At 73.0% G+C, this 56929-nt stretch carries 47 protein-coding genes and 1 pseudogene (1 of these 48 cut by a window edge); 16 read left to right on the plus strand and 32 right to left on the minus strand.

What is annotated here, in order from left to right; all coding sequences use genetic code 11:
• From ACLQ14_RS14690 to ACLQ14_RS14700, 3 genes and pseudogenes are all read right to left on the minus strand, one after another.
• A pseudogene (locus ACLQ14_RS14690) lies at window positions 1-185 on the minus strand (ACR3 family arsenite efflux transporter); the annotation flags it as partial.
• A complete protein-coding gene (locus tag ACLQ14_RS14695; protein ID WP_425814296.1) occupies window positions 182-319 on the minus strand; it encodes a hypothetical protein in 138 nt (45 codons plus the stop codon). The gene ACLQ14_RS14695 and the pseudogene ACLQ14_RS14690, both read right to left, overlap by 4 nt.
• A 50-nt stretch (window positions 320-369) precedes the next feature.
• Window positions 370-1089: a helix-turn-helix domain-containing protein gene (locus ACLQ14_RS14700; RefSeq protein WP_425814297.1), complete on the minus strand. Its 720-nt coding sequence runs from the start codon at window positions 1087-1089 to the stop codon at window positions 370-372.
• Window positions 1090-1322: 233 nt separating this feature from the next.
• On the opposite strand from ACLQ14_RS14700, the gene ACLQ14_RS14705 reads away from it, so the two are divergent.
• The 3 genes from ACLQ14_RS14705 (at window position 1323) to ACLQ14_RS14715 (ending at window position 3630) form a co-directional block, all read left to right on the plus strand.
• Window positions 1323-1982: a DUF4097 family beta strand repeat-containing protein gene (locus tag ACLQ14_RS14705; RefSeq protein ID WP_425814299.1), complete on the plus strand. Its 660-nt coding sequence runs from the start codon at window positions 1323-1325 to the stop codon at window positions 1980-1982.
• Between the two features lie 77 nt (window positions 1983-2059).
• Window positions 2060-2869, plus strand: a complete 810-nt coding sequence (locus tag ACLQ14_RS14710; protein ID WP_425814301.1) for an ABC transporter ATP-binding protein — start codon at window positions 2060-2062, stop codon at window positions 2867-2869.
• Entirely contained in the window at window positions 2866-3630 is a 765-nt protein-coding gene (locus tag ACLQ14_RS14715) for an ABC transporter permease (protein WP_425814303.1), read from the plus strand. Before ACLQ14_RS14710 ends, ACLQ14_RS14715 begins: the two co-directional genes overlap by 4 nt.
• A gap of 3 nt (window positions 3631-3633) precedes the next feature.
• On the opposite strand, the gene ACLQ14_RS14720 is transcribed toward ACLQ14_RS14715, so the two are convergent.
• The gene (locus ACLQ14_RS14720; protein ID WP_425814305.1) at window positions 3634-4212 is read right to left on the minus strand and encodes a TetR/AcrR family transcriptional regulator; all 579 of its coding nucleotides are present in this window, start codon (window positions 4210-4212) and stop codon (window positions 3634-3636) included.
• 93 nt (window positions 4213-4305) lie between these two features.
• On the opposite strand from ACLQ14_RS14720, the gene ACLQ14_RS14725 reads away from it, so the two are divergent.
• Window positions 4306-4620: a DMT family transporter gene (locus ACLQ14_RS14725; RefSeq protein WP_425814307.1), complete on the plus strand. Its 315-nt coding sequence runs from the start codon at window positions 4306-4308 to the stop codon at window positions 4618-4620.
• Between the two features lies 1 nt (window position 4621).
• Window positions 4622-5014: a DMT family transporter gene (locus ACLQ14_RS14730; RefSeq protein ID WP_425814309.1), complete on the plus strand. Its 393-nt coding sequence runs from the start codon at window positions 4622-4624 to the stop codon at window positions 5012-5014.
• Between the two features lie 27 nt (window positions 5015-5041).
• Here ACLQ14_RS14730 and ACLQ14_RS14735 read toward each other — a convergent pair whose 3' ends face one another.
• Window positions 5042-5863 carry a helix-turn-helix domain-containing protein gene (locus ACLQ14_RS14735; protein ID WP_425814311.1) on the minus strand — a complete coding sequence of 274 codons (822 nt, stop codon included), beginning with the start codon at window positions 5861-5863 and terminating at the stop codon, window positions 5042-5044.
• 86 nt (window positions 5864-5949) lie between these two features.
• Here ACLQ14_RS14735 and ACLQ14_RS14740 point away from each other — a divergent pair, with 86 nt between their 5' ends.
• On the plus strand, window positions 5950-6354 hold the full coding sequence (locus ACLQ14_RS14740; protein WP_425814313.1) for a nuclear transport factor 2 family protein: 405 nt from the start codon (window positions 5950-5952) through the stop codon (window positions 6352-6354).
• Between the two features lie 36 nt (window positions 6355-6390).
• Window positions 6391-7368, plus strand: a complete 978-nt coding sequence (locus tag ACLQ14_RS14745) for a zinc-binding dehydrogenase (protein WP_425814315.1) — start codon at window positions 6391-6393, stop codon at window positions 7366-7368.
• A gap of 100 nt (window positions 7369-7468) precedes the next feature.
• Here the strand turns inward: ACLQ14_RS14745 and ACLQ14_RS14750 are convergent, their stop codons facing one another.
• Together ACLQ14_RS14750 and ACLQ14_RS14755 are read right to left on the minus strand one after the other, a co-directional pair.
• A complete protein-coding gene (locus ACLQ14_RS14750; protein WP_425814316.1) occupies window positions 7469-10132 on the minus strand; it encodes a sugar-binding domain-containing protein in 2664 nt (887 codons plus the stop codon).
• Between the two features lie 93 nt (window positions 10133-10225).
• A complete protein-coding gene (locus ACLQ14_RS14755) occupies window positions 10226-13579 on the minus strand; it encodes a LamG-like jellyroll fold domain-containing protein (RefSeq protein WP_425814317.1) in 3354 nt (1117 codons plus the stop codon).
• Between the two features lie 209 nt (window positions 13580-13788).
• Here ACLQ14_RS14755 and ACLQ14_RS14760 point away from each other — a divergent pair, with 209 nt between their 5' ends.
• Window positions 13789-14796, plus strand: coding sequence for a serine/threonine protein phosphatase (locus tag ACLQ14_RS14760; protein WP_425814319.1), 1008 nt, complete (start codon window positions 13789-13791; stop codon window positions 14794-14796).
• 46 nt (window positions 14797-14842) lie between these two features.
• On the opposite strand, the gene ACLQ14_RS14765 is transcribed toward ACLQ14_RS14760, so the two are convergent.
• From ACLQ14_RS14765 to ACLQ14_RS14805, 9 genes are all read right to left on the minus strand, one after another.
• Window positions 14843-15880, minus strand: a complete 1038-nt coding sequence (locus tag ACLQ14_RS14765) for an ABC transporter permease (RefSeq protein WP_425814321.1) — start codon at window positions 15878-15880, stop codon at window positions 14843-14845.
• Entirely contained in the window at window positions 15877-16848 is a 972-nt protein-coding gene (locus ACLQ14_RS14770; RefSeq protein WP_425814323.1) for an ABC transporter permease, read from the minus strand. The genes ACLQ14_RS14765 and ACLQ14_RS14770 overlap by 4 nt, the downstream gene beginning before the upstream one ends.
• Window positions 16841-18475, minus strand: coding sequence for a sugar ABC transporter ATP-binding protein (locus ACLQ14_RS14775; RefSeq protein WP_425814325.1), 1635 nt, complete (start codon window positions 18473-18475; stop codon window positions 16841-16843). Before ACLQ14_RS14775 ends, ACLQ14_RS14770 begins: the two co-directional genes overlap by 8 nt.
• Window positions 18476-18586: 111 nt before the next feature.
• Window positions 18587-19690, minus strand: a complete 1104-nt coding sequence (locus ACLQ14_RS14780; RefSeq protein WP_425814327.1) for an ABC transporter substrate-binding protein — start codon at window positions 19688-19690, stop codon at window positions 18587-18589.
• A gap of 142 nt (window positions 19691-19832) precedes the next feature.
• Window positions 19833-20609, minus strand: coding sequence for a DeoR/GlpR family DNA-binding transcription regulator (locus tag ACLQ14_RS14785; RefSeq protein WP_425814329.1), 777 nt, complete (start codon window positions 20607-20609; stop codon window positions 19833-19835).
• Between the two features lie 176 nt (window positions 20610-20785).
• On the minus strand, window positions 20786-23107 hold the full coding sequence (locus ACLQ14_RS14790) for a lysylphosphatidylglycerol synthase transmembrane domain-containing protein (protein WP_425814331.1): 2322 nt from the start codon (window positions 23105-23107) through the stop codon (window positions 20786-20788).
• 161 nt (window positions 23108-23268) lie between these two features.
• On the minus strand, window positions 23269-25161 hold the full coding sequence (locus ACLQ14_RS14795; protein WP_425814333.1) for a hypothetical protein: 1893 nt from the start codon (window positions 25159-25161) through the stop codon (window positions 23269-23271).
• Between the two features lie 118 nt (window positions 25162-25279).
• On the minus strand, window positions 25280-25588 hold the full coding sequence (locus ACLQ14_RS14800; protein ID WP_425814335.1) for an MTH1187 family thiamine-binding protein: 309 nt from the start codon (window positions 25586-25588) through the stop codon (window positions 25280-25282).
• Window positions 25589-25627: 39 nt separating this feature from the next.
• A complete protein-coding gene (locus ACLQ14_RS14805) occupies window positions 25628-26611 on the minus strand; it encodes an aldo/keto reductase (protein ID WP_425814337.1) in 984 nt (327 codons plus the stop codon).
• 46 nt (window positions 26612-26657) lie between these two features.
• Here ACLQ14_RS14805 and ACLQ14_RS14810 point away from each other — a divergent pair, with 46 nt between their 5' ends.
• Entirely contained in the window at window positions 26658-28172 is a 1515-nt protein-coding gene (locus ACLQ14_RS14810; protein ID WP_425814339.1) for a PLP-dependent aminotransferase family protein, read from the plus strand.
• Between the two features lie 2 nt (window positions 28173-28174).
• Here ACLQ14_RS14810 and ACLQ14_RS14815 read toward each other — a convergent pair whose 3' ends face one another.
• Genes ACLQ14_RS14815 through ACLQ14_RS14830 form a run of 4 tightly spaced genes read right to left on the minus strand, consistent with a single transcriptional unit; the run spans window position 28175 to window position 33212 of the window.
• Entirely contained in the window at window positions 28175-31222 is a 3048-nt protein-coding gene (locus ACLQ14_RS14815; protein WP_425814341.1) for an FAD-binding and (Fe-S)-binding domain-containing protein, read from the minus strand.
• Window positions 31223-31264: 42 nt separating this feature from the next.
• Complete coding sequence (locus tag ACLQ14_RS14820; RefSeq protein WP_425814343.1) at window positions 31265-31852, minus strand: GNAT family N-acetyltransferase; 588 nt, start codon at window positions 31850-31852, stop codon at window positions 31265-31267.
• 59 nt (window positions 31853-31911) lie between these two features.
• Window positions 31912-32253 (minus strand): NIPSNAP family protein, encoded by a 342-nt coding sequence (locus ACLQ14_RS14825; protein WP_425814345.1) that lies wholly within the window; start codon window positions 32251-32253, stop codon window positions 31912-31914.
• Window positions 32250-33212: an NADP-dependent oxidoreductase gene (locus ACLQ14_RS14830; protein WP_425814347.1), complete on the minus strand. Its 963-nt coding sequence runs from the start codon at window positions 33210-33212 to the stop codon at window positions 32250-32252. The genes ACLQ14_RS14825 and ACLQ14_RS14830 overlap by 4 nt, the downstream gene beginning before the upstream one ends.
• A 114-nt stretch (window positions 33213-33326) precedes the next feature.
• Here ACLQ14_RS14830 and ACLQ14_RS14835 point away from each other — a divergent pair, with 114 nt between their 5' ends.
• The gene (locus tag ACLQ14_RS14835) at window positions 33327-33695 is read left to right on the plus strand and encodes a winged helix-turn-helix transcriptional regulator (protein WP_425814349.1); all 369 of its coding nucleotides are present in this window, start codon (window positions 33327-33329) and stop codon (window positions 33693-33695) included.
• A 31-nt stretch (window positions 33696-33726) separates the two neighbouring features.
• On the opposite strand, the gene ACLQ14_RS14840 is transcribed toward ACLQ14_RS14835, so the two are convergent.
• Both ACLQ14_RS14840 and ACLQ14_RS14845 read right to left on the minus strand, forming a co-directional pair.
• A complete protein-coding gene (locus ACLQ14_RS14840) occupies window positions 33727-36048 on the minus strand; it encodes a YhgE/Pip family protein (protein WP_425814351.1) in 2322 nt (773 codons plus the stop codon).
• Window positions 36045-37007, minus strand: coding sequence for a hypothetical protein (locus ACLQ14_RS14845; RefSeq protein ID WP_425814353.1), 963 nt, complete (start codon window positions 37005-37007; stop codon window positions 36045-36047). Before ACLQ14_RS14845 ends, ACLQ14_RS14840 begins: the two co-directional genes overlap by 4 nt.
• Window positions 37008-37147: 140 nt before the next feature.
• Between ACLQ14_RS14845 and ACLQ14_RS14850 the strand changes: the two genes are divergently transcribed.
• A complete protein-coding gene (locus tag ACLQ14_RS14850; RefSeq protein ID WP_425814355.1) occupies window positions 37148-37771 on the plus strand; it encodes a TetR/AcrR family transcriptional regulator in 624 nt (207 codons plus the stop codon).
• A 144-nt stretch (window positions 37772-37915) separates the two neighbouring features.
• On the plus strand, window positions 37916-38962 hold the full coding sequence (locus ACLQ14_RS14855; RefSeq protein ID WP_425814357.1) for an NAD-dependent epimerase/dehydratase family protein: 1047 nt from the start codon (window positions 37916-37918) through the stop codon (window positions 38960-38962).
• Between the two features lie 52 nt (window positions 38963-39014).
• Here ACLQ14_RS14855 and ACLQ14_RS14860 read toward each other — a convergent pair whose 3' ends face one another.
• The 3 genes from ACLQ14_RS14860 to ACLQ14_RS14870 all read right to left on the minus strand — a co-directional run bounded on the left by ACLQ14_RS14860 (window position 39015) and on the right by ACLQ14_RS14870 (window position 40848).
• Complete coding sequence (locus ACLQ14_RS14860; protein WP_425814359.1) at window positions 39015-39455, minus strand: OsmC family peroxiredoxin; 441 nt, start codon at window positions 39453-39455, stop codon at window positions 39015-39017.
• 69 nt (window positions 39456-39524) lie between these two features.
• Window positions 39525-40154: a hypothetical protein gene (locus ACLQ14_RS14865; RefSeq protein ID WP_425814361.1), complete on the minus strand. Its 630-nt coding sequence runs from the start codon at window positions 40152-40154 to the stop codon at window positions 39525-39527.
• Between the two features lie 166 nt (window positions 40155-40320).
• The gene (locus tag ACLQ14_RS14870; RefSeq protein ID WP_425814363.1) at window positions 40321-40848 is read right to left on the minus strand and encodes a hypothetical protein; all 528 of its coding nucleotides are present in this window, start codon (window positions 40846-40848) and stop codon (window positions 40321-40323) included.
• A gap of 167 nt (window positions 40849-41015) precedes the next feature.
• On the opposite strand from ACLQ14_RS14870, the gene ACLQ14_RS14875 reads away from it, so the two are divergent.
• The 4 genes from ACLQ14_RS14875 to ACLQ14_RS14890 all read left to right on the plus strand — a co-directional run bounded on the left by ACLQ14_RS14875 (window position 41016) and on the right by ACLQ14_RS14890 (window position 47073).
• Complete coding sequence (locus ACLQ14_RS14875) at window positions 41016-42449, plus strand: cytochrome ubiquinol oxidase subunit I (protein ID WP_425814365.1); 1434 nt, start codon at window positions 41016-41018, stop codon at window positions 42447-42449.
• Entirely contained in the window at window positions 42446-43489 is a 1044-nt protein-coding gene (locus ACLQ14_RS14880) for a cytochrome d ubiquinol oxidase subunit II (protein ID WP_425814367.1), read from the plus strand. Before ACLQ14_RS14875 ends, ACLQ14_RS14880 begins: the two co-directional genes overlap by 4 nt.
• Before the next feature lie 127 nt (window positions 43490-43616).
• A complete protein-coding gene (locus ACLQ14_RS14885; RefSeq protein ID WP_425814369.1) occupies window positions 43617-45479 on the plus strand; it encodes a glycoside hydrolase family 15 protein in 1863 nt (620 codons plus the stop codon).
• Between the two features lie 40 nt (window positions 45480-45519).
• Window positions 45520-47073, plus strand: coding sequence for a GMC family oxidoreductase (locus ACLQ14_RS14890; protein WP_425814371.1), 1554 nt, complete (start codon window positions 45520-45522; stop codon window positions 47071-47073).
• Between the two features lies 1 nt (window position 47074).
• On the opposite strand, the gene ACLQ14_RS14895 is transcribed toward ACLQ14_RS14890, so the two are convergent.
• From ACLQ14_RS14895 to ACLQ14_RS14925, 7 genes are all read right to left on the minus strand, one after another.
• The gene (locus ACLQ14_RS14895; RefSeq protein WP_425814373.1) at window positions 47075-49306 is read right to left on the minus strand and encodes a LuxR C-terminal-related transcriptional regulator; all 2232 of its coding nucleotides are present in this window, start codon (window positions 49304-49306) and stop codon (window positions 47075-47077) included.
• 97 nt (window positions 49307-49403) lie between these two features.
• Complete coding sequence (gene zwf, locus ACLQ14_RS14900; RefSeq protein WP_425814375.1) at window positions 49404-50810, minus strand: glucose-6-phosphate dehydrogenase; 1407 nt, start codon at window positions 50808-50810, stop codon at window positions 49404-49406.
• 290 nt (window positions 50811-51100) lie between these two features.
• Window positions 51101-52309, minus strand: a complete 1209-nt coding sequence (locus ACLQ14_RS14905; protein WP_425814377.1) for a DUF2254 family protein — start codon at window positions 52307-52309, stop codon at window positions 51101-51103.
• Between the two features lie 246 nt (window positions 52310-52555).
• Entirely contained in the window at window positions 52556-53638 is a 1083-nt protein-coding gene (locus ACLQ14_RS14910) for a sulfite oxidase (protein WP_425814379.1), read from the minus strand.
• A gap of 41 nt (window positions 53639-53679) precedes the next feature.
• Window positions 53680-54540, minus strand: a complete 861-nt coding sequence (locus ACLQ14_RS14915) for an enoyl-CoA hydratase/isomerase family protein (RefSeq protein ID WP_425814381.1) — start codon at window positions 54538-54540, stop codon at window positions 53680-53682.
• A 25-nt stretch (window positions 54541-54565) separates the two neighbouring features.
• Window positions 54566-55906 (minus strand): Dyp-type peroxidase, encoded by a 1341-nt coding sequence (locus tag ACLQ14_RS14920; RefSeq protein WP_425814383.1) that lies wholly within the window; start codon window positions 55904-55906, stop codon window positions 54566-54568.
• A 2-nt stretch (window positions 55907-55908) separates the two neighbouring features.
• On the minus strand, window positions 55909-56929 hold the 3' portion of the coding sequence (locus ACLQ14_RS14925) for a DUF4331 family protein (RefSeq protein ID WP_425814385.1). It continues 128 nt past the right edge of the window; the window shows 1021 of its 1149 coding nt (coding positions 129-1149); its start codon lies beyond the right edge, outside the window; the stop codon is at window positions 55909-55911.

Below are 56929 nucleotides of genomic sequence, written 5' to 3' on the forward strand. Positions count from 1 at the left end.
AGGGCGATCGGGACCGAGATGCCGCCGACCTCCATCGAGGCCAGCACGTCCGAGATCCCAGGGATGAACCGCCCGACCAGCAGCCCGCCGATCATCGCCAGGCCGATCCACAGCGGCAGCCACCGATCGAGCGTCGACAGCCTGCGCGTGGCGTCCGACCGTGCGGCCGTGGGGACGGCGCTCACGCGCGGGCCTCCTCGAGGACGGTGTCGATCTCCTCGGCGGGGGCCCGCGCCGCGTGCACGGCCGCGGTGTGGCCGGCCGACCCGGAACCGATGAGGACGATCTCGCGGGACATCCCCGACGGCGACATAGACATGGATCTATATTGACACATCTCTATGCCAGGGCCTCGAGGCCACTCCGCCCTCAGGCGCCAGGCTGGCTCTCGTTCGTCGCAAGGAGCTCACGCGCCTGCTCCGCGGCCCGGGCGATGCTCTCGCCGACGAAGTCGGTGAAGCGGGCCATGCTCTCCAGGCGGCTGCCCGCCGGCGTGTCAGCACCGAGGAGCCGCACCCCCTGCCGCGCCACGCGGGCGAGCTCGACGTTGGCGCGGGCGGCGGCCACGACGGACTGGTACCAGACGTCGCCGTCGGCGACGTACCGCTCGCGCCGGCCCTCCCCCCGCTCACGCAGCACGAGGCCGACACTCTCGAGGGTCGCGATCGCCTTGGAGACCGACGATGCGCTGACGTGGAGCCGGTCGACCAGCTCGGCGGCCGTGAGACTGCCCGCCTGGGCCGTGTAGAGACACGTCAGCGCGCCGGCGGCGATCTGAGGCAGACCCTGCTGCATGAACAGTGCGGTGAAGGTCTCCTCGTACTCGCGCAGCGCGTCTCCGGCTGCAGCTCCCGCCGCGGCCGCGGGGGCACCGGGGCCCGCCGCGCGACGTCGTCGGGCACGGCGCTCCGTGGCGTGCTGCGCCAGGTCCGCGCGGTAGGCGTGCGGGCCGCCGTTGCGCATGACCTCGCGCGTGATGGTCGACGTGGGGCGCTCCAGCCGTCGGGCGATCTCCGCGTAGGAGAGGTCCTCCGCGAGGCCCAGCACGATCCGCTGGCGCTCCTGCCTGGTCAGCCTGCCTCCTGGCACCGCGACCACCTCCGTTCCGCTGCTCGGTGCGCAACGCTAGCCCCCGGCAACCCACGGATGCAACGCGAGACGGACTTCCCTGTTGCGTTGTGGTTGAGATGGTTGCAACACTTTTGCGGTCGTGACCTGCGGCAATGCGCATTCAGTGCAACTTCCCTATTGCCGACTTGGTGAACGCTACGTAGCGTTCACGACGTCGGAAATATCACACGTCGTACCAGGAGCTGATTGCCATGGACACCTTCACCACCCCCACCCCCGTCCGCGTCGTCGTCGACGTCCCTGCCGGCCGCGTGCGCCTCGTCGCGACGGACCGCACGGACACGACGGTCGAGGTCCGGCCCGCGGACGCCTCGAGGTCCCGCGACGCCAAGGCCGCCGAGCGGACCATCGCCGAGCTGCACGACGGCACGCTGCGAGTCTCCACGCCGACCGCGAACGAGCTCTTCGGCCCGTCGGGCGTCGTCGAGGTCACGGTCGGGCTGCCCGCCGGCTCGGACGCCCACGTGACGGGCAGCGCCGAGCTGCGCGGCGTCGGCCGCCTCGGCGACGTCACCGCCGAGGGCTCGTACGGCCCGATCACGCTGGACGAGGCGTCCAGCGTGCAGCTGAGCACCCAGGACGGCGACGTCCGGGTCGCCCGGCTCACCGGCCCGGGCGAGATCACGACCGCGCGTGGCGACCTCCACGTCGCCGAGGCCGTCCGCGGCGCGCTCGCCCTCAGCACCCAGCTCGGCGACGTCACGGTCGGCGCGGCGCCGGGCGTGTCCGCGTCCCTCGACGCGGGCACCGGCTACGGCCGGCTCTCCAACGCCCTCAGGAACGACGGCACGCCCGAGCTGGAGATCCGCGCCACGACCGCCCAGGGCGACATCACGGCCACGAGCCGGTGACCGGACGCCCCACACCGCACTCCCCCCGCCGGACCACCGGCACGCCAGGAAGCACGCCAGGAAGACGGAGACCAGAGATGACCACCACCCAGTCCCCCGAACCCGCGATCCGGGTGCGGGGCATCGAGAAGTCCTTCCAGGACGTCCACGTGCTGCGCGGCGTCGACCTCGACGTCCAGGCCGGGAGCGTCTTCGCCCTGCTCGGCTCGAACGGGGCCGGCAAGACCACACTCGTCCGGATCCTGTCGACGCTGCTCAAGGCGGACGCCGGCACTGCCACCGTCCAGGGCGTCGACGTCGCGGCCGACCCGGCTCGCGTCCGCGGGTCGATCAGCCTGACCGGACAGTTCGCGGCCGTCGACGAGATCCTCTCGGGGCGGGAGAACCTCGTCCTCGTCGCCAGGCTCCGCCACCTCGCGGACCCGGGTGCCGTCGCGGACGACCTGCTCGTCCGGTTCTCGCTCACCGACGCCGGGAGCCGGCGGGCCGGCACGTACTCCGGCGGGATGCGGCGGCGGCTCGACATCGCGATGAGCCTGATCGGCGACCCGCCGGTCATCTTCCTCGACGAGCCCACCACCGGCCTCGACCCGCAGGCGCGGAACGAGGTGTGGCAGACCGTCAAGGAGCTCGCCCAGGGCGGCACCACCGTCCTGCTGACCACCCAGTACCTCGACGAGGCGGAGCAGCTCGCGGACCGCATCGCGATCCTGCACCGCGGCACGATCATCCAGAGCGGCACCCTCGCCGAGCTCAAGCAGCTGCTCCCGCCCGCCAAGGTCGAGTACGTCGAGAAGCAGCCCTCGCTCGAGGACGTCTTCCTCACGCTCGTCGGCGACGCCGCCGAGGACGACAGCAACCAGCCTGCAGGAAAGGAACTCCGATGACGACGTACGTGCTCGCGGACACCCGCGCGCTCACCGGCCGCTCGCTGCGCCACGTCCTGCGCAGCCCCGACACGATCATCACGACCGCCGTCACGCCCGTCGCACTGATGCTGCTGTTCGTCTACGTGCTCGGCGGCGCCATCGACACCGGGTCCGAGGAGTCGTACATCAACTACATGCTCCCCGGCATCCTGCTCATCACCATCGCGTCCGGCATCGCCTACACCGCCTACCGGCTGTTCCTGGACATGCAGGGCGGCATCTTCGAGCGCTTCCAGTCGATGCCGATCGCGCGCTCCAGCGTGCTGTGGGCGCACGTGCTCACGTCGCTGGTCGCGAACCTGGTGTCCGTCACGATCGTCGTGGGCGTGGCCCTGATCATGGGCTTCCGCACCGGGGCGTCCGTGGCGGTCTGGCTCGCGGTCGCCGGGATCCTGGTCCTGTTCACGCTCGCGCTGACCTGGATCGCCGTGATCGCGGGACTGTCCGCCAAGACGGTCGAAGGCGCGAGCGCGTTCAGCTACCCGCTCATCTTCCTGCCGTTCATCAGCTCCGCGTTCGTCCCGACCGACTCGATGCCCGGCCCGGTCGCCTGGTTCGCCGAGAACCAGCCGGTCACCTCGATCGTCAACACGATCCGGGCGCTGTTCGCCGAGCAGCCCGCCGGCAACGACATCTGGATCGCGCTGGCCTGGCTCGTCGGCATCCTCCTGGCCGCCTACGCGGGCGCGATCGCTGTGTACCGGCGCAAGGTCAGCTGACCCTCAGGACAGCCGGGCGAGATGTGCGTCCAGGACCTCGACGGCCCACCCGGTGGGGGCGTCGGGGTCCTGGCGCACGAGGTGCAGCGCCAGGCCGTCGACGAGCGCGTGCACGTCGCTCACCTCGAGGCTCCCGCGGCCGTCGGCCCGGCGGGGCGCGGGCGGGAGCGCGTCGAGCGCCTCCTCGCACACCCGGCGCACGCCCTCCTGGGCGGCCCGGTGCGCCTCGCGCAGCGTGGGGTCGGTCATCGCGGCGGTGCCGAGGGCGAGGTAGACCTCCATCTCGACGCGGCGTTCGGCGTCGAGCGGCAGGAGCTCCAGCAGGAGCGCGCGCGCCCGGCCGGGCGCCGCGGGGTCGAGGGCGTCGACGCGGGCGCGAAGCCGCTCGGACACGAGCCCGAGCGCCCGCTCGCGCACGCTGGCCACCGTGGGGAAGGTGTACCGCAGGGAGCTCTGCGGCAGGCCCGCCTCGGCGGCGACGTTGCGCACGGACAGCCCTTCCAGCCCGTCGCGCAGCAGGACCCGCCAGGCGGCCTCGGACACCTGGCGCTGACGCGCTTCACGGTCGACTCGTCGTGGCACTCCCTCATGTTCGCACAGTCGTGCGAAACGTGGTACAAAGGAACTCGCACAGTCGTGCGAATTCGAGTGTCCGACGAACGAGAGGTGAGTGCCGTGGACTGGGCGATCCTGGTCGCCGCCGGTGTGATGGAGGCGGCCTGGGCCACCGCACTGAGTGCGTCGCGAGGGTTCAGGCGCCCCGTGCCGACGGCGATCTTCCTCGTGACCATAGCCCTGAGCATGTGGGGCCTGGCGCACGCGATGCAGACCATCCCCGTCGGCACCGCGTACGCCGTGTGGGTCGGCATCGGGGCGGTCCTCACGGTCCTGCTCGCGGTGGTGCGCGGCGAGGAGAAGCTCTCCGTCGCCCAGGGCCTGCTGCTCGCGGGGCTGGTGGGCTGCGTCGTCGGACTGAAGGTGGTGAGCTGAGATGAGCGAGAAGACCACGACGGGCGCCGCCTGGCCGGTGCTGCTGGTGAGCGCCTGCCTGGAGGCCGTGTGGGCGACCGCGCTCCACGCGAGCGACGGTTTCACGAACGCGGGCGACACCGTCGTCTTCCTCGTGGCCCTGACCCTGAGCATGCTGGGCCTCGGCTACGCCGCCCGGCAGATCCCGATCGGCACGGCCTACGCCATCTGGACCGGCCTCGGCGCCGCCCTCACCGTCACGTGGGCGATGGTCACGGGCGAGGAGTCGGCGTCCGTGCTCAAGGTCCTCTTCCTCGCCGGGATCGTCGGCTGCGCCGTCGGGCTCAAGCTGGTGCACGCGCCCGCGCCCGACGGCGCCGCCGCGCCGAGGCGGTCGTCCGACGGACCCGCGTGACCCCCCGGGGGGCCTGCCGGCCGGCCGTCAGCCCCGCGCCACCCCGTGCATGGGGGCCGCCCCGACCCCGGCCAGGAACTCGGCCGTGGTCGAGTCGGCCGGGTAGTAGGACTCGACCACGAGCTCGTCGAGCGTGACGTCCAGGGGCGTGGTGAACGTCGTCATCGTCGAGAACAGGCGCAGCTCCCGGCCGCCGTAGCGGACGACCATGGACAGCACCACGTCGCCCTCCTGCGGACGCGATCGGCCGTCGTCGTCCGGGCTTGGGCCGAGCAGCTCGTCGTACAGCGCGGTCAGCTCGGCGTCGGGGGCGGCGGCGAGCTGCCGGAGGATGCGCGCACGGAAGACGCTCCGCACGTCCGCCAGGTTCGCGACGAGCGGCGCGAGCCCGCGTGGGTCGAGCGCCAGCCGGACCAGGTTGGGCACGGGCTGGAGGAGGTCGGGCGCGACGCCGGCGAGGAACGGCCGCATCCCGCGACCAACCTCCAGCACGTTCCACCGCCGGTCGAGGACCACCGCCGGGTAGGGCTCGTGCGACTCGAGCACGCGTCGCACGGCGCCCTGGGCCGCGGCGAGCGCGGCGGCCCCGAGGGAGCGTTCCGCGAACCGGGGCGCGAAACCGGCCGCGAGGAGAAGCCGGTTGCGATCCCGTAGCGGCACGTCGAGCCGATCCGCGAGCCGGAGGACCATGTCGGCCGTCGGGCGGGACCGCCCCGTCTCGACCAGGCTGACGTGCCGCGCCGACACGTCGGCGGCGATCGCGAGGTCGAGCTGGCTGAGGCCACGCCTCCGACGCCACTCGCGCAGCAACGCTCCGACGGTCTGCATACCCGCTCCGACGGTCTGCATACCGATGACCGTAGGGCGACGACCCACGTGGCGCCATGAACTCCGGGTTCATCGACATCGTGCACGCTTGCGAACATGCTCGCTCCATGTCCCTCATGGAGAACGTCGCCCCGACCGAAGCAGACCGGAACAAGACCACCGTCGAGCGTGCGCTCGCAGCTCTCGTCGCGGCGGGCGACGTGGACGTGCTGGCGAGCGCCTTGACCGACGACTTCGTCCACCACCGGCCCGACGGGGACAGGTCCAAGGAGGTCTGGCTCGACGCCGTCCGAAGCGCGATGGTTCCGCTCGCCGGCATGGAGGTCGAGATCGACCACCTCGTGGCCGACGATCGCCACGTCGTGATGCACTCCCGACGGCGGCTCCCGGCCCGGGACCGGTCGATCACCGTCGTCGACGTGTGGCGGTTCGAGCGGGACCGGATCGCGGAGGCCTGGGAGATCATCGAACCGGATGCCGAGGGCGCCGCCCACTTCGCATGGTGGGCCTGACCGCGACCCGGCTGCCCGCGTGCGTAGCGTGGGTCCATGCTCGCCGCCTACGCCGCCCGCTTCTCCCCCGACGACCCGCTGACCGCTCTCGAGGTCGGCGATCGACCGGAACCCGCTCCCCCGTCGGACGCCGCGCCCTTCTGGACCACGCTCGACCTGCGCGCCGCGAGCCTCAACCAGCACGACCTCTGGTCGCTCCGCGGCGTGGGCCTCCGCGCCGAGCAGCTCCCGATGATCCTGGGCACCGACGCCGTGGGACGCACGCCCGACGGGCGGGACGTCGTCGTGCACGGGGTCGTGTGGGGCGACGGGCAGGCGACCGGACCCGAGGCCGGGGACCGGCGCTCGCTGCTGTCCGAGCGCTTCCCCGGCACGCTCGCGGAGCGCGTCGCGGTGCCCACGGCGAACCTCGTCCCGCTCCCCGAGGGTCTCTCCGCGGAGGACGCCGCGTGCCTGCCGACGGCGTGGCTCACCGCGTACTCGATGCTCTTCCGGGCGGCGCGCGTGGTCCCCGGCGACCGCGTGCTCGTCCAGGGCGCGGGCGGCGGCGTCGCGACGGCGGCGATCGCGCTCGGCGCGGCCGCCGGCCTGGAGATGTGGGCGACGTCCCGGTCGGAGGCGAAGCGCTCCGAGGCGCTCCGGCTCGGCGCGGCCGCGGCCTTCGAGTCCGGCGAGCGGCTGCCAGGACGGGTCGACGCCGTCGTGGAGACCGTCGGGCGGGCGACCTGGTCGCACTCGGTGCGGTCGCTCCGCCCCGGCGGCACGCTCGTGACCGCCGGCGCGACCACGGGCGACCCCGACGCCGCCGAGCTGAGCCGCATCTTCTTCACCGAGCTCCGGGTCCAGGGCGTGACGATGGGGACGCGCACCGACCTGGAGTCGCTGCTCGCGTTCGTCGCCCGGACCGGCGTGCGGCCGCGCATCGACTCGACGCACACCCTGGCGCGCGTCGCCGACGGGTTCGCCCGGCTCGCCTCCGGCGAGCACGTGGGCAAGGTCGTCGTGACGGCCTGAGCCGCTCCCGGGCGGCCACGTAGCGCGTTTCGCCCGAGGTCGCACGGAGTCCGCGCTACCTCGGGCGAAAGGCGCTACCTCGGGGGCGGGCCTCCGACGACTACTGCCCCGAGCCGGCCGCGATGACCGCCTCGTTGGCCGCACGGACCCGGGCGTTCTGCATCTTCGCGACCTCGCGGTCGTAGGTGTAGAACCCGTTGGTCTCGCCCTCGATGTCGGTGATCTGCGTGTAGACGGAGCCAGAGAGACCGCCACGCGCCAGCCCCACGAGCGCGGCCGTGTTCTGGACGTAGGCGTCGGTGAGCTCCGACGTCGACCCGAATGCCTGATAAGGACTGACGGACGTCGACCAGATGTGCCCGAGGACCGTCATCGACAGGCCGCCGTGCTCGCCGTCGATCGCGGCGCGCGTCGCGTCCGGCGTCGGCGTGGCGGGACCGGCGTACGTGTGCCAGTCGATGATGTCGCCCGAGCCGTTGTCGCCGGGCATGTCGCAGCAGTTCTGGCCGCTGCGGGTGTCCACGAGCCGCGTCGGGTCCTGGGCCTTGATCGACTTCGCGACGTCCGCGGCGCCGTCCTGGCTCCACTCGCCCCAGCCCTCGTTGAAGGGGATCCAGCCGATGATCGCCGTGGCCGAGTCGTGCTGGTCGATCATGCGCCGCAGCTCGGACTTCCACTCGTCCTGCTGGGCTGCGTCGCGGTTGCTCGACGACGGCATGTCCTGCCAGACCATCATCCCGTCCTTGGCCGCGTCGTAGTACCAGCGCTGCGGCTCGACCTTGATGTGCTTGCGGATCGTGTTGAACCCGAGGTCCTTGGTGGTCTGGATGTCCCAGTTCAGCGCCTCCTCCGTGGGCGCCGTGTAGACGCCGTCGGGCCAGAAGCCCTGGTCGAGCGTCGCGAGGAGGAACGTCTCCTTGCCGTTGAGGACGATCTTGTTCACGCCGTCGATCTTCTGGATGCCGATCGACCGGACGCCCACGTAGCTCCCGACCGTGTCCTTCGACGGCCCGTCGTGCAGCTGCGCCTTGATCGTGTACAGGTACGGGTCGTCGGGCGTCCAGCGGTGCGAGCTCGTGATCGCCAGGTTCAGCCGCTCGTTCGCGGCGCCGCTGACCGTCCCGACCTTCTTGCCCTTCTCGTCGTACGCCGTCACGACGACCGACGCGTTCTTCGACGCCCCCGCCGCGTCGGCGGTGACCTGCACGGAGTCTCCGGTGCCGTCGTCGGACGCGGAGAGCTGCGGGGTGAGCTGGAGCGAGTCCACGTGCACCTGCTCGACGGGCTCCAGCCACACGGTCTGCCAGATGCCCGACGACGCGGTGTACGACAGCCCGGTCGGGTGTGCGTTCTGCTTGCCGATCGGCTGGTCTCCCGTGGTGTCGGTGACGCGCACGACGACGTCGTTCGTGCCCTTCTTCACCGCGTCCGTGATGTCCGCCGTGAACGCGTCGTAGCCACCCGTGTGCTCCGCGACGACCTTGCCGTTCACGTAGACGGTGGCCTGGTAGTCCACCGCACCGAGGTTCAGCTCCAGGCGCTGCTGGTTCGGCTTGTCGCCGATCTTCCACGACGACGGCACCGTGAACGTCCGGTGGTACGCGACGTGGTCGTAGTGCTTCTGGATCCCGGACAGCTGCGACTCGATGGGGTACGGGACGACGGCGGTCTGCGCGTCGTTCCACGAGGTGGGCGGCGCGGTGTCCGCCGCCGCCAACGGCTCGAAGTCCCACTTCCCGTTGAGGTTCTGCCACGCGTCGCGCGTCAGCTGCGGGCGCGGGTACTCCGGCAGCGGGTGGTCCGGGTCGACGTCCTTGGCCCACTTCGTGGTGATCAGGAAGGTCGAGTCGTTCGTCACCCGGCTCGCGAACGACGGCACCGGGTCGCCACCCGCAGTCACGCCGGCCGCGCCGTCGTAGACAACGATCGCGGAGACGTCACGCGGCACGCGCGCCCCCAGCGTCACCCGGACGTCGGACGACGTCGCGCCGGCGCTGACGCCGCTCACCGGGTAGTCGGTGTCGCCTACCGCCACCCGCACGTGCTTCGCGAGGTCCGCGGTGCCGGCCACCGCCCCGGGCAGGGTGAGGTCGACGCTCTTCCCGTCAGCGGGGATCGTCGCCTCGACGCCGTAGGGCGTGAAGTCCTCCGGCAGCGTGAACGCGGATGCCGGGACGGCCTCCTTGGCCACGCCGGCGTCGTCGGACTGCCAGCGCAGGTGGACGTTCGCACCGCCGGTCGCCTGGAACTGCTCGAACGTGAACGGCACGGGCTGACCCGCCACCAGGTGCACCGCCTTCGTCGCGGTCTGCTCCTGGTCCCACTGGTTGAGCCACCAGTCGATCAGCTCGTCCGACGTCGACGAGCCGCCGACCCACAGGCGGAACCCGTTGTCGCCGATCGCGGAGAACGTGTAGTCGCCCGTCTTGGGCGCCGTCACGAAGCCCGACCAGCGCACCCCCACCTCGTCGGGCTGGCCGAGGATCGCCTTGTACGTCGGGATCATGTCGTCGACGTCGACGTCGGGATCCACCAGCGACGCCTTGAGGTTGGCGTCGTCGAGCGCGAACGTGCTCGTGTCGGTGATCGTGTAGTAGTCGGCGCGCAGCCCGCTGCGTGCCGCCCCAGCGTCGGAGGGCTGGGCGGCGGACGCCGTCGTGGGCGCGAGCGAGACCGCGGCGGCCAGTGCCACGGCGCCGACGGCGGCCGCGCGCAGCCACCCGGTGGCGCCACCCGCTCTCGTGCGGTGGGTGGGATGGGACATGGGTACCTCGTCTCCTCGTCGAGCGGAAAGGCGAGCGCCGCCCCCAGGTCCCCTCGGGGAGACGGAGGCGGCGCCCGCGTCGTGCTGGATGCGCTACTTCGCGAGCGTGGCCACGTCCGTCGCGGTCAGGGCCCGGTCGAACACGTGCACGTCGTCGACGGCTCCCTGGAGGAAGTCGACGTCGTTGCCCTGCCACTGCGCCCGGCCGATGGAGACGGTGCCGCTGGTCGCGTGCGTCTCGGTGGTGGGCTGCGTGCTCTGCAGGGCGCCGTTCACGTAGACGGCGATGGTCCCGGCGTCGGCGTCACGGACGCCGACCACGTGGTACCACTGCCCCACCTGGACCTTGACGTTCGAAGCGATCGCGCGCGGCCCGTTGGGGAAGCTGAACGCGAACCCCTGCTGCGTGTTGTTCGACCCGCTGTACTGCAGGAAGAACGGGCTCGACCCGCTGGCCTGGACGCTGTTGGCGGCCACGGCGGTCGAGTACGCGGTCGGGAGCGCGTCCATGCGGACCCACGCCGAGACCGAGTAGCTCTGCGTCGTGTCGAGCTTCGGGACGGACGCCGTCGCCTGGGCGGTCTTGCCGTCCAGCGCGACGGCCTTGCCGTGCTTGCCGTCCGTGAGCGTCGCGCCCCCGACGAGCGTCGCCGCCCCGGCCCGACCGCTCTGGTCGGGCACGGTCACGCCCGACGCCGCGTCGAAGTTCCAGGCACCGACGCCGACGACGCCGCCGCGGCCCTTCGCCGCCGGCTCGCCCGCGCCGGCCGCGAGGACCTCCTGGTTGACGGCCTTCACGCGCGCCTCGTCCATCTTGGAGATGCGGCGGTCGTAGGTGAAGAACCCGTTGAGCTCGCCCTCGACGTCCGTGATCTGCGTGTAGACGGAGCCGGACAGGTGGTCGCGGGCGTACCCGACGAGCTTCGCCGTGTTCTCCACGTAGGCGTCCGTGAGGCTCTTGGAGTCCGTCACCTCGCCGTAGGGGTTGATCGAGCCGCCGGCCCACATGTGCCCGAGCGTCGCGAGCGAGAAGCCTCCGTGCTCGCCGTCGATCGCGGCGCGCGTGGCGTCGGGCGCCGGGTTTCCCGGGCCTGTGTAGTCGTGGTAGTCGATGATGTCGCCCGAGTGCGTGTCACCCGGGATGTTGCAGCAGTTCTGGCCGCTGCGGGTGTTGACGAGGCGCGACGGGTCCTGGGCCTTGATCGACGCCGCGACGTCCGCGGCCTGCGGGATGCCCCACTGGCCCCAGCCCTCGTTGAAGGGGATCCAGCCGATGATCGACGTCGTCGAGATGTGCTGGTCGATCACGCGCTTCAGCTCGGACTTCCACTCGTCCTGCTGGGCGGTGTTGCTGTTCGAGCCGGACGGCATGTCCTGCCAGACCATCATCCCGATCTTGTCGGCGTCGTAGTACCAGCGCTGCGGCTCGACCTTGATGTGCTTGCGGATCGTGTTGAACCCGAGGTCCTTGGTGGTCTGGATGTCCCACGCGAGCGCCTGGTCGGTCGGCGCGGTGTACACGCCGTCGGGCCAGAAGCCCTGGTCCAGGGTCGACAGCAGGAACGTCTGCTTGCCGTTGAGGACGATCCGGTTCACGCCGTCGATGCTCTTGATGCCGATCGAGCGAACGCCGACGTAGCTGCCCACGGTCTCCTTGGAGGCCCCGTCGTGGAGCTGGACCTTGAGCGTGTAGAGGTACGGGTCGTCGGGCGTCCACCGGTGCGAGTTCGCGATGCGCAGGTTCAGCTGCTCGTTCGCGGCGCCGGAGGTCGCCCCGACCTTCTTGCCCTTCGCGTCGAACGCCGTCACGATGACCGACGCGTTCTTCGAGGCGCCCGCCGCGTCGGCGGTGACCTGCACGGAGTCTCCGGTGCCGTCGTCGGACGCGGAGAGCTGCGGGGTGAGCTTGAGGGAGTCCACGTGGACCTGCTCGACGGGCTCCAGCCACACGGTCTGCCAGATGCCCGACGACGCCGTGTAGAAGATCCCGGACGGGTTCGCCGACTGCTTGCCCGCGGGCTGGGCCCCGGTGGTGTCGGTGACGCGCACGACGACGTCGTTCTGGCCCTTCTTCACCGCGTCCGTGATGTCCGCCGTGAACGCGTCGTAGCCACCCGTGTGCTCCGCGACGACCTTGCCGTTGACGTACACGGTGGTCTGGTAGTCGACGGCGCCGAAGTTCAGCTCCAGGCGCTGCTGGTTCGGCTTGTCGCCGATCTTCCACGACGACGGCACCGTGAACGTCCGGTGGTAGGCGAAGTGGTCGTAGTGCTTCTGGATGCCCGAGAGCCGCGACTCGATGGGGTACGGGACGACGGCGGTCTGCGCGTCGTTCCACGAGGTGGGCGGCGCGGTGTCGGCCGTCGCGAGGGGCTCGAGGTCCCACGTGCCGTTGAGGTTCTGCCACGCGGCGCGCGTCAGCTGCGGGCGCGGGTACTCCGGCAGCGGGTGGTTCGGGTCGACGTCCTTGGCCCACTTCGTCGTGAGCTGGTAGGTCGACGCGTTGTCGATCGCCGCGTTGAAGCCCGGGACCTTCTCGCCGCCGGCGGTGAGCGAGCCGTTGCCGTCGTAGACGACGCGGCCGTACGCCTTGCCGAGGACCGACGCGCCGAGGCCGACCGTCACGGTGCTGCCGCTGGCGGTGACGGAGGAGATCGGGTAGTCCGTGCCGTCGACGGGCACGCGCAGGTGCGCCGCGAGGTCGGCGGTGCCGGCGACGGCGCCCGGGAACGTCAGGACGACGCTGTCGCCCTTCGCGGGGATCGTGGCGCTGACGTCGTACGGGTCGAAGTCCGACGGCGGGGTGAACGCGGAGGCGGGCACGGCCTCCTTGGCGATCCCGGCGTCCGTCGAGGCCCAGCGCAGGTGGACGTTCGCGCCGCCCGTCGCCTGGAACTGCTCGAACGTGAACGGTACGGGCTGACCCGCCTCGAGGTGCACCGTGTGGGTCGCGGTCTGCTCCGTGTCCCACTGGTTGACCCAGAAGTCGATGAGCAGGTCGGACGCGGCGCTGCCGCCGACCCACAGGCGGAAGCCGTTGTCGCCGATGGCCGAGAACGTGTAGTCGCCCGTCTTCTGCGCCGTGACGAAACCGGACCACCGCACGCCGACGTTCTCGGTCTTGCCCGTCATCGCCTTGTAGACCGGGATCATGTCGTTCACGTCGACGTCCGGGTCGAGGACCGACGCCTTGAGGTTGGCCGGGTCGAGCGCGAACGTGCTGGTGTCGGTGATCGTGTAGTAGTCCGCGCGCAGCCCGCTGCGGCCGGTCTGGTCGACCGTCGGTGCGGCGGCCGACGCCAGCGCGTCGGCGGCACCGGCGTGGGTGGCGGCGGTCGCCGTCGGGACGACCGTGACGGCCGTGGCGAGCGCGAGGACGCCGACGGCCGCGGAGCGCAGCAGCCGGGTCCCGCGGCTCGTGGCCCGGGTGGGGGGTGGGTCGAACATCTGCCTACCTCTTCTCATCGTTGAGCCGGAACTTGGCGAGGTGTGTCTGAGCCGGTGGACGCCTGTTCGATCAGGTTTCGCTCACCAACGAGACACAGTCTGACAACGCTGACCGACGAAGGCAACAGTTACGAGCAATCAACGACACTTCCCAACACCGACCGTGTCGGGTTCTGAGCGAAGTGCTCGGCGCTGGCAAGATGTCCGGGATGTTGACGGACCGGCACGACCGCCACCACCGGATCTCGGCCTCGCTCCCGACCCGTGGCGACGACGAGCTCGCCGCGCTGCTCGCCACCGGCACCGACAACGGCGTGGGTGCAGGCGGCGGTACCTCCGTGATCGACGTCGACGGTGTGGCGGTCTTCGCCAAGCGGATCCCGATCACCGACCGCGAGCTGGCCCGTCCGCGGAGCACGGCGAACCTGTTCGACCTGCCGACGTACTGCCAGTACGGCATGTACCCCCTGGCCGGCCCGGGTTTCGGGGCCTGGCGCGAGCTCGCGGCCGACGAGATCGTCACCGCAGGCGTGCTCGCCGGAGAGTCCGACGCCTTCCCGTTGCTGTACGGCTGGCGGGTGCTCCCCGGCCGGCCGCCCGTCGCGGCCGAGCACCTCGACGTCGACGCCGTGGTGGCCCAGTTCGGCGGTGCTCCGGGCGTCCGCACCCGGTTCGCCGAGCTGGCCGCGGCGACCGCGAGCCTCGTGCTGTTCCTCGAGCACGTCCCCGCCCCGGTCACCGACCTGCTGGGCGACCCGGCCGTGCCGGTCGAGTCGGTCGAGCGGCAGCTGCTCGACATGGTGGCGTTCCTGCGCCGTCGCGAGCTGCTCCACCTGGACGGGCACTTCGGCAACATGCGGGCCGACGGCGACCGGATCCGTCTCACGGACTTCGGCCTGGCCACCTCGCCGCGGTTCGACCTGTCCGACGCCGAGCGCGCCTTCGTCGCCCGCAACGTCGACCACGACGCCGACTACGCGGCGATGCGGCTGGTGAACTGGCTGGTCACGACGGTGTGCGGGGTTCCGGTACCGGAGACCGGTGGACCCGTGGTCCGCAACGCCTTCGTGCGTGCGTGTGCCGACGGCGCGATCCCGGACGACGTGCCGGAGGTCGTCGCGGGCGTCCTGACCCGACACGCCGCGGCCGCAGCACGGATGAACGACTTCTGCTGGCGACTGTTCGACGGAGACCTCCACGCGGAGTATCCCTGCTGACCGCTGGGCCGGCCGATGACGAGCGCACCGGCCGGCCGAGCGGCCGTCAGGGCAGGCGCCTCACCCGGGTGAGCGTCGTCTGGATCAGCACGACGACCGCGAGGAACAGTCCGTTGGCGAGGTCGGACGCGGACGACCCGTACTGGGACAGGTGCACGCCGATGAGGTTCTGGATCACGGCGAGGAGCAGGACACCGGCGGCGGTGCCGACGATCGAGCCCGCGCCGCCCGTCAGCAGCGTGCCGCCGATGATCACGGCCGCGATGGCGGTGAGCTCGTAGCCGAGGCCGATGTTCGTGACGCCCGACTGCAGGCGGGACGCGTTGAGCATCCCCGCCGCGCCGGCGACCGTCGCCGACAGCACGTAGACGAGCACCTTGGTGCGCGCCACCGGCAGGCCCATGAGCAGCGCCGCGTTCTCGCTGCCGCCGATCGCGAACAGCGCCTGCCCGAACCGCGTCCGCATCAGCAGGATCCCGCCCAGGACGAACAGGATGACCGCCGTGAGGATCGGACGCCAGGTGCCGTCGCCGAGCCAGAGGAAGGGCGAGCCCTTGGGGACCAGGTACGTGTTGGTGCCCTCGGCCGAGATCGCCTGCAGTAGCCCCCGGGCGAACAGCATGCCGGCGAGCGTCACGATGAACGGCGCGAGCCTCGCCCTCGCGATGAGCGTGCCCTGGACCAGCCCGAACAGGACGGCCACGACGAGCGGCAGCAGGACCGCGACGAGGATGCCGCCGTGCCCCGCTCCCCAGGCCGCGAGGACGCCGCCCAGCGCGAACATCGAGCCGACGGAGAGGTCGATGCCGCCCGTCAGGATGACGAAGGTCATGCCCAGCGCGAGGAGCGACGTGTACGCGTTGCCGACGAGGATCGACTGGAAGTTCCCCCAGTCGGCGAACCCGTCGGAGAACAGGCACGCGGCGACGAACACGATCACCAGCGAGACGAGGCCGCCCTGCTGCTGCGCGATCCCCGTGATGCGCTCGAGCCGGGTCTCGCCCGTGACGTCGACGTTCACGCCGGCGTCCGGGACCCGGGGCGTCGTCGGGCCGGCCGAGCCCGTGGGGTTCAGTGTGCTCATCGTCCGCTCCGTCCCCGCGCCGCGTACACGGCGCCGATGATGATGACGGCCTCGACCATCTGGCTGTAGGAGGTCTTGACGTTGTTCTGGATCAGGGTCGCGGTGACGAGCTGCATGAAGACCGCTCCGGCGACCGTGCCGAGCACCCGGATCCGGCCGCCCGTGAGCGGGGTGCCGCCGACGACGACGGCCGTGATCGCGGAGAGCTCCAGGTTGAGCCCGTAGTTCGACGGGTCGGCGTAGCCGCCGTGCCCGACGAACAGCACGCCCGCGATGGCCGCGAACAGGCCGGAGACGACGTAGACGGTCACGAGGACCCGCTTGACGGGCAGCCCGGCGAGCGCGCTCGCGGCCCGGTTGTCGCCGATCGCGGTGAGGCGGCGGCCGAACGCCGTCCGCCGCACCACGAACGCCACGACCAGCACGAGCACGACGGCGAGCCAGACCTCCTGCGGGATGCCGAGCCAGCTGTCGAGCCCCAGCGCGCCGATGGTCTCGTCGGTCACCGCCTTGGCGCTCGCGCCGTTGAGGATGACCGCGAACCCGCGTACGCCGATCATGAGCGCCAGGGTCGCGATGATCGGCTGGACGTTCGCCACCGCGACCATGAGGCCCGCGAGCAGGCCGGAGACGCAGCCCGCGACCAGGGCGACGACGATCGAGAGCCACGCCCCGTACCCCAGGTACAGCGGGATCACGGCCGACGACAGCGCGACCACCGCGCCCACCGACAGGTCGATGCCCTCGGTCGTGATCACGAGAGCCATGCCCAGCGCGACGATCAGCACGGGGACGACCTGGAAGGCCTGGACCCGGAAGTTGTCCAGGGAGAAGAACGACGGCTCGATCGCGGTGTTGACGACGATCAGCACGACGATCGCCGCGTACACCCCGTAGTCCTGCAGCCACGCGACGACGCGGTGGCGGTCGAGCGCGGCCGGCGCCGGCCGGACGGCGACGTCAGTCATGGGTCTCCTCCTCGGTCCGGGCGGGCTCGGGCTCGGCCAGGTCGGGCTCGGGCGGTGCCTCCGCGAGCGTGGTCATGAGCGTGTCCTGGGTGACGTCGCCGCCCGTCAGCTCGCCGACGACGCGGCCGTCCTTCAGCACGACCACGCGGTCGGAGCCCTCGATGAGCTCGTCGAGCTCGGACGAGATGAGCAGCACCCCGAGCCCCTGCTCCGCGAGCTCGTTGATGACGCCCTGCACCTCGGCCTTGGCGCCCACGTCGATGCCGCGCGTGGGCTCGTCCAGCAGGAGCGCCTTCGGGTCGAGACACAGGCAGCGCGCGAGCAGGACCTTCTGCTGGTTCCCGCCCGACAGCTCCGACACCCGCTGGTCGGGGCTCGATGCCTTGATGCGCAGGCGCTTCATGAAGTAGTCGACGATCTCGTCCTGCTTCGCGCGGTCGACCAGGCCGGCGCGCGTGATCCGCGGCAGCGCGGCGAGGACGATGTTCTCCCGCACGGACAGGCTCGGCACGATGCCCTCGAGCTTCCGGTCCTCGGGGAGCATGACGACGCCCGCCCGGATCGAGGCCGCGACCGTCCGGCGGGTGGTCCTCCCGCCGACCTCGACGGTGCCGCCGTCGAGAGGGAGGGCGCCCATGATCGCCTTGGCGGTCTCGCTGCGGCCCGACCCGAGCAGCCCGCCGAGACCGACGACCTCGCCCGGTCGCACGTCCACGGAGACGCCGTCGAGCTGGTGGCGCCGCTGCAGGTCGCGCGCCGAGACCACCGGCGCGCCGCGCACCTCGTGGCCCTCGTCCGCGAACCCGGTGGCGCCGTGCTTGCGGACCTCGCCGATCTCCCGGCCCAGCATGAGCGAGACCAGGGTGATGCGGTCGACGGCGGAGATGTCGTCGACCCGCACGACGGCGCCGTCCCGCATCACCGTGACGCGGTCGCAGACCTGGTACAGCTCGTCGAGCCGGTGGCTCACGTACACGATGCCGATGCCGCCGTCCCGCAGCCGGCGGATCACGCCGAACAGCGTCTCGACCTCGCGGGCCTCGAGCGAGGACGTCGGCTCGTCCATGATGACGACGCGGGCGTCGAGCTGCACCGCCCGCGCGATCGCCACCATCTGCTGCGCGCCCAGCCCGAGCGACCGCAACGGCCGCGACGGGTTCACGTGCACCCCGTACTCGCGCAGGATCTCCCGCGCCTCGCGCTTCATCCGCGTCGAGTCGATCAACCCGTACCGCCGCGGCTCGCGCCCGAGGAACAGGTTCCGAGCGACGCTCATCATCGGGACGAGGTTGACCTCCTGGTAGATCGTGGAGATCCCCGCCTCCTGGGCGGCGAGCGGGCTCGCGAACGCGACCTGCTCCCCGCGGAGGCGGACCTCGCCCTCGTCCGGCTCGTACACCCCGGTCATGACCTTGATCAGCGTCGACTTGCCGGCGCCGTTTTCGCCGATCAGCGCATGCACCTCCCCCGGGCGCACCGCGAAGTCGACGCCGCGGAGCGCGTGCACGCCCGTGAACGACTTCTGCACCCCCGTGACCTCGAGCACGGGAGCGGGGGCGGCGGGACCGCCCGGTGGCGCGGCGGTCGGCTCTGCGGCCACCGGCTGCGCGCCCTGTGGTTGGACCATCGGTGAAGGGCCTTTCTCAGCGGTTCGGGTACGTCGTCGTACTCGAGGGCCGGTGCCACCCGGCCGCACGGTTGCCCGTGCGGCCGGCGGCCCCCTCGGCGTGACCGGGCGTCAGTAGACGTCGCCGTTGTCGAGCGCCTCCTGGGCGTTGTCCTTGGTGAAGTGGTGGTCCGCGATGATGACGTTCGTCGGCGTGCCCGTGTCGCCGTAGAACTCGGTCAGCGCCTGGAAGGCGAGCGGCCCGAACCGGGGGTTGGTCTCGACGTCGGAGAACATGACGCCGGACGCGACGTTCTTGACCGCGTCCTCGGTGCCGTCGATGCCGATCACCTGGATGTCCTTGCCGGGCGTCTTGCCGGCGGCCTTGATGGCCTGGATGGCGCCGAGGGCCATCGTGTCGTTCTCCGCGTAGACCCCCTTGATGTCCGGGTTGGACTGGAGGATCTGCTCCATGACCTTCTGGCCCGTGGCCTGGTCGAAGTTCGCCGTCTGCGACGCGACGACCTTGAGGTTCGGCGACGACGCCGCGACCTCCTTGGTGAAGCCGTCCGTGCGCGCCTGGGCGACGTTGTTCCCCGACGTGCCCTGGAGGATCGCGATGTTGCCGCCGTCGGGCAGGGCCTTGGCCATGTCCTGCGCCGCGATCTTGGCCTGGCCCGCGAAGTCGGAGCCGATGAACCCGATGAAGTCGCTGCACGCCGAGCCGTTGACCGTGCGGTCGATCGTGAGGACCGGGATCTTCTTGGCCTTGGCCTGGGCGAAGGCCGGCGCCAGGCCGTCCGAGTTCTCGGGGGCCACGATGAGGACCTTCGCGCCCTGCGCGATCATGTCCTGGATGTCGGTGTTCTGCTGCTGCACGTTCGCGTTCGCGTTGCGCTGGATCAGCTTGACGCCGAGTCGCTTCGCCTCGTCGGTGATCGACTGGGTCTCGGTCGCGCGGAACGGGTTGCTCGTGGACTCCGACTGCGAGAACCCGACCGTCACGCCCTTGAGGTCCACCTTGTCGGCGCCGTAGGTGGTGTACGTGCAGCTGTCGCCGGACGAGCCGGTCGACTGCACCTGCTGGGCCGCGGCGGTGTTGCCGGCGTCGCCGCCGGTGGGCGAGCTGCCGCCGCCGTCGTCCGCGCTCTTGGAGCACCCGGTGAGCGCGAGGGCGAGGGCCGTGCCGGCGACCACGACGACGGATGCTGTCCGCCGCTTGGAGGTGAGAGCCATCATGTCTCCTTTGATCTCGATGGTTCGCGCGTCTTCGCGCTGGGAGGTGCAACTTCCACATTGAACACCTACCGATCAGAAGCAAGCAATGATCGATCGCCAACGCGTCACGTTCGTGACCAAACCGTGATCGATGATTCGGTCAGCTCGCCTCGTCGAGCGGCGCCACGTGGACCTCGACGCCGAGCTGGCGGAGCTGCGCGAGTAGTCCGGGGTCGGCGTTGCCGTCCGTCACGAGGTGCGTGATCGCGTCGACCGGCACGGTCTGCATCATCGTGTCCACGCCGAGCTTGGTGTGGTCGGCGAGCACGACCACCTCCTGCGCCGCAGCGACGATCGCGCGGTCGATGCTGGCCGACTGCGCGTTGGGGGTCGAGAGCCCGCGCGAGACGGTGAGGCCGTTCCCCGACAGGAACGCCCGCCGCACGCGGATCCCGTGCAGCGACGCCTCCGCGGCGCTGCCCACCAGGGCGAACGTCGAGCCACGGAGGGTCCCGCCGGTCATCACGACCTCCACCCACGTCCGCGCGAGCTCCTCGGCGACGAGCACGGAGTTCGTCACGACGGTGAGGTCCTGGAACCGCCCGAGCGTGCGGGCCAGCTCACGGGTCGTGGTCCCCGCGCCCAGGACGACGGCGTCCCCCTCGGACACGAGATCGGCGGCCACCGCCGCGATCGCCGCCTTCTCGGCGGCCGCTACCTGGCTCTTCTGCTGGTAGGTCTGCTCGTGCGTGAGACCGCCCGGCCAGGCCGCGCCGCCGCGCCGGCGATCGATCACGCCCTCCTGCTCGAGGATCCGCACGTCCCGTCGGATGGTCACCTCGGACGCGTCGACGGCGGACGCGAGCTCCCGCAGGGAGGCGAGCCCGCGGCTCCGCACCTGCTCGACGATCGCCTGCCGACGTTCGAATGCGTGCACGACCCGCTCCCCGTTCCACTCGCCGGCGACGCTCCATCGCCTCGTCGCGACCACCGTACGCGATCCTGATCGATTGTCGATCAGGTGAGCGCGAACGTGACCGAACCGTGCTCGATGTTTGCGCGAGTCGGGGGCGTGGCCGGTCGGGGGCGTGGCCGGTCGGAGTCGTGCGGCCGTCAGACGTAGCGGCGGCGCTGCAGCCAACGCAGCACGAACCAGCCGGCGAGGACGGGCAGCCAGCAGGTCAGCAGCCGGTAGAAGAACGCCGTGGGCACGGCGACCTCGGACGGCACGCCGAACGCGGCGAGCCCGCCGATGAGCGCCGCCTCCACCGCGCCGACGCCGCCGGGGGTCGGCGCCGCGGTCGCGAGGGTCGCTCCCACCATCGTCACGAACGCGGCCGCCACGAACTCGCTCCCGCCGCCGAACGCCAGGAGGCACGCCCACAGTGCCGCGGCCGACGCGAGCGTCACGCCGCACGACCCGACGACCGCGAGCGCGAGCCTCCCCGGCCGGCGCGCGAGCGCGCCGAGCTCGGAGACCACCTCGCGGAGCCGCAGCCGGGCCTGCGCGAGCACCGTGCGACGCAGGCGCGGCACCGACAGCACGACCCCCACGACGGCGAGCAGCAGTGCGATCACGAGGAGCACCAGGGACTTCCCGGGCACGAGGTGCGAGAGGTCGAGCGTCTTGCCCGCGATCACCGCGAGGACCGCGAGGAGGCCCACGTGCGTGACGACCTGCACCACGCTCTGCAGCGCGATGACGCCCGACGCCGCGGCGAACGGCAGCCCGCCCGTCTGCGTCAGGTAGCGCGCGTTGAGGGCCAGCGACCCGACGCTCGCGGGCGTCGACGTGCCGACGAACGAGGTCGCCACCTGCACGGCGACCGTCCGGCCCCGCGGGAGCTGCACCGTCGTGCAGGAGCGCAGGGACAGGGCGGCGGCGACCGGGCCGAGGGCCGCGATCACGAGGGCGAGGACCGCCCACACCGGGTCCGCGGTGCGGACGGCGTCGACGGTGCGGGGAAGCTGCCCGACGAGCGGCAGCGCCACGTACGTGAGGCCGACGAGCAGCACGAGCTGGACGAGCTGGCGGCGGCTGAACCGTGAGAGCTGGTAGGTCTGCACGGCCTGCACGTCGCACTGCCGCTCGACCTCGAGACGCACGTCCTCGATGAGGGCGTCACGCGCGTGCCGCGGGCCACGGGCCTCGCGCGGCACGACGACCGGGCCCAGCCCGCGGGCGCCGTGCACGACGAGGTCGGGCCCGAGCCGCGCGACGGCCGTGCGCACGGCCGTCTCGGCCCCCGCGACGAGCGCCGCCGTGTAGAGCCCCTGGGCGAGGTCGAGGTCGAGCTGCACGTCGGGCGCGGCGATCTGGCCGGAGCGGAAGTCCATGAGCACGAGCCGGCCGTCGTCGCGCACCGCCAGGGCGGCGGGACGCACCGCGCGGTGCGCGACCCGGGCACGGCGCAGGGTGGCGAGGTCGTCCCAGAGCTGGTCGAGGAGGTCCGCCACGTCCGGAGCCGCGGGATCGGCGGCCGCGGGGGCCGGCCGCCTCTTCCGCTCCGTCGCGTCCGGGAACAGCGCCGTCAGCGGCGTCCCGACGGGCTCGGTGGTGCCGAGCATCATCCAGCCGTTCGTCGGCTGGCCGACCAGCATCCGGCCCGGCGTGACCACGCCCGCGCGCTCCGCCGCGAGCGAGACGAGGGCCTCGTGCTCGACGGCGCGGCGCAGCGACGGGAACGGCGCCGCGTCGCCCGGCCGCCGGAGCGTGAGGACGCGGCGCAGCCGGGCGAGCGCGTCGGCTGTGCGGTCGTCGTCGCTGAGCACCTCGAGCCGCAGCCGGTGGGCGGTCCCGGTGCCGCTCCACTCGTCCCGGGCGAGCTCGACCTGCGCGACGAACGGCCCCCGCGCCGGCGGCTCCAGTCGGACCGAGCGGACCTCGAGCCCGCGGCTCGCGAGCTCGTCGAGCACAGCGTCGAGCGGCAGCAGGCACGACGGCGACCGCACGGCCAGCAGCACCACGGCCCCCACGAGGTTGCCGATCGCGAGCTCGACCAGCAGCGACGCGAGCTCCGTGCCACCCGCGATGAGGAGCACCGGGACGTACAGGACGAGGAGCGTCGGGCAGGCCCAGCGCCAGCGCCGCGGGAGCCACGGCCGCGCGACCGTCAGCGCGCCGGCCGCCGCGGCGACGAGGCGCGGGTCGAGGACGATCCCGACGGCCGTGCGGGCCGCGGTCTCGTCGACGACCAGCAGCCCCGCGACCACGCAGATCGCCGCCACCCCGGCGGCGAGGACGGCCGCGAGCGCCGCGCTCCACGCCCCGACCCACCGCCGCCGGACGAGGACCCCGACGAGCAGGACGAGCACCGCGATCCCGGCGATGCCCGCGAAGGTCGCGCGGACGGCGTCGAGCAGGGGCACCGGCATCCGGCCGAGGAGCTCCGACAGGTCGCTGACGGAGAGCTCCCACGTCGTACGCCCCAGCACCCGGACCGCGATCGCCAGCGCGAGCCAGAAGCAGGCGGCGACGATCCGGGTCTGGTCGTGCGTGCGGAACCGCCGGGGCCGCAGGAGCGTACCCTCGACGGCCGGCGCGGGCTCGCGCCGGTCCGGGACCGTCGTGGGGTTCGAGATCGGTGCTCCGCTGCTCAGGCGAACTGCTCGCGGAACAGGTCGGTCAGCGACGGTCCGACGTCACCGACGCGCCAGAGGTCCCACCCGTCCTCGCGGCGCGCGCCGACGGCCGCCGTCGCCGCCGCGTCGGGGTTGCGGTAGCGGCCCCGGCCCGGCAGCTCGATCTGACCCTCGGGGTGGAGCACCGCCTCGAAGCGCTCGCCGCGGCGCGGGCGCGACCACACGAGCGCGGTCGGGGCGCCGAGGTGCTGCGCGAGCATGAACAGGTCGGGGTCGTCGTCCGCGGGGTCCCCGTGCAGCGGGAGCTGCGGCGACGGCACCGGGAGCGGCGACGACACGGGCCCGGAGAGCGTCATCGGGGCGGTCGTGTAGTCGGTCGGGTGCGCCTCGCGCGCGTCGGACAGCGGCACGACGCCCGCCGAGGCGCCGGACGCCGACGGGGGCGGGGCCGCCGCCGGGCCCGGGTCGGCCTGCGGGGCCGCCGCGCCCTGGTGCGTGCCGCTCGCGTCGCCCTCGGCCGCGCGACGACGCTCCGACCTGGACCGGCGGGACGGCAGGACCGACGACGACGCGGCCGTCTGGGGCGTGAACGCGCCGCTCGGGGCGGGGTCGGGCGTCCCTCCGGTGCTGGTCGGCGCGGCGGGCGTCGCCGGCGCGGCGGGCGTCGCCGGGGCGGGCGGGATCGAGAGCGAGGCCGACAGCGACGGTGCCGGGCCGCCCGCGGAGGCCGCACCGTTCGCCGGCGCCGGAGCGTCGGCCGCCTCCGCGGGGCGCGCCGACCGGGCCGCAGCCGACGCCGCGCGCACGGCGGACCGCGTCCGGGGCAGGTCGTCCTCGACGGGCGGCCGCGACAGCACGGGCGGCGCGGGCACGGGCGGGGTCGACGCCGAGGCCGACGCCGCGCGGGTGGCCGCGCGCATCGAGACGCGGGTCGGTCCGGCGCCCGTCGACTGCGCGGACTGGTCGTTCGCGGGGCCGGCCGCTCCCGCGGTGGGGGCGAGCTGCTCGGTCGTCGAGAACGAGCGCCGGTTGGGCAGCCCGTACCGGTCGGACAGCGCCGAGCGCTCGGGCAGCGCGGAGACCCGCTCGGGGGCGCTGGTCCGCGCCGCGGGGTCCGGCGTCGGCGACACGGCTGCGGGCGACGCACCCGACGCCGTCGTCCCCGTGACGGAGGTCGGGGAGACGACCGGGCGGCGCAGGGCGGGTCGGATCATGGTCGCGTCGGCGAGGTCGTCGTCGGCGTCGAGCCGCGCCGAGCTGCGGGGCTGCGCCGCCGCGGCCGACCCTGTGGCCGCGCTCCCCGCCGGCGCCCCCTCCGTGGCGCCCTCGGCCGGACGCCGCGCACCGTGCAGGGGCTCGACCTCCACCAGGCGCCGACCGTCGGGCCCCGTGACGACGCCGAGCCGGAGCACGGTCACGGCCCCGTTGGTGACGCGGAGGAAGTCGAGCGCGTCGGTCACCGCGGGGTCGACCTGCGCGCAGAGCAGGAGCAGCCGCGACCCCTCCCGCTGCCCGCGGGTGCGCGCGATCGGCGACTTGCGCCGGAACTCGTCGTACGCCGCCTCGAAGGCGGGCAGTCCCTCCGGGAACCGGGCCGCGACGTCGGACAGCGTGAGCCTGCCCGCGCGCCCGGCGTGGGCCAGCGCGAGCGCGAGGGACGACGCGTCGAGCCGCGCGACCATCTCGATGACGACCGGGTGCCCGGCCGCGTCGAGCGCGAGGAGATGTGGGGCGTCCTCCGGGCGGGCGCCCGGCGCGCGACCGACGACGGGGAAGATCTGCTCGCCCAGCAGCCGGGAGACGTGGTCGTCGACGACGGGCTCGGCGGTCCGGATGAACGCGGTGTCGCCGGGGGCGAGGGGTTGCACGAGGGCGGAGCGGCGCGCGTCGACCTCGAACAACGGCATGAGTCAGCTCCCACTCCCACGTGCGGCGAACGGCCCCCGGATGATGACGGACAGCCTAGTCGCTCGGGATCCCCGTCCGGCTCCGCCGTCGTCCGGACGACGGCGGAGCCGCCGGTTCTCAGTCCTCGTCCGCGAGGAGGCGCTCCACGCGCTGGATCTTGCCGTCGAGCTCGCCCGCGTGACCGGGGCGGATGTCGGCCTTGAGGACGAGCGACACGCGCGGTGCGCCCGCGCCGGCGGCCTCCGTGGCGCGCCGGACGACGTCCATGACCTCGTCCCACTCCCCCTCGATCTCGGTGAACATCGAGGTGGTGCGGTTCGGCAGCCCCGACTCGCGGACGACGCGGACGGCGGCCGCGACCGCCTCGGACACGGAGCCGTCCTCGCCCGCGGTGCCGGTGGGTGAGACGGAGAACGCGACGATCATGCGGCCATCGTGCCACGCCGCCCGCCCGGTCGTGCCGGGCTAGACGGCGTCGAGGCGGCCCCGCACGTCCTCGTCGAGCACGAGCTCCGCGGCGCCGAGGGCCTCGTCGAGCTGCGCGACGCTGCTCGCCCCGACGATCGGGAGCGCGGGCGCCGGGCCGCCGAGCAGCCAAGCCAGCGCGACCTGGTTCGGCGTCGCACCCAGGTCGCGGGCGACGTCGTGGAGCGTCGCGAGCCGGGCGCGCGACGTCGGGTGGTCGTAGCCCTCCCACAGCGGCTTGTCGTCCCGCACGAACGCGCCCTGCAGGAGCGGCGAGTACGCGACCACGGCGAGCCCCGCGCCGTCGTCGTCCGCGACCGAGCGGGCGTAGTCGTAGAGCTCGGGCGAGGCCCAGTTGTGCCGCTCGACGTCCGGCACCGGGTAGAGGTAGCTCGACTGCTGCTGGACCAGCGCGTACGGCGGGACGCCCTGGCGCCGCGCCTCGGCCCGCGCCTCGACGACGCGCCACAGCGCGACGTTCGAGATGCCGGTGAGCCCGACGACGCCGTCGGCCTGCAGCTTGCAGAACGCGCCGACGGTCTCGGCGAGCGGCGTCTCGAGGTCGTCGACGTGCCCGTACAGCACGTCGAGGTGCTCGACGCCGAGGGTCCGCAGGCTCTCGTGCGCGGACGCCTGGATCGTGCCGGCCGCCAGGCCCTCGTAGTTGGTGGGCGGGGTCGGCGAGAGCGGCAGGCGCGGGTCCTTCTTCGCCGCCCCGACCTTGGTGGCCAGGCGCAGCTCGTCGCGCAGGCCACGGCTCGCGAGCCAGCGGCCGAGCAGCTGCTCGCTGAGCCGGCCGTTCGAGTCGCCCCACTGGCCGTAGTTGTTGGCGGTGTCGAGGAAGGTCCCGCCCGCCTCGACGTAGCGGTCGAGGATCGCGAACGAGGTCTCCTCGTCGGTCGTGACGCCGAGGTTCATCGTGCCGAGCACGAGGGCCGAGACGTCGAAGGTGGTGGTGCCGTCGGTGAGGGTGCGGTAGCGCATGCCCCCACGCTAGGGCCAGATCGGTCCGGGTGTACGGTCCATTCCGATGGCTCCCGACCAGACCGATTCTCCGCCCCGTGCTCCGCGCCCGACGACGTCGCTCGCCTGGGAGACCCTGCTCGACCTCTCCCCCGCTCGCCCGGGCGCCGGTGGTGCACGGGACCCGCTCCACCGGCGGCTGGCCGAGGCGCTGCGCGACGCGGTCCGGGAGAGTCGGGTCCCGCCGGGCGCCGCGCTGCCGCCCAGCCGGGAGCTCGCGGCGACGCTCGGCGTGTCCCGGTGGGCCGTGACCGAGGCGTACGGCGAGCTCGTCGCGGAGGGTGTGCTCGAGGCACGGACCGGATCGGGGACACGCGTCGCCGGGGCCCGGGCGCCGGCCGAGCGCGCGGCGCCCTCGGGTCCCGCGGCGTGGTCGCCGCCCCCGCGCCGCCGGTTCGACCTCGCCGCCGGCGTGCCCGACCTCCGGCAGGTGCCCCGGGCCGCCTGGGCGCGGGCGGTCCGCGAGTCCCTCGCGGACGCCCCCGACGTCGCCCTCGGCGCAGCGGACCCGTCGGGCCTCGCGGACCTGCGCGAGCTGCTCGCCGGCCATCTCGCGCGGGCACGACTCGCCCGGGCCGACGCCGGCGACCTCGTCGTCACGCACGGCGCGGCGGACGGGCTCGCGAGGCTCGCCCACGCGCTGCGCGGCGCCGGGCACGTGGCGGTCGCCGTCGAGGACCCGGGCTGGGTCCGGCTGCACGGCGTCCTGCGGGCGGCAGGCCTCGAGCCGGTGCCGGTGCCCGTCGACGACGGCGGCCTGGACGTCGACCTGCTGGCCTCGCTCCGGGTGGGCGGGGCGCCGGTCCGGGCCGTGCTCCTCACCCCCGCGCACCAGTTCCCGACCGGCGTGGCGCTCTCCCCCGCCCGGCGCGAGCACGTCGTCGCGTGGGCCAGGGACGCCGACGGCCTCGTGGTCGAGGACGACTACGACGCCGAGTTCCGCTACGACCGGCGCGCGTTCGCGGCGCTGCAGGGTCTGGCGCCCGACCGCGTCGCGCTCCTCGGTTCGCTGAGCAAGACGGTGTCGCCCGCGCTCGGCCTCGGCTGGCTCGTCGTGCCGCCCGCCTGGCGCGAGCGGCTCTCGCCGGACCCGTCCGCGCCGTCGACGGTCGACCAGCTCGCGTTCGCGCGGCTGCTCGCGTCGGGCGCCTACGACCGCCACCTGCGCGCCGCCCGCCAGCGGTACCGGCGCCGCCGCGCCGCGCTCCTCGGCGCGCTCGACGCCCACCTGCCCGGGCTGCCGGTCTCCGGCCTCGCGGCCGGCATGCACGTCCTGCTCGGGCTGCCTGCCGGGACGAGCGCCGACGACGTCGCAGCGGCCGCCGCCCGGCGCGAGGTCACGGTCGCTCCGGTCGGCCGCTACCGCGCGGCCGGCCGGCCGTCGTCGGGCACGACGCCGGGGCCGGGGCCGGGCCCGGACGCGCTGGTCGTCGGCTACGGCAACCTGGCCGACGCGCGGGTCGACGAGGCGGTCGCCCGCCTCGCCGCGGCCGTCGCGGCGGCCGCGACCGAGGCGCCCTGAGCTCAGAGCCGGTCGGCGAGCAGCTGCGCGAGCGCCTTGCCCTGCACGTCGGCGAGGTCGGACGCCTGCGTGCGGCACGAGAACCCGTCGGCGAGGTAGACCCGTTCGCCGTCGTCGGACCCGCGGGACGGCAGGTCGCGCAGCGCGGGCAGCAGCGCGTTCTCGGCCACGGCGACCGACGTCTCGTAGTGGCCCTTCTCCATGCCCCAGTTGCCGGCGAGCCCGCAGCAGCCCGCGAGTACCTGGATGTCGGCGCCGCCGTCGCGCAGGAGGCGCTCGTCGGCCTGGAAGCCCATGACCGAGTGCTGGTGGCAGTGCGGCTGCACGACGGCGGTCACGTCGGACAGGTCGGGGAGCTTCCACCCCGAGGCGGCGTCCGGCGCCGTGGCGGGGTCGGTCAGCAGCTCGGCGAGCGTCCGCGTCGCGGCGGCGACCGCCTGGGCGCGCGGGTCGTCGGGGAAGAGGTCGAGCAGGTCGGACCGGAGCACCGCGGTGCACGACGGCTCGAGCCCGACGATCGGCAGCCCGTTGACCGCGAAGGGCCCGAGCACCTGCAGCAGGTTCTCGAGCCGCTTGCGGGCGCCGTCGAGCTGGCCCGTGGTGATCCACGTCAGCCCGCAGCAGGCGTCCTGCCCGGGGACCACGACGTCATAACCCGCCGCGTCGAGGACCTTCAGCGCCGCGCGCGGCACGTCGGGCGCGAGCCCGTCGCTGAACGAGTCGGCCCACAGCACGACGCGCGGGCGCTCGGGTGCGTCGGTGCGCGCGCCCCCCGACCGCGCGTCGGGCACCCGGCGCTCGGACGCGACCTCGACGGGGACGCCGTCGGACGCGCCTCCGCGCCGGTACCAGGTGCGGAACGGGACCTCGGCGAACGCCATCATCTTGCGGCGGGGGTCCATCCCGCCGGACCACAGGACCGCCTTGGCGATCGCCCGGTTCGACAGCACCTTGTTGACGAACCGCGGCGCCATGTTGACGACGCGGAGCCAGCGCGGCAGCCAGCCGAGCACGTAGTGGGTGATCGGGCGGACGCGGTTCTTGTACGCGCGGTGCAGCACCTCGGACTTGTACTGCGCCATGTCGACGCCGGCCGGGCAGTCGGACGAGCACGCCTTGCACGACAGGCACAGGTCGAGGGCATCGTGCACCTCGGGCGCGCGCCAGCCGCCGGTCACGAGCGAGCCGTTGACCATCTCCTGGAGCACGCGGGCACGGCCGCGCGTGACGTCCTTCTCGTCCTTCGTCGCGAGGTACGACGGGCACATGAACCCGCCCGACGCCGACGTGTCGGCCCGGCACTTCCCGACGCCGACGCAGCGGTGCACGGCCTGCGTGAAGTCGCCGTGGTCGTGGGAGAAGGCGAACCCGATGGGCTCGCGGTACGCCTTCGGCTTGGCGAGGACCGGCGCGGCCTGGGGGCGGCGGAGGTCGACGTCGAGCGGGTTCGGCCGCACGAGCACGCCCGGGTTCAGCAGGTCGCGCGGGTCGAAGAGCTCCTTGACGCCCTCGAACGCGGCGATCGCGCCCGGCGAGTACATGACGGGAAGCAGCTCGGAGCGGGCGCGCCCGTCGCCGTGCTCGCCCGACAGCGAGCCGCCGTACTTGGCGACGAGCATCGCGGCGTCGGTCATGAACGTGCGCAGCACCGAGCCCGACGTCTCGAGCGGGATGTCGAGGCGCAGGTGGACGCAGCCGTCGCCGAAGTGGCCGTAGGGCAGGCCGTCGACGCCGTACTGCGCCATGAGCGCCTCGAGGTCGCGCAGGTACGCCCCGAGCTGCGCGGGCGGGACGGCCGAGTCCTCCCAGCCGGGCCACGCCTGCTCGCCCGACGGCGTCCGCCCGGCGAGGCCCGCGCCGTCGGCGCGGATCTGCCACATCGCGCTCGCCTCGGGCCCGGCGGGAAGGATGCGGGTCGCCGTCGTGCCGGAGGCCGCGACGATCTCGCGCGCCCGCGCGGCCGCGAGCTCCGCCGTCTCGCCGCCGACCTCGACCATGAGCCAGCCGCCGCCCGGGGGCAGGGCCGGGACGGTGTCGGCGCCCTTGGCCCGCCGGACGACGTCGACGAGCCGCGCGTCGAGGCCCTCGATCGCGAGCGGGTGGTGCTCGAGGAGCGCGGGGACGGCGTCGGCGGCCTCGGCCATGTCCGGGTAGCCGAGCACGACGAGCGTGGGCGCGCCCGCGACGGGCACGAGGTTCACGGTCGCGCCGAGCAGCGTCACGAGCGTGCCCTCGGTCCCGACGAGCATCTTCGCGAGGTCCGAGCCGCGCTCCGGGAGCAGGTGCTCGAGCGAGTAGCCCGAGACCTGGCGCCCGAACCGGCCGAGCTCCGTGCGGATCAGCGCCATGTTCGACCGGACGAGCTCCGTGAGGCCGGGAACGGCGGCGAACGACGCATCGCCCGACCCGGCGGTGAACCGGTGCCCGCGCCCGTCGACGACGTCGAGCTCGACGACGTTGTCCGCCGTCCGGCCGTAGGCGACGGCGTGCGGGCCGCACGCGTTGTTGCCGATCATGCCGCCGAGGGTCGCGCGGTTCTGCGTCGACGGGTCGGGCCCGAAGCGCAGCCCGTGCGGCGCCGCGGCCTTCTGCAGGCTCGACATGACGACGCCGGGCTCGACGCGTGCCGTCCGGGCCTCGGGGTCGACCTCGAGGATCGCGTTGACGTGCCGGCTGAAGTCGATCACGACCCCCGGTCCGACGGAGTTGCCCGCGCAGCTCGTGCCCGCGCCCCGCGACGTCACGGGCACGGCGTGCTCGCGCGCGACCTCGAGGACCGCCTGGGCCTCGTCGACGGAGCGCGGGAACACGACGACGTCGGGCACGACCCGGTAGTTGGACGCGTCCGTCGAGTACTCGGCGCGGCGCAGCGACGAGGTGTCGACCACGAGGTCGCCCGGGCCGTGCAGGTGCTTGGCCTCGCGCGGCACGCCGAGCGCGCGGCGCAGCGCGGTCGCCAGCTCGTCCCGGGCACGGTCGGAGGACAGGGACCGCGTGGCGCTCGAGCTCGGGTCGGTCGGGGACGGGCGCTGGGGCAGGTCGACGGTCACGCGTCGATTCTGACACCCGGGCCGGGCCCGGTTCTCGGCCGCTCAGGATGCGGCGGTGCGCACCCAGCACGTCATGGTCTCGACGGCGCCGTCGCGGGCCGTGCTCGTGACCGTGTCGCGGGCCGCGAAGCCCGCGCGGCGGGCGACCGCCTCGCTCGCGTCGTTGCCCTCGAGCGTGTAGAGCCGGACCTCGGTGTGGCCCGCGCTCAGTGCCCAGTCCGCGAGCGCCCGGGCCGCGCGCGTCGCAAGTCCCTGCCCGCGCCCGCCGGGCAGCAACGCGTAGAACACCTCGGGCACGCCGTCGGGGATGGTCGTGCCGACCGACCCGACCACGTCGTCGTCGGGCCCGACGACCGCGTACCGGTACGCGATCCCGTCCCGCGCCCGGCCGAGCGAGCGGTCCACGCGCCGCCGCGCGTCGTCGTCGGACAGGTCGGGCGGGTAGTACGTCCACCGGGGCACGTCGTCGGTGCGGGAGAGGTCGAGCTCGAGCCGCCAGTCGTCCGTCGTGAGCGCGCGCAGCCGCCCGGGCGGGTCGCCGGGCAGGAGGATCGACGACGGCGGTGCGGTCGCGAAGCGCGGCGCGCCTCCCGCGGTGGTCGTCCTGGGCTCGGTGGCGTCGTCGGGCACGGGACCAGGGTACGGACGCCGGGGCGGGTCCCCGCTCGGGGGGACCCGCCCCGCCGCCGTCAGCGGAGCCGGGAACCGGGGGTCGGCACGGCCCTCGTCACGACGGCGCGCTCGCGCTGCATGAGCGTCATGACGCGCGGGGCGATCTCGTCGTTCCAGCGCTGGCCCTCGTAGACGGCCGCGTACTGCGCGACCCGGGACTCCTCGTCGGGGAACCGGCGGATCCAGACGTAGCCGTCGTCGTGCTCCTCGTCCACGAACGACGCCACCACGTCGACGCCGTGCTCGCGGTTGTACGGGATCACGACCTCGTCCATGTAGTCGGCGAGCTCGTCGCGCCGGCCCGGCACGGCCGTGTAGAAGCGGAGCTCGAACAGGCCGGCCGCGGTCGCCGCGCTCACCGGGCGACCTCCAGCACGAGCTTGCCCTGGGTGCGGCCGGTCTCGCCGAGCAGGTGCGCGGCCGCGACGTCCTCGAGGGCGAACCGCTCCTGCACGACCGCCGCGAGCTCGCCGCCGTCCATGAGGTCCGCCAGACGGGCGAGCGCGGCGCCGTCGGGCTCGACGAGGAGGCTGGCGGCCCGCACGCCGCGCGCCTCCGCCAGCGCAGCGACCGCCGGCGACACGCCGTGGACCGCCACGTAGGTGCCGCCGGGGCGCACGAGGCGGACCGACCGCACGTCGGTGTCCTCGAAGCCGCCGACGAGGTCGAGCACGACGTCGACCTCGTCGACCGCGTCCTCGAACCGCTCGGCCCGGTAGTCGACGACCTGGTCCACGCCGAGCCCCCGGAGGAACTCCGCGCGGGCCGCGCTGGCTGTGCCGATCGTCGTCGCGCCCAGCGCCGCGGCGATCTGGACGGCCAGGTGCCCGACGCCGCCGGCCGCGGCGTGCACGAGGACGCGCTGCCCCGGCTTCACGTCGGCGGTGTCGACGAGGGCCTGCCACGCGGTCAGTCCCCCGAGCGGGACGGCGGCGGCCTCGGCGTGGCCGACGGTGACGGGCTTGCGGACGAACTGGCGGGACGGTGCCGTGACGTACTCGGCATACGCGCCGCCGGCGCGCGGGAACCACGGCATCCCGAAGACCTCGTCCCCCGGCTTCAGGGTGGTCACGCCGAACCCGACGGCGTCCACGACGCCCGACACGTCCCAGCCGGGCGTGAAGGGACCGGCCCCGATCACCGCCGCCATCCCGGAGCCCTCCCGGGTCTTCCAGTCCACGGGGTTCACGCCCGCGGCGGTCACCCGCACCCGCACCTCGGTGGGCAGCGGCTCGGGGACGGGAACCTGCTCGATCGCCAGGACGCTCGTGTCGCCGTGGCCGTGCTGTCGGACGGCGCGCATGGTCGGCCCGCTCATCGGTACTCCTCGTTCGGGGAGCCCGGCCGGTCCGGGCTCGCGACGAGACCGTACGATTCGGGTAGTGGTTACCCGCAAGGGCACTCACTTCCCAGAAGGAACCAAGGAGCCTCGATGCACGCCTGCCCGACCGGCGCCCACAGCACCCACAACGTCTACGAGGCGCACTGCCCCTGCCGGGCCCTGCTCGAGCTGATCGCCAACAAGTGGACGGCGCTGGCCATCGGCGCCCTCGAGGACGGCGCCCTGCGGTTCGGCGAGCTGCGGGCGCGGCTGACCGGCGTCAGCCCCAAGGTGCTCACCCAGACGATGCGGCGGCTCGAGGGCTCCGGGATGGTCACCCGCACCGTGTTCGCGTCCGTGCCCGCCCGCGTGGACTACGAGCTGACCGCCGTCGGGCGCAGCGTCGCCGCGCCCCTGCGGGACCTGCGCGAGTGGGCGGAGCAGCACCTCGACGACGTCGCCGCCGGCCAGCTCGTCTGACCTCCGCGACGTAGCGCTCGTGCCGGCGAGGTCAGAGCACGAGCTCGGGCTCGAGCTGGAGCGCCCGCCACACGCGCTGGCGCCGCGCGGCCCACGTCGTGAGCCCGACGGCGACGACGAGGAACCCGGCGATCACCGCGACGTCCCGCCACACCGTGCCCATGTTGCCGCCGAACAGCAGCTGCCTCAGGCCCTCGACCGAGTAGCTCATCGGCAGGAACCGGTGGAACGTACGGAGCGGCTCGGGGATCGTCTGCCACGGGAACGTGCCGCCCGCGGTGACGAGCTGCGTCAGCATCAGCACGAGCCCCAGGAACTGGCCGGCGGCGCCGAGGTAGACGTTGAGGGTCTGCAGGATCGCGGCGAACGTGATCGCGACGAGCGCGAGGAACAGCCCGGTGAGCAGCACGTGCTCGACGTGCACGCCGACCGCGAGCGCCGTCACCGACAGCATCACCACGACCTGCACGATCGCGAGGAGCGCCGGGGTGAAGAGGCCGCCGAGCGTCGTCCGCAGCGCGCTCCGCCCGACGGCGAGCGCCCGCTTCGACAGCGGCTTGACGATGAGGAACGTGACGTACGCGCCGATCCACGCGGCGAGCGAGAGGAAGAACGGCGCGAGGCCCGCGCCGTAGCTGCCCGCCTTGGACAGCTGCTGCGACACGACCTGGACCGGGTTCGCGATCGTCGAGGCGGTGGCCTCGCGCTGGTCGTCGTCGAGGTTCGGCACCTGGCCGAGGCCCTGGCGCAGCCCGTCGGCGAGCTCCTGGCTGCCGCTGACCAGCGAGCCCGCCCCCGTGTGCAGGGTGTGCGCGCCGTCGGCGAGGTCGCCGGCACCGTCGGCGACCTGCTGGGTGCCCGTCGCGAGGGACTTCGCCCCGTCGGCGAGCGTCCCGGTGCCGGCGGCGAGGGTCGCGGCGCCGGTGTCCAGCTCCTGGGCGCCGTCCGCGAGGCGGCTCGCCCCGTCCGACGCCTGCTGGGCGCCCGTCGCGAGCTTTGAAGCGCCCGTGTGGAGCGTCGTCGCGCCGACCGCGAGGTCGTCCGCGCCCGACGCCGCCGTCGCGATGCCCCGCGTGAGCGCCGGCGTGCTCGTCGCGAGCGTCGAGGCGCCGTCCGCGACCCGCTGCGCGCCCGCCGCCAGGGTGTCCACCTTGCCGACCTGCGTGCCGAGGTCCCCGACGCCGTCGCGGACCGCCTGGCCCGCGTCGTCGAGGCGCGCGAGCGCGGCGTCCGCCTGGGCGCGCGTGAGGACGCCCTGGTCGACGAGGTCGTCGAGCTGGTCCGAGACCGTGGCGCGGGCGTCGTCGAGACCGTCGACCGCCGCGTCGGCTGCGTCCTTGACCTGGTCGGCCGCGTCGGCGAGCTGGGCGTTGCCGTCCGCGACCTGCTGCGCGCCGTCGGCGAGCTCGGAGGTCTGCGTGGGGAGGTCCGCGGTCTTGGAGCGCAGCGTGTCGAGGCCGCCCGCCAGCGTCCCCGCGCCGTCCGCGAGGTCGGACGCCCCCGACGCGACCTGCTTCGCCCCGGACGCGAGGGCCGGCGCCCGCGACGCGAGCTGCGACGCGCCGCCCGACAGGGTGGACGCCCCCGACGCCAGCTGCGTCGCGCCCGCGTGCGCCGAGGCCGCACCGTCGGACACCTGCCGCGCGCCGTCCGCCGCGTCGTCCGCGCCGGTCGCGAGCGTCGCGGCGCCCGAGTCGAGCGATGCCGCCCCCGTGTTGAGCTTCTTCGCGCCGTCCGTCAGCTTGTCCGCTCCGGTGACCGCGTCCGCGAGGTTCGTGTGGATCGACGCGAAGCCCCGCAGGAACGTGTCGGCCGCCTGGGTCCCGACCTTCTGCGCGAGCGTGTCGCGGACCTCGCCGACGATCGTGTCCGCGATGGTCCGCGCGAGGTAGTTGTTCGCGTCGTTCGTGACGAGCACGAGGCTGGCCTGACGTGGGTCCGACGACGCCGGCGACGCCAGGTCCGCCGAGAACGTCGGACCGAGGACGAGCGCCGCGTCGAACCGGCCCGACCGGACGCCGCGCTCGGCGTCGTCCTGCGTGGTGCGGACCCAGTCGAAGCCGCCGCTCTTCGTGAGCTCGTCCGCGACCTCCTCGCCGTAGTTGTGGTGCTCGGTCTTCTGGTCGGTACTCGTGTCGGTGCCGGCCCCGCTCACCTCGACGTCGGTCCCCTCGTCCTGCACGACGATCGCCGCGGGCACCTTGTCCAGGTGGCCGTACGGGTCGAAGTTGGCGAACAGGTAGAGCCCCGCGTACAGCGACGGGATGACCGCGAGCGCCAGCATCGCGAGGCGCGGCAGCGTGCCGGACAGGTTCCGGCGGACCTCGGACCAGCCGAGTCGGAACACGGTCATCGGTCGGCTCCTTCGTCGGGGACGGCGGTCGGGGTTTCGGGCTCGGCTTCCGCGTCCGACGGCGCGGCGTCCGCCTCGCCCTCCGACGGCGCAGCAGGCGCGGGCGCGGCCTGGCCGTCCGACGACGCGGCGTGCGCGGGAGCGGAGGCCGGGCGCGGCAGCACCTCGGTGTCGGCGTCGGGGCGGGCGCCCGGGGTGTCAGCGTCGGGCCTGGGCTCGGCGACCGGCTCAGGCTCCTGGGCCGGCTCGGGCTCAGGCTCGGGCTCAGGGACCGGCTCGGGCTCCGCGGCTGCGAAGACCCGCCGCAGTGCGACGAGCGGCGGCTCCCGCCGCGGGTCGACCGTGACGTCCGGCGGGATCTCCGCACCGAGCAGCCGCGCGGACGCGCGCGAGCACTGGACGATCACCCCGTAGCCGGCGGCCGCGGCGTCGCACGCGACGCCCCACCAGCCGGTGGGCGCTCCGCCGTGCCGGTCGGGCAGCGTGAGAACGAGGAAGTGCACGTCCGGCCGCTCGCACGCGAGCGCCACGAGCATCCGGGTCCGAGTCAGCCCGTCGAGCTGGTCGACGCGGAGGGAGGCGACGTCGTCCAGGCCGTTCGCCGCGGTCCAGGCGGCGACGTCCCGGGGCAGCGTGCGCCGTCGGGCGAGGGCCAGATCCTCGGCGACGTGGGTGCGGACGGGGATGGACTCGACCGGCTCGGACACGCCCGGCACGTCGACGACGGCGGTGACGTCGGCGAGGGTCAGCGGCGGGTCCGTCGGCGGGGCGTCCTCGAGCGTGACCGTGCCCGACGACGGCGCGAGCCGCCCGGTCGCGGCGAGGGCCAGCGCGGTGTGGCCGTGACCGGGCTCGGCGGCGACCAGCACGGCCTCGTACGTGCGCAGCGTGAGGTCGAAGGGCGCGAGCATCGGGTCGCGCCGGCCCTGGACGGCCACGCCGTCGAGAACGATCTGCATGCGTCCACCTCTGAGCGGGAACTGGGTGCCACTTCACCAGCGGTGCGCTGGGCGGGCCACCCGAGCGAATGTTGACCAGCGGTCAACAACAACGGTACTACTGTTGTTGACCAGAGGTCAACGACGAGGAGGCCACCCGGATGCCCGACCAGCGAGAAGCGCCCCGCCGCCGCGCGGCCGACGACCGGCGCGACGAGCTCCTGCAGGCGGCCCACGCCCTCGCCCGCACGGCCGGCCTCGACGCCGTCACGCCCGCCGACGTCGGCGCGGCCGCGGGCGCGTCGAAGGCGCTGGTCTTCCACTACTTCGGCTCGACCGTGGAGCTGCGTCGCGCGGTCGCCGCGATCGCCGTCGACGCGCTCGACGACGCGCTCACCGTCCCGGATGACACGTCGGGCGGCGGCGACCGCGCGCGCCGCGCCGCCGTCGTCCACACGCTGCTCGACGCCGTGCTCGCCGAGCGCCAGGTCTGGACCGACATCTGGTCGGGGGCGCTGCGCGACGACGACGGCACGGCGGCACGGCTCGACGAGGTCCGCGCCCGTCTGTTCGCACGGTTCACCCGCACCGCGACGAGCGCGAGCGCCTCCCCCGACGACGACACCGCGCAGAGCCGGCTCGACCTCCTCGCCGCCGGCTGGGTCGGTTTCGTCGAGGCCGTGATCGCACGCTGGCTCGCGACCGGTCGGCGCGACCGCGAGACGGTCGAGGCCGTGATCGTCGACTCCCTGGACGGTCTTCTCCCACCGGACCGCCGACGCTGAACGGAACTCGCCGCGAGGCGTCCGGCTGAGTCGGCAGGACGCGGGGGGGCGAGGCTGACGGCGAAGGGCGGGGCGGGAGGGGTGCGGCTCATCCGAGCCAGACGCCGAGTCGACACCCCGCGCGCGACGGGGTACCACTGAGGGGTGCGCATCGCCATCACCGGGGCCAGCGGGAACGTCGGGACCGCGGTGCTCCGCGCCCTCGTCGAGGAGCCCGTCGTCACGTCGATCGTCGGCATCGCGAGCCGCGTGCCCCGGGCGGACGGGTCGAGCACGGTGGCGTTCCCGCACGACCACGCCGACTGGGTCCGCGTCGACCTCGGTGACGACTCCGACGCGAGCCGCGACCGGCTGCGCTCCGCGCTGAACGGGGCGGACGTCGTCGTGCACCTCGCGTGGGCCACCGCGCCCAGCCACGACGCCGACCGCCTCGACGCGGTCAACGTCGACGGCACGAGGCGGGTCCTCGACGCGGCCGCCGCGGGGGGCGCCCAGCACGTCGTCGTCGCGTCGTCGGCGGGCGTGTACGCGCCCGCGCCCGACCCGCTCCCCCGCGACGAGGAGTGGGCGCGGACCGGCATCCGCGGGTCGTTGCACAGCATCCAGAAGCTCGCGGTCGAGCGCGAGCTCGACCGGTTCGAGCGCGCGCACCCCGCGGTCACAGTCACGCGCGTCCGGACCCCGCTCGTGCTCCATCCCGACGCGGCCACCGAGCTCGGCCACCTCTACCTCGGCCGCCTGGTGCCCCCGCGCCTGCTACGGCGCGACCACCCGCCGGTGCTGCCCTGGGTCCAGGGGATGCGGCTCCAGGCCGTGCACGCGGACGACGTCGCCGCCGGCTACCGCACGATCATCGCCGGCCGCCACCCGGGTGCGTTCAACCTCGCCGCGCCGCAGGTGCTCGACGGGAGGGCCGTCGCGGAGGCGACGGGCACACCGTCCGTCCGCGAGGTGTCGCCTCGGGCCGCGCGCGCCGCGCTGGCCCTGGCGTGGCGTGCGCACGCGACGCCGCTCTCGCCCGACTGGCTCGACCTCGCGCTCGGCATCCCCGTGCTCGACGCCGGTCGGGCCGCGTCCGCCCTGCGATGGACGCCGCGCTACGGGACCGCGGAGACGCTCCGCGAGGTGAGCACCGCCGTCGGACGGGGGCGAGGATTCCCCAGCCCGCCGCTCGTCGGCCGCAAGGTCTGACGAACGGACCACCGCCCGGGCCCGACGAACAGACCCGGGCGGCCGCCGTCCCTCAGCTCTCGAGGCGTGCGTCCAGCGTGATCTCCGTGCCGGTGAGAGCCTTCGACACCGGGCAGGTGGCCTTCGCCGCCTTCGCCGCCTCCAGGAAGCCGGCCTCGTCCAGACCGGCGACCTCGCCGACGACGTGCAGGGTGATCCCGGGGATCCGGAACCCGCCCGCGGGGTCGGGCCCCAGCGACACCTCGGCCGTGACCTCGAGCGACTGCGGCGTTCCGCCCGCCTCGGCGAGGAGCGCGGACAGCTGCATCGCGTAGCAGGCCGAGTGCGCTGCCGCGATCAGCTCCTCCGGGCTCGTGACGCCGCCGGCGTCGTCGGCGGAGCGCGCCGGGAACGACACGTCGAACGTGGCCAGGCGCGAGCTGCTGAGCTCGACCTGCCCGCTGCCGTCCTCCAGTCCGCCGTTCCATGCGGTGCGCGCGGTGCGTGTGGGCATGCTGCCTCCCTCTCACGGGTCGTCGCCGGTACCGCACCCGGGGCCGCGGCGCGGCCCCGGGCGAGCAGGTCAGCTCCGGGGGCGGTACACGATCGACGACGTCTCGTCGTTCATCGTGTCACCGACGTACGCGGTGTCGCCCTGGTACGTCCGGCTGGTGCCGCCGTAGCTCGAGTCCTTGTAGAGCGTCGTGGCGCAGTTGTTGTAGCTCGTGATCGAGCTGATGTTGTCGTTGTAGCCGTAGTCGCGCGTGTGCGGGAACCCGTACGTGGTCGCGTAGCAGCCCGAGCCGGTGACCCCGTAGAACACCTTCCCGTAACCCTTCCAGTCGCGGTCCTTCCACACGGCGCCCAGCGTCACGTCGGACGAGGCCGCCGCCACCGCGGACCGCGTAGCGGTCAGCGAGGTGTCGCTGTCGAGGCTCGGCCCGGCGAGGGCCGCCTTGCGGTTGGCGAGCACCACGGCGTTCCCGTGCTCCACGGCCCGGTTGAACGCGGCGTGGTCTCCGGCGTCCACGGCCGGGTCCGTGATCGGCACCCCGGTGATCGACTCGAGCGCCTCGCTGATCGTGTCGAAGCACCGTTCGGCGCCGGTCTCCGCCGCGACCGTGCACATCTTGCCCGTCTGCGCGGTGGGCGCCGAGCCGCTCGCCGCGCCCGTCGTCGCGAGCGCGACCGCCGCGAAAGCGATGCCTGCCACCATTGCTCGTACCGTTCGTCGTCCCGCCATCGGGCGCCTCCCTGCGTTGTCGTCGGACCATTCCGCGTCGCTGCTGTATCGATCGGTGGTGCGCGATCACCATAGCGGCCCAGCAGAACGCGCCCGCAAGTCGACCCTCAGCCTGTGGACGAACGTCGTCTGCCCGTCACTCCGCGTCCACCCAGACCGGCCCGGGGTCGTCCGCCGCTGCGGGGAGCGTCACCGGACCGCGCCCGTCGACGAGGACCGGCACCGCGGCGCCCGGTCGCGACCCGTCCGGCAGCGCCACGACGGTCGTCGACGGCACCATGTCCGCGGTGCAGATCTTGCCCGCGTAGCGGCGCTCGTCGGTCACGACGGCGACCGCCCCGTCGGCCGTCCGCGTCGTCGGCGACATCGCCACGGGCGGGCACGAGCTCGAGCCCCAGAGGACGACGTACAGCAGGCCGTCGTCCGGCGTCCAGCCGACCCCCGCGGAACCGACGACGTCGGGCTCACCGAAGGAGGCGGGCACGCCGCGCCAGTGCGCGCCGGCGGCGAGGCTGTGCGTCGGGGTGGGGACCTCCAGCGACGCGGACGGCACGGGCGCGCTCGGCGGCGCCGACGGCGTCGGGGACGACGAGCACGCCGCCAGAGCGCCGAGGACTGCCACGCCGAGCGAGCCGACGAGCACACCCGACCGACGTGACCGCATGCCCTCACCGTAGGCGGCGGCACGGCGGCGCGCCCGTCTCGCGACCCGCGACACCTCACGGCGCGGACGTCATCCACACGGGGTGATGCCCGGCGTCGTGCCGACCGTCACGCTCGTACTGTCGGCCGCCGCGCACCGGCGACCGCCGAGGACTCCGAGGAGGCCACGTGGTCGGGAGCACCGCACAGCTCGTGGCCGTCCTGGCCACGGTGAATCCCGTGCCGTGGGCACGCTCGCAGATGGCGTTCACGCTCGCCTTCCACATCATCCTCGTGCCCCTCGGCGTCTCCTGGGCCTTCATGACGCTGATCGCCAACTACCGAGCCATCAAGCACGGGGACGCCGACGCCCTGCTGCTCGCCCATCGCTGGTCGAGGTACATGGCCGTGACGTTCGCCGTCGGCGCCGTGACGGGGACGGTGCTGAGCTTCGAGTTCGGGCTGCTCTGGCCGAAGTTCATGGGTCGGTGGGGCGAGGCGTTCGGGGTGCCGTTCGGGTTCGAGGGGCTGTTCTTCTTCCTCGAGGCGATCTTCGTCGCCGTCTACATCTTCGGGTGGCGCCGGATGTCGCCGTGGGCGCACTTCTGGACGGGCGTGCCGATCGTGCTGGCCGGCATCCTCGGCGCGGTGTCCGTCGTCGCCGCGAACTCCTGGATGAACGCCCCGTCCGGCTTCACGCTCGACTCGTCGGGGAAGGTCGTCGCCGTGGACCCCGTCGAGGTGATCTTCAACAAGGCGATGCCGCTTGAGGCGGCCCACATGCTGGTCGCGGCGTACCTCGTCGGCGGCTTTCTCGTGGCCTCCGTCTACGCCGCGGCGATGCTGCGAGGCCGGCGTGATCGGTACCACCGGCTCGGGTTCGTCATCGCCTTCACGGTCGCGGCCGTCGCGACACCGGTCCAGATGGGAGTCGGCGACACGCTCGCGCGGTGGGTCTACAGCGAGCAGCCCGTGAAGTTCGCGGCCATCGAGCTCGTTCCCGAGACCGCGAGCGACGTCCCGGAGACCCTCCTCGGACATCTGGACGCCGACGGGTCCGTCACCGGCGGCATACCCGTGCCGGGCCTGGCCTCCTGGCTGTCGGACCCCGGCACCGGCCGGTCGACCGTGATCCAGGGTCTCGACACGGTCCAGGCCGCGGACCGACCGACGGTGTCCGAGGTCAACATCGTCCACCTGGGCTGGGACGTCATGGTCGGGCTGGGCACCCTGCTGTTCCTGCTGTCCCTCTGGTACGCGGCAAGCTGGCTGTTCCGACGGCGGATGCCGACCAACCGGGTCTTCCTGACGCTCGCCGCCGCCTCCGGGGTTCTCTCCGTCGTCACGATGGAGGCCGGCTGGGTGGTGACGGAGGTCGGCCGCCAGCCGTGGATCGTCTACGGCCAGATGAAGGTCGTCGACGCCGCGACCGCGAACACCGGGGTCTGGATCACGTTCGTCGCCGTGACGGTCGTGTACCTGGCCCTCGGCGTGACCGCGATCATGGTGCTGCGCGGCATGAGTCGGCGGTTCCGCAGGACGGGCACGATCCACGGGACGGACGGCCCCTACGCACCGGCTCCCGAGGTCCGGCGCCTCGAGGACGACGAGGCCGTCCGATGAGCACCACGGTCGCCGTCGCCCTGCTGGCCGGCCTGGTCGCCTATGCGGTCTTCGGCGGGGCCGACTTCGGTGCCGGGTTCTGGGACCTCACGGCCGGCGGCCCGGAACGGGGACGACGGCCTCGGGAGCTGATCGAGCACTCGATCGGGCCGGTGTGGGAGGCCAACCACGTCTGGCTGATCTTCGTGTTCGTCGTGACGTGGACGGGGTTCTCCGAGGCGTACGCGTCGATCATGCTGACCCTGTTCGTCCCGCTCACCATCGCCGCGCTGGGCATCGTCCTCCGGGGCGCGGGCTTCGCGTTCCGCAAGTCCGTCGTCACGCTCCGCGTCCGCCGCGTCTTCGGTGCTGGGTTCGCGGCGTCGTCGGTCCTCGTGCCCTTCTGCATGGGCGCGGTGGCCGGGGCCATCGCCTCGGGACGGGTCCCGGCGGGGGGCAGGGCGGGCGACCCGGTCTCGAGCTGGGTCAACCCCACGTCGATCACCGTCGGGCTCCTCGCGGTCGCGGCGATCGCCTACCTGTCCGCCGTCTACCTGGTCTGGGAGGCGCGCGGCGACGACGACCGCGAGCTCGAGGCGTACTTCCGCCGGCGTGCCGTCGTCGCGGCGGTCGTCGTCGCGGTCGTGGGTGCCGTCGGGATGGTCGTGCTGCACGCCGACGCGCGGTACGTCTTCGACGGCATGACGGGCCGGGCGCTGCCGGTGGTCGTCCTCGGCGTCCTCTGCGGCTTCGGCGCCCTGATCCTGCTCGTCCGCGACGCCGCCCGGGGCGCACGAGCCCTGGCGATGCTGGCGGTCGCCTCCCTGGTCGTCGCGTGGGGCGTCGCCCAGTGGCCGTACCTGCTGCCCGAGAGCCTCACGGTGACGGCCGCCGCGGCGCCCTCGGGCACGCTGACGGTCCTCCTCGTCAACGTGGTCCTGGCGGTGGTGGTCGTCCTGCCCGGGTTCGTCCTGCTCTACGTGCTCGCCCAGCGGCACGTACTCCCCGACGAGGGTGTGCCCGAGGCCTCGGACGGGACCGGGGACCGGACGGCGGGCTGATCCGGCGCAGCCCGGCATCGTCTCGTTGGGGTGATGCCGCGAGCACCGCTCCGGTTCGAAGGTGGAAGGGCGACACCACGGCGGCCCGCCGCGGAACCGTGCACCACCGAGTGTGAAGGAGCGGGACGTGAGCGCCACGAGGTCTCCCTTTCCCCCGATCGCCGACTACGGGTTCTTGTCGGACTGCCATACCGGGGCACTGGTCGCGCCCGACGGGTCGGTGGACTGGCTGTGCCTCCCGGCCTTCGACTCGCCGGGAGTGTTCGGGAACGTCCTCGATCGTGGCGCCGGGTCGTTCCGGTTCGGCCCGAACGGCATCAACGTCCCGACCGCCCGCACCTACGTCCCCGGCACGAACGTCCTGATGACCACGTGGCACGTCCCGGGCGGGTGGCTCGTGGTCCACGACGCCCTGGTGATCGGGCCCCGGCAGGGCCCTGACGTCGTGACACCGCACACCAGGCCACCGGCCGACGAGGACGCCCGCCATCTCCTCGTCCGGACGGTGGAGTGCCTCGAGGGATCCGCCGAGATCGAGCTCGTCTGCGAGCCCGCGTTCGACTATGGGCGGGTCGCAGCGACCTGGAGCCTGGACGACGGTGGCCACCACGCCGACGCGGCCGGCGCCTCGGGGACGGAGTTCCGGCTCACCACCGACATGCTGATCGGCATCGAGGGAGGCACCGCGCGGGCGCGCCACGTGCTCGCCAAGGGCGACCGGGCGTTCTGCGCGATGTCCTGGGCCGCGGGGCTGGCCGGGCCGTCGGACGTCGCCGAGGCCTCGGCGCACGTCGAGGAGACCGTCCGCTTCTGGCGCAGCTGGCTCGCCCGCGCACGGATCCCCGACCACCGGCTGCGGCACCCCATCGAGCGCTCCGCGCTCACCATCAAGGGCCTGACCTATATGCCCACGGGGGCGACGGTGGCCGCGCTCACGACGTCGTTGCCGGAGGCGCCGGGCGGCGAGCGGAACTGGGACTACCGCTACACGTGGATGCGCGACACGACGTTCACGCTGCAGGCCCTGCACTACCTGAACCTCGACTGGGAGGCCGACGAGTTCATGCAGTTCGTGGCGGACCTCGAGCCGAACGCCGATGGCGGGCTCCAGATCATGTACGGCATCGATGGTCGGCGCGACCTCAGCGAGTCGACGCGTGACGAGCTGTCCGGCTACGAGGGCGCGAGTCCCGTCCGGCTCGGCAACGGGGCGTTCGACCAGCACCAGAACGACGTGTACGGGGCGGTCCTGGACTCGGTGCTGCTGCACACGCGTCGCAGCGAGCACCTCCCGCGCCGGCTGTGGCCGCTGGTGGAGTCGCAGGCGGCAGGGGCCGTCGCCGCGTGGCGCGAGCCCGACCAGGGCATCTGGGAGGCGCGCGGCAAGCCGCAGCACTACGTCTCGTCGAAGCTGATGGGATGGGTGGCGCTCGACCGGGCGGCGAAGCTGGCGGCGATCCGCGACGACGCGAAGCTCGAGAAGGAGTGGTCGGCCGTCGCGGACGAGATCAAGGCGGACATCCTCGCCCACGGGGTCAGCGACCGCGGCGTGCTGCGCCAGCACTACGACACCGACGCCCTCGACGCGTCCACGCTCCTCGCGCCCCTGTTCGGGTTCCTGCCGGGCACGGACGAGCGGATCCGCAACACGGTGAAGGCGATCTCCGAGGAGCTCACGGAGAACGGCTTCGTCCTCCGGTACCGCACGGACGAGACCGACGACGGGCTCTCGGGCAAGGAGGGCACCTTCCTGATCTGCTCGTTCTGGCTGGTCTCGGCCCTCGCAGCAACCGGGGACATGGACCAGGCCACGGGCCTGATGGAGCGCCTGCTGCGGATCGCGTCGCCGCTGGGCCTCTACGCCGAGGAGTTCGAGGTCGAGCGCGCGCGGCACCTGGGGAACTTCCCGCAGGCGTTCTCGCACCTCGCGATGATCCAGGCGGCAGGACGGATCATCCTGTCCGACCTGCGGGCGGAGCTGTCGCTGTGACGGCCGCGCCGGGAGCACACGACCCAGGAGGAGCCACGCCATGAGCGACCACTACGACGTCGTGATCGTCGGCTCGGGCGCGGGCGGCGGCACGCTCGCGCACCGGCTCGCCCCGTCGGGCAAGCGCGTGCTGGTCCTGGAGCGCGGTGACTGGCTCCCCCGCGAGATCGAGAACTGGGACCCGGAGGCCGTCTTCGTCGACAACCGCTACGTGTCGCCGGACCGCTGGTACGACGCGAGCGGGCGGGCGTTCCAACCCCAGGTCCACTACGTCGTCGGTGGCGCAACGAAGTTCTACGGGGCCGCCCTGTACCGGCTCCGTGAGCGCGACTTCGGAGAGCTCCGGCACCACGGCGGGATCTCACCCGCGTGGCCGATCGACTACGGCGACCTCGAGCCGTACTACACCCAGGCCGAGGAGCTCTACCAGGTCCACGGCGCGCGGGGCGAGGACCCGACCGAGCCCCCGGCGTCGGCGCCCTACCCGTGGCCGCCGGTGTCGCACGAGCCGCGGATCCAGCGGCTGTTCGACGACCTCACCGAGGTGGGGCTCCACCCGTTCCACGCACCCTCGGGCATCATGCTCGACGAGGCCCGGCCCGCGTTCAGCACGTGCATCCGCTGCGCGACGTGCGACGGCTTCCCGTGCCTGGTCCACGCGAAGTCGGACGCCGACGTGATCGCCGTCCGACCGGCGCTGCGGCACGACAACGTCACCCTCGTCCGCAACGCGTTCGTGCGCCGTCTCGAGACCGACGCGTCGGGCCGGACGGTGACGACCGTCGTCGCGGAGGTCGACGGCGTCGAGGAGCGGTTCACCGGCGACGTCGTCGTGGTCTCCGCCGGGGCCGTGAACTCCGCGCGCCTGCTCCTGGCGAGCGCCGACGACCGGCATCCCCACGGGCTGGCGAACGGCTCGGACCAGGTCGGGCGGAACTACGTGTTCCACAACAGCCGGGCGTTCCTGGCCGTCTCGAAGGAGCCCAACGACACCCGCTTCCAGAAGACCCTCGGGCTGAACGACTACTACTTCGGGGACGCCGACTTCGCGTTCCCGATGGGCAACGTCCAGATGGTCGGGAAGTCGTCGGCACCCATGTACCGCGGGGAGAAGCCGATCGAGACCAAGCTGGCGCCGACGTTCACGCTGCGCGAGGTCGCCGCCCACGCCATCGACTTCTGGCTGTCGGTCGAGGACCTCCCGCACCCCGACAACCGCGTCACCCTCGACCACGACGGGAGCGTCGTGCTCAGCTACACGCCGAACAACCAGGAGCCGATGGAGCAGCTGTACCACCGGGTGAAGAAGCACCTCAGCCATCTGGGCATGCACCCGCACCACCTGATCCCCCGTGACGTCTACATGAAGAACGACGTCCCGGTCGCGGGGTGCGCGCACCAGGCCGGCACCGTGCGCTTCGGCACCGACCCGGCGACCTCGGTGCTCGACGCGGACTGCAGGGCGCACGAGCTCGACAACCTGTACGTCGTCGACACGAGCTTCTTCCCGAGCATCGGCGCGGTCAACCCGGCGCTCACGGCCATCGCCAACGCGCTGCGGGTGGGCGACCACCTGCTCGCGCGGCTCGGCTGAGCTAGGCGAGGCCCAGCTCGACGATGCGCTCCACCGCTTCCCTGCGCGACGACGCACCGAGCTTGCGGTAGACCGACGACGCGTGCGTCTTGACCGTGTGGCGGGAGATGAAGAGCTGCTCACCGATCTCGGGGTAGGTCAGGTAGGTCGACAGCAGGGGCACGAGCCGGAGCTCGGCCGCGGTCAGGGAGGAGGCCCCGACGGGCCGGGCTGCCGTGATCTGCCCGACCCGTTCGTCGAGCTGCCGGGCGGCGGTCACCAGCGTCCCGAGGGCCGGCCGCTGGTGGAGGATGCCCCTGGCCTGCTCGAGGACCGCGCTCGCCCCGGCCGGGTCCACGAGGGCGAGGTAGACGCGCGCCAGCTCGAGGAGCACCTGCACGGAGACGACCGGCAACGCGTAGGTGAGCAGCGGGCGGAGCTGCGCGGCCCGCTGGGCGTGCTCGCGGGCCTCGTCCATGTCCCCGCGGCGCGCGGCCGCCCGTGCGGCGCACGCGAAGGGCAGCGCGCTGGTCCAGTAGGCCTGCAGCGGACCACGACGGACGACCTCGAGCGACCGTTTGGCGAGGGCCTCGGCAGCGGTCCAGTCGTCCTGCCCGACCGCGACCTCGAACTGCTCGGCCAGTGCGAGCGCCGCCCACGGAACCGCCGGGACGCTGACCGCCACGTCGTAGGCGTGCACGAAGGCCGCATCCGCCGCGGCCAGGTCGCCGTCGAGCAGGTCGGCGAGCCCTTCGGTCTGGATCATCTCGGCGCGGTAGGGACTGGCCGGGGGCAGGTGGTGCAGGGCGTCCGCCGCGTCGCGGCGCATCGAGGCGGGACCGCCCGAGCCCAGGCTGGCCCGCAGGTAGGCGAGCGCTCCCTCGATGGTGCCGTCCGGCGACGGGGCGGCCGGGGGTGCCAGGCTCTCGGCGACGGCAGCCCACCGCTCGGCGTCGCCCGGCCGACCGACGAGCGCGAACACCAGGGCCCCGTGCGCGACGAGGGCCGGGGTGTGCGTCTCCGGCGAGAGGCTCCCGAGCTGCCCGAGCCAGCGGAGGACGAGGTCGATCCGGCCGCGCGCCCAGGCGGGCTGCATGGCCTCGAGGACCAGGCGGCCGAACCACTCGGCGTCCATCGCCTGGTAGGCGTGGTCGACGGCGCGCTCCGGTTCACCGTGGGACTCGAGCCACTGCGCGGCGCGGCGGTGGAGCACGGGGACGAGCTCGGGCGAGACCGACACGAGCTCGGTGCTCAGGGCCTGCCGCACGAGGGGGTGACACCGCGCCCAGCCTTCACCGTCGTCTTCGCCGGCCGCGGGCAGCATGACGTTGCGGCCGAGCAGGGTCTCGATCGTGCGTGCCGACCCGGTGCCCCCCACGACGGAGTCGGCCAGCGGCCCGTTCACCCGGTCCACGATCGACGTCCGGTCCAGGAACCGACGCTCCGCGTCGGAGAGCGCGTCGAGCACCTCCGAGCGCAGGTAGTCGCCCATGAGCCGGGTCGTCCCGGTGAACGGTCGACGCGCCGTGACCTCGCCGGACCGGACGGCGAGCGCGCCCAGGGAGAGCGCCGCCGGCCATCCTTCGGCATCCCGGACCAGCTCAGCGGCCCGGCGCTCGCTCAGGTGGAGCGCCGGGTCTGCCAGGAGGCGCTGCGCCTCTGCGGCGGACAAGGACAGCTCGGCAGTTCCGATCTCCACGAGCCGGTGGGCGAGCCGCATCCGGGCCACCGGGAGCGGCAAACGGTGCCGGGAAGCCAGCGCGATCCGCCATCCGGCCGGCGCGGCGTCGGCAAAGGCGACGACCGAGCGTAGGCACTCGCCGGAGACGGTCTCGACACGGTCCAGGACGATGGTCCCGGCGCCGCGGGCACCGAGCGCCCGCGCGAGCCGATCCACGACGCGGATGACGTCTCCGGGGGCGGGCGTGCCCGACCGAAGCGCAGGATCGGGGCACCCCAGGAGCGCGGCGACGGTGCGCCAGAGCGTCCGGGGGTCGTCGTCGATCTGGTCGCACGCGACCCAGGCGACGGGAAGGCCTCGACGTTTCACCCAGGCCGACAGCAGTGCGGACTTGCCATACCCCGGTGGCGCCACGACCGTGACGACCGGCTCGACGGAGCCGACCAGGATCGCGAGCGCGGAGGCCCTGTGGTCGGGGCCGGCTGGCCGCCCCGGACGGCGCGCCACCCGCTTCGGCGCACCCGTGGCGCCGCGGTCGGTCGGCCCTGGGCCGACGCCGGGCGGGGATACCACGGAGTCCCCCTCCACCCGTCGGACGCTACCGCCGACCGGCAGGTGCGCCCAGCCCTGAGCGGGGTGAAAGGCCCGCTCGGGGGCGTGACGACACCGATCAGGCCGGCAGCCAGGGTGTGCGCCAGCCGCCCCACCCGGCCGTCAGCCCGTTCGCAGCCTCGGGCCCCCAGGTGCCCGGGGCGTAGGGGTGCACGGGTGTCTCGGCGTCGAGCAGAGGCTGCATGACGCGCCAGGTCTCGTCGATCCCGTCCTGACGGGCGAACCGCGTGCTGTCCCCCGTCATGGCGGCCAGCAGGAGGACCTCGTACGGCGTCGCACCCTCGCCGCCCTCGTCGGCGAACTCCATGTCGAGCTCGATCGGCCCGATCCGTCCGAGGTCGGCGCGCCGGGCGTCGACCCGGAAGCGGATCCCGGTCGACGGGTCGAGCTTGATGACGAGCTGGTTCGGCTCGGGGTCGTGCCCCTTCGGCCAGAACCCCATGCGTGGCGGGCGCTTGAAGACCAGCCGGAGCTCGGTCTGCGTGACCGGGAGCCGCTTGCCCGCCCGGATGAAGAACGGGACACCTGCCCACCGCCAGTTCTCGATGTCGAGCCGCAGCGCCGTGAACGTCTCGGTGGTCGACCCGGGCGCGACACCTCGGACGTCGCGGTAGCCGTCGTACTGGCCACGGACGTAGTGGCGCGGGTCCGCCTCGACGACGGATCGGAACAGCGCGACCTGCGACTCCTTGACGGTGTGCATGTCACCGCGCGCGGGCGGCTCCATCGCGGCGGCGGCAACGACCTGCATCAGATGGTTGACCACCACGTCGCGGAGCGCCCCGACCGGGTCGTAGAAGCTGCCGCGGTCGTCGACCCCGAAGCTCTCGGCCATCGTGATCTGCACGCAGTCGAGAAAGTTCCGGCTCCAGATCGGCTCGAGGATCGCGTTGGCGAAGCGCAGGTGCAGGATCTCCGCGAGGCCCATCTTCCCGAGGTAGTGGTCGATCCGGAACAGCTGCTCCTCACGGACGTGCTCGTGCAGCTCGTCCGCGAGCGCCCGAGCCGACTGCTGGTCGTGGCCGAAGGGCTTCTCGATGACGAACCTCGCGCCGTCGCCCAGCCCCGCCTCCGCGATGCCGCTGACCACCTTGCCGAACAGGAACGGCGGGATCTCGAGGTAGAAGCACGGCGTCGAGGCGCCCCGGATCGCTTCACCGACGCGTCCGTACGTCGCAGGGTCGGTGAAGTCGCCGCTCACGTACGAGAGCCTCGCGACGAAGCGCCCGAAGACCTCCTCGTCGAGCTGCTCCCCGGTCGCCACGATCGAGTCGCGTGCCCGCCGGGCGAGCTGCTCCACCGTCCAGTCGTCCACGGCGACCCCGACGACAGGACAGTCGAGGAGACCCCGGGCCTCCAGCCGGTACAGAGAGCGGAACGTCATCACGCGCGCCAGGTCGCCCGTGATCCCGAAGATCACCAGGACGTCTGCCGTCGGTGGCGCGTCGTCGTTCGTGGTTGTCATGCCGGCCTCCTGTGGGTCCGCCTCCCACGATGCCGAACGGACCGCTCCGCGGTATCGCCCGGGCAGGGTGATTCCCCGGCCGTCACTCCGGGCTTCGCGTCGTCCTCGACGTCGGCGGCGTGCCATCGGTGGCGCAGGCAGGACTCGGAGATGCCGCGACGTTCCTTCGCGATCTGCTTGATCGGAGCCTCGCCGCGGCGTGCGACGGCCACGACGTCGTCGCGGAAATCCTGGGGATGGAGTCCGGCCGCGGTGAGCATCCTCCCAGCAGCGCCTGACGGCACCGCACGTCAGGTGTCACCTGTTCCTACCTCGTCCCGGAGAGTCAGTGCTCTGCTGACTCGGGCCAGCAGCTGCACGAGCTCAGGTCGGGCCTCGGGCGACACCGACTCGACGAGGTTGTCGAGAAGCCGGCGCAGTCGCCCCAGCACCATGACGAAGGGGCTGGCGGGCGGGATCAGGTCCGTGATGGCAATACGCGTGTAGTCGCTCCAGGTCGGCAGCTGCAACCGGACTCGGAGCTGCCCGGCGGCATCGGTGATGTCCTGGACGTCGATGTCGCGCTTCGTCAGCGCCCGGAGCAACCCGTCGATGGCGTCGATCGCGTCGACCGCCGTGGCGGGGTCGTTGACCGCTGGCGAAAGGGCACGCAGCGCGATGTCGGCCAGGAGCCGGACTGCGAGCGTGGGGTCCTGGTCGAACGAACGTTCAGAACCGCGGACCACGCTTCCTTCGACGACCTGGTCGGACAGGTCGCCCCCGTGCACGTCGGCGACCGGGGTGCCCTCGTGCACCGTCTCGCCGACGCCGACACGGAACGCGACGACAGCATCTGCCCGCGAGGCCTGGTCGATGAGGGGAAGGAGATCGAGCTGCTGCACGACGCCCGAGCGGCCGCTCCAGGCCACGGTCCGGCGCAACGGCCCCAACGACGACGGCGGCACCGTGCTCTGGGGAGCGACGCGCAACGGATAGACGTCGTCGATGACCGCGCGGCCGTCGGTGGAGATGGTTTCGAGGACGTGCGCGAGCTGGAGCGACGAGAAGGCCCGGACCTGGAGCTGCCGGATGAGCGCCACCGTCGCGAGCAGCCCCACGATCGCGGTGCTCGGTACCAGCACGCACACTCGGGAGCGATCGGCGCCGACCAGTGCCGCAGTCGCGCAGTACACGAAGACGCCGATCGCGAACGCGAAGGTGCGCCACACCAACGGATCACCGCGGAACTGCCGCAGCCGAGGCGTGAAGCTCGAGGCTGACCATTGGACGACCCCGAACAGAAGCGAGTAGACGAGGCTGACGACACCGACGACGCCGATGCCGATGGTCATGAGCGGTCCGACCAGGCGGTTGCCGGCCATGCCGGGGTCGATCGTCAGCCGCGGCAGGAGCAGGCCCAGACCGAGCCCGACGAGCGCGCACACGAGCTGCGCGAGCTCGGCACGGAGCTGACGCCTGGCGCGCAGGAGCCGTCTGTTGGGTGATTGCAGCGCAGTCATCGGACCCGATCCCTACTGGTTCGCTGCTCGGCGGCACCGAACACAGGCTCTCGATCACCAGCGGACGTCGATCCCGGCTCGTTGTGGTCCTCGCCGGTCTCGTCGACGAGCGAGGGAGTCCGTCAGCGCACCGAGACGCGTGGCCGCCCCACCGATCACGTCACGGGTGTGGTCGATATCGACGCGTCCATACCGTCTCCTGCGTCGATCACGTGGCGGTCCGGGTGGGTGTCCGGACCCTGTGGGTCATCGACGGTCGACGTAGATGACCTCGATGGCGTTGTTGCCGTAGCCGAGACGGTTCCACGGCGGTACGTCGGGTTGGACGTTTCCAGCAGCGTCCGTCGCCCTGGCCCGCAGGGTGTGCCGGCCGACGCCGATGCCCTCCCAGGTGAAGCTCCACTCCTGCCACCCGTAGTCTTCCGGGTCGGCCGGGCGGAGCTCGGCCGGCTGCCAGTCACCCTCACCGGTGAGGCTGACGTCGACGGCGGTGATGGGTCCGGTGCCGGACCAGGCTTTGCCGCGGACGGTGTAGCTGTCCTGGTCGAGGGTCGAGCCGGGTGCCGGGTCGGTGATGCGGGCGCGGACGCGCATCAGGGTGACGGGCTCGTGAGGCTGGTCGGGCCACTCGTAGATGTAGTGGCCGGTCTGGAACTCTCCGGTGTACGGCTCGGTGAGGACGTCGAGCCGGGTCAGCCACTTGACCGAGGCCACGGCGTACCAGTGCGGGACGATCAGACGGAACGGCGCGCCGTGGTCGCGTTCGAGGGGTCGACCGTTCATCTCGTAGGCGATGAGGATGCCGGAGCCCGGGTCGGTGGCCTGCGCGATCGGCAGCGAGCGCATGAAGGTGAGGTTGTCCTGGTCGGTCTCGGGGAGGATCGCCTGCAGGTGGTACGGCCCGTGATCGGCGCCGACGGCGAGGAGCTCGACCGCGTCCGCCGCCGGTTCGACCTCGGCGAGGACGTCGTGGAGGAGTGCGCCGGTCCAGCGTGCGGTGGAGACGGCGAAGTCCCCCCAGGGTTCCCCCGTGGGCAGCGGCCGCATCTCGAGGCGCCCGTTGCCGGCGCACTCGAGGGTGACCGCGTGGTGGTGCGCGGGCATCGCCCGCAGGTCGTCGAGGGTCAGCGTGAGGGGCGCGCCGACCGCGCCGGTGATCTCCAGGGTGCCGTCGTGCTCCGGCACCGCGAAGTTGCTGCGCACGTAGTGGAGCTCGGTGCGGGTGACGTCGTCCGCCAGCGCGGCCGGCGGCGCCTCGGCGTTGTAGGGCGCAGGGTTGATCATCACCAGCGAGGCACGTGCGGCCTCGAGATCATCAGCAACGGTCATGCTGTTCAGCCTCCTTGGGGCGGTGCCGCGTGTGCGTCGGTTCAGAAGTCGGAGTCGAGGAACGAGGGTTCACGACCGTCGTTGAAGGCGCCGATGCCCTCGACGCGGTCAGGGTGGACGGCGGACCGCCAGTGGGCGTCCATCATGACGGCGATCGCCTGCTCGATCGGCTGCCCCTCGCCCAGCTGCACGGCGCGCTTCACCGACTGGACGGCGGTCGGCGAGTTCCCGGCGATCTTGTCCGCGATCCGCCCGGCCGCTGCCATCAGCTCGCCGGGTTCGTGCAGCTCGTTGACCATGCCGAGCCGGTACGCCTCCGCAGCCGGGACCGGGTCGCCCGTCATCAGCATCTGCAGGGCCTTGCCGCGAGGCAGCAGGCGGGGCAGCAGGGCCGGGGAGCCGCCGCCCGCCGCCAGGCCGAGCATGGCTTCGGGTTGGCCGAAGGTGGCGCCGGTCGAGGCGATGATGAAGTCGGTGCTCTGTGCCAGCTCGCAGCCCCCGCCGTAGGCGAGGCCGTTGACGGCGGCGAAGATGGGCTTGCGCAGCTGGCGGACCGTGTAGAGGGTCCGGTCGAAGGCCTGGCGCTGGCGCAGCCAGCCCTCCTTGGTCATGGCCTTGCGCTCCCGCAGGTCGCTCCCGACGGAGAAGGCCCGGTCGCCGGCTCCGGTCAGGACGACGACCCGCACAGCGGTCCGCACCGCGATCTCCTCGACGACCTCGGTCAGCAGCGCACCCATCTCGGTGTTGATCGCGTTGTCGGCGTGCGGACGGTTGAGCGTGATCTGTGCGACCCGGCCCTCGCGGAGGTACTGGAGCAGGACCGGAGGTTCGGTCTCCTCCGCGTCGGAAGTCGGTGGGGCGAAGTCGAGTGCTGCCCAGCGGTCCGTGCTTGATGCGCTCATCTGCTTCCTCTCCGGGTGGCGGTTCTCAGCTGTCCAGGTCGGCGAGCCAGGCGAGGGCGCTCAGGCTCGGTGCGAAGAAGTACTCGCCGCCACGGGTGACCACGAACGGAGGCAGGTCCTGCAGCCGGCGCCGGATCGGTCGTTGAGGGATGGTGAACGTCCCGGGCCCGTCACGGGGGCCGACGAGGGGGTCGGACTCGAGCGGGGCGCCGATGAAGATGCCGTCGTTGAGCCACTGCGTCTTCACGAACTCGAACTGCCGCTTGAGGTGGGCACCGGCGAAGACGAAGACGATGCCGCGATCGATGCCGTCGTCCTCGGTCACACCGTCGGGCAGCGGCGGCCCGTAGCTGGTGCCGCGTCGGATCATCCGATGCAGTCGTACATCGACGCTGCCGTCCTGGTCCAGGCCGTCGCGCGGGTTGGCCCGTCGGGCGTGGGCACCGACCGGGCACCTGAACCCACGCGGGTCATCACCGAAGCCGAAGTCGTTGTTGCGCCGTGGGTCGCTCCCGAGCTCGCGGTCGTCCTCGTCGGGCGTGAGGGCGAGTGGCGCACCGCTCTGCCAACGCCCGACCATCTTGGCGCCCAGGAGATGCTCCTCGGCGCGCGTGGCCGACCGTGCGCGGAGGTAGTTCCGGTACGCCGCGACCTTGGTGTGCAGCTTGCGGAGCACGACGTAGGTGCCGTTGCGACCCAGGGCGTCCGGCGTCGGCATGGGCGGCAGGTCTCCCGTCTCGTCGGGGTAGCCCAGGATGATCTCGCCCGCCTTGAGCGGACGCTCGCGGGGGTTCGAGGGCTCCCGGCCGCTCCCCTCGACCGCGGGTTGGCCGATGCCGTCCTTGAACCCGAACGACGTCCGTCCTGTCGCGAGCTGGTAGCAGTCCTGGCGCCAGATCAGGTCGATGCCCGGCAGCTCGGTGTGCGCGGCACGCGCCTTGTCCGAGGCCATCCGGAGGCGGGTCTCGTCCGAGGAGAGCACGGCGACGGCGACGTGCACATCGGGCGAGCCGAACGGCTCCTCCCATCGGTCAGGACCGCTCTCACCGGTGTCCCCCAACAGCTCGGCGCGAGCCGCCATCCCGTCGCGGAACTCCGGGGCGAAGCTGCCCAGAGACTCCTGGGGCACACCGAGAGTCTCGAGCCCGCTGTACGTGAACGCCACCGTCAACGACGTCTTGTCCGCCGTGCCGCCACCGGCTGCGGGGTCGACGAGTCGACGCAGCCGGCGGACCAGCTCACGCCCGTCATGACGATCACGGATACGGAGCAGGAGGTACGTACCGACGTACGGCGACGGGCGCTCGAACAGAGCACCAGCCTGGATGTCGTCGAGCTCGAGCGCCGCGCCCGTCGTGGCGTCCATGGTCAGTGATGCTCGGGGGGTTCTGGCGGGTTCGGGTTCGGCGTCGCCAGGTACGGGAACGTGACGGTGCCGGGCCGGGTGGCGGCGTCGACCCCGTCACGGATCGTCGGGCCCCGACCCGCGTTGACGAGCAGGGTGAAGATCGTGTCCATGACGTCGTCGTTCAGCGTCCGGCCCCCGCTGGTCTCGTGCGGCTCGCCGCGCCGCGCGGCGAGCTCGATCTCGAGGAACGAGCCCTGCTCGACGTAGGGCTTGGTGACGTCGACGACCAGGTAGTCGGCAAGGACCAGGTCGGTGAGGGGGTGGCTGTCGCCCTCGGCGACCGGCCAGTCCTGCTTGCCGTCCAGTCCGTCCCAGAACGCGAGGTTCGCATCCAGGCGCGCGCGGAAGGCGCCGGCGTAGGACTCCCCGGGCCGGAACACGTCCTCCATGTTGTACAGGTCCCGGATCTCCAGGTCCCGGTTGACCTGGTCGAAGTCCTTCGGCGCGAGCATCATGTTCTTCACCTCGGGACGTCCCACCCGTTCGATCCGGACGTTGAACTCCCCACGGGTCAACGTCTCGGCGACAACCCCTACCAGCGTCCAGCCGGGCAGGGCGCCGGTGTCGATCTCGACGACGATGCTCAGCACGTTCTTGCCGTCGAGGAAGATCGACCCGGACTCGGTGAACGCGAGCTTCCGGGTCGCGATCGTGGCCAGGGCGGCGCGGGCATCCATGATGAACGGGTCCCACCGGACGCCGGCGAAGACCCGCATTCCGCTCCCCGCACCGCCGTTCTCGTCGTTCACGCGGAACGAGACGCGTTCGCCCAGGGGTGAGATGCAGCTCCCGGTCTGCGCATGACCCGGCCGGCCCGTCGTCGGGTCCGTCACGTGCTCGGGACGGTCGAAGACGCAGTCGAGGACCACCTCCTCGGCTCCCGGCGCAAACCCCCACCCCGGGCCTTCGCTCGCTTCCGGCGCGAGAGGACGCAACCGGAAGCGGTAGAGGAGCCCTGCGGAGAACAGGTCGGTGGGCTTG

This window comes from Luteimicrobium sp. DT211 (assembly GCF_049844995.1).
GTDB lineage: Bacteria > Actinomycetota > Actinomycetes > Actinomycetales > Cellulomonadaceae > Luteimicrobium.

What these genes read in the sequence shown, in the direction of transcription:
- ACLQ14_RS14695 (WP_425814296.1), bottom strand. Translation starts at nt 319, where the DNA reads ATGTCTATGTCGCCGTCGGGGATGTCCCGCGAGATCGTCCTCATCGGT.
- ACLQ14_RS14705 (WP_425814299.1), top strand. Translation starts at nt 1,323, where the DNA reads ATGGACACCTTCACCACCCCCACCCCCGTCCGCGTCGTCGTCGACGTC.
- ACLQ14_RS14710 (WP_425814301.1), top strand. Translation starts at nt 2,060, where the DNA reads ATGACCACCACCCAGTCCCCCGAACCCGCGATCCGGGTGCGGGGCATC.
- ACLQ14_RS14715 (WP_425814303.1), top strand. Translation starts at nt 2,866, where the DNA reads ATGACGACGTACGTGCTCGCGGACACCCGCGCGCTCACCGGCCGCTCG.
- ACLQ14_RS14730 (WP_425814309.1), top strand. Translation starts at nt 4,622, where the DNA reads ATGAGCGAGAAGACCACGACGGGCGCCGCCTGGCCGGTGCTGCTGGTG.
- ACLQ14_RS14735 (WP_425814311.1), bottom strand. Translation starts at nt 5,863, where the DNA reads ATGCAGACCGTCGGAGCGGGTATGCAGACCGTCGGAGCGTTGCTGCGC.
- ACLQ14_RS14740 (WP_425814313.1), top strand. Translation starts at nt 5,950, where the DNA reads ATGTCCCTCATGGAGAACGTCGCCCCGACCGAAGCAGACCGGAACAAG.
- ACLQ14_RS14745 (WP_425814315.1), top strand. Translation starts at nt 6,391, where the DNA reads ATGCTCGCCGCCTACGCCGCCCGCTTCTCCCCCGACGACCCGCTGACC.
- ACLQ14_RS14750 (WP_425814316.1), bottom strand. Translation starts at nt 10,132, where the DNA reads ATGTCCCATCCCACCCACCGCACGAGAGCGGGTGGCGCCACCGGGTGG.
- ACLQ14_RS14755 (WP_425814317.1), bottom strand. Translation starts at nt 13,579, where the DNA reads ATGTTCGACCCACCCCCCACCCGGGCCACGAGCCGCGGGACCCGGCTG.
- ACLQ14_RS14760 (WP_425814319.1), top strand. Translation starts at nt 13,789, where the DNA reads ATGTTGACGGACCGGCACGACCGCCACCACCGGATCTCGGCCTCGCTC.
- ACLQ14_RS14765 (WP_425814321.1), bottom strand. Translation starts at nt 15,880, where the DNA reads ATGAGCACACTGAACCCCACGGGCTCGGCCGGCCCGACGACGCCCCGG.
- ACLQ14_RS14770 (WP_425814323.1), bottom strand. Translation starts at nt 16,848, where the DNA reads ATGACTGACGTCGCCGTCCGGCCGGCGCCGGCCGCGCTCGACCGCCAC.
- ACLQ14_RS14775 (WP_425814325.1), bottom strand. Translation starts at nt 18,475, where the DNA reads ATGGTCCAACCACAGGGCGCGCAGCCGGTGGCCGCAGAGCCGACCGCC.
- ACLQ14_RS14780 (WP_425814327.1), bottom strand. Translation starts at nt 19,690, where the DNA reads ATGGCTCTCACCTCCAAGCGGCGGACAGCATCCGTCGTCGTGGTCGCC.
- ACLQ14_RS14795 (WP_425814333.1), bottom strand. Translation starts at nt 25,161, where the DNA reads ATGCCGTTGTTCGAGGTCGACGCGCGCCGCTCCGCCCTCGTGCAACCC.
- ACLQ14_RS14800 (WP_425814335.1), bottom strand. Translation starts at nt 25,588, where the DNA reads ATGATCGTCGCGTTCTCCGTCTCACCCACCGGCACCGCGGGCGAGGAC.
- ACLQ14_RS14805 (WP_425814337.1), bottom strand. Translation starts at nt 26,611, where the DNA reads ATGCGCTACCGCACCCTCACCGACGGCACCACCACCTTCGACGTCTCG.
- ACLQ14_RS14810 (WP_425814339.1), top strand. Translation starts at nt 26,658, where the DNA reads ATGGCTCCCGACCAGACCGATTCTCCGCCCCGTGCTCCGCGCCCGACG.
- ACLQ14_RS14830 (WP_425814347.1), bottom strand. Translation starts at nt 33,212, where the DNA reads ATGAGCGGGCCGACCATGCGCGCCGTCCGACAGCACGGCCACGGCGAC.
- ACLQ14_RS14835 (WP_425814349.1), top strand. Translation starts at nt 33,327, where the DNA reads ATGCACGCCTGCCCGACCGGCGCCCACAGCACCCACAACGTCTACGAG.
- ACLQ14_RS14840 (WP_425814351.1), bottom strand. Translation starts at nt 36,048, where the DNA reads ATGACCGTGTTCCGACTCGGCTGGTCCGAGGTCCGCCGGAACCTGTCC.
- ACLQ14_RS14845 (WP_425814353.1), bottom strand. Translation starts at nt 37,007, where the DNA reads ATGCAGATCGTTCTCGACGGCGTGGCCGTCCAGGGCCGGCGCGACCCG.
- ACLQ14_RS14850 (WP_425814355.1), top strand. Translation starts at nt 37,148, where the DNA reads ATGCCCGACCAGCGAGAAGCGCCCCGCCGCCGCGCGGCCGACGACCGG.
- ACLQ14_RS14860 (WP_425814359.1), bottom strand. Translation starts at nt 39,455, where the DNA reads ATGCCCACACGCACCGCGCGCACCGCATGGAACGGCGGACTGGAGGAC.
- ACLQ14_RS14870 (WP_425814363.1), bottom strand. Translation starts at nt 40,848, where the DNA reads ATGCGGTCACGTCGGTCGGGTGTGCTCGTCGGCTCGCTCGGCGTGGCA.
- ACLQ14_RS14880 (WP_425814367.1), top strand. Translation starts at nt 42,446, where the DNA reads ATGAGCACCACGGTCGCCGTCGCCCTGCTGGCCGGCCTGGTCGCCTAT.
- ACLQ14_RS14890 (WP_425814371.1), top strand. Translation starts at nt 45,520, where the DNA reads ATGAGCGACCACTACGACGTCGTGATCGTCGGCTCGGGCGCGGGCGGC.
- zwf (WP_425814375.1), bottom strand. Translation starts at nt 50,810, where the DNA reads ATGACAACCACGAACGACGACGCGCCACCGACGGCAGACGTCCTGGTG.
- ACLQ14_RS14905 (WP_425814377.1), bottom strand. Translation starts at nt 52,309, where the DNA reads ATGACTGCGCTGCAATCACCCAACAGACGGCTCCTGCGCGCCAGGCGT.
- ACLQ14_RS14910 (WP_425814379.1), bottom strand. Translation starts at nt 53,638, where the DNA reads ATGACCGTTGCTGATGATCTCGAGGCCGCACGTGCCTCGCTGGTGATG.
- ACLQ14_RS14915 (WP_425814381.1), bottom strand. Translation starts at nt 54,540, where the DNA reads ATGAGCGCATCAAGCACGGACCGCTGGGCAGCACTCGACTTCGCCCCA.
- ACLQ14_RS14920 (WP_425814383.1), bottom strand. Translation starts at nt 55,906, where the DNA reads ATGGACGCCACGACGGGCGCGGCGCTCGAGCTCGACGACATCCAGGCT.